This window comes from Paraburkholderia phenoliruptrix (assembly GCF_019511605.1).
Classification (GTDB): domain Bacteria; phylum Pseudomonadota; class Gammaproteobacteria; order Burkholderiales; family Burkholderiaceae; genus Paraburkholderia; species Paraburkholderia phenoliruptrix_A.
This window is the reverse complement of sequence record NZ_JAEUAV010000031.1, coordinates 1-56785: the sequence shown is the minus strand read 5'-3', so window position 1 is coordinate 56785 and position 56785 is coordinate 1. Positions and strand designations below refer to the sequence as shown.

Here is a 56785-nt window from a genome sequence, read left to right as displayed (position 1 = left end):
AACGTCGAATTCCGCCACGCCGAGTTTGCCGAGGCTTCGGCTGCCGCGCCCGCCGCCGCGGAAGCGGCCACCGCTGCGATGATCGGCGACGCGATGAGCCATGGCTCGGCGCCGCAGGCGGCGTCGCCGGTCGGCGCAGACGGCGTGCCGAAAGTCGGCCGCAACGATCCCTGCCCGTGCGGCAGCGGCAAGAAGTACAAGCAGTGTCACGGCAAGATCGCCTGATGTCGAAGGCGGCGCGCTTCGAGGCGCGCCGCCTCGCTTTACAGCAGCTCTTTCGCACCGTGTTGTGTTGTTGATTGCGCGGTGGCACGGCTTCCTGACCGAGCCACCAGTTCCGTTTCCCTCAATGCCGGCGCCCGCCGGCATTTCTTCGACAGGTCGCGACCATGGCTGTCAATTTCCCTTCGATCGATCCCGCTCAACTGCATCCCGTCGCCGGCGTCACGCTCGGTTGGGCAGAGGCGAACATCCGCAAGCCGAACCGCAAGGACGTGCTCGTCATTTCCGTCGACGAAGGCGCGACGGTAGGTGGCGTGTTCACGCAAAATCGCTTCTGCGCGGCGCCGGTCACCGTCTGCCGCGAGAATCTGCAGCGCGTGCGCGCCGGCGGCAAGCCGATTCGGGCGCTCGTGATCAACACTGGCAACGCAAATGCGGGCACCGGCGAGCCGGGCCTCGCACATGCACGCGAGACCTGCGCGGAACTCGCGCGGCTCGCCGACATCGCCCCCGAACAGGTGCTGCCGTTTTCGACGGGTGTGATTCTCGAGCCGCTGCCGGTCGACCGTCTGAAGGCGGGCTTGCCCGCCGCGTTGGCCAACCGCAAGGAAGCGAACTGGTACGACGCCGCGCAGGCAATCATGACCACCGACACGCTGCCGAAGGCAACCTCGCGCCAGGTCACGATTGAAGGGCATACCGTCACGCTGACCGGCATCAGCAAGGGTGCCGGCATGATCAAGCCGAACATGGCGACCATGCTCGGCTTTCTCGCGTTCGACGCCGCCGTTGCGCAGCCGGTGCTCGACGCGCTCGTCAAACACGTGGCGGACCGTTCGTTCAACTGCATTACGATCGACGGCGATACCTCCACCAACGATTCGTTCATCCTGATTGCGTCGGGCAAATCCAGCCTGCCGGCGATCACCTCCACCGACTCGCCCGCTTACGCTGCGTTGCGCGATGCGGTGACCGAAGTCGCGCAGACGCTTGCGCAACTGATCGTGCGCGACGGCGAAGGCGCGACCAAGTTCATGACGGTTCATGTGGAAGGCGGTTCGAGCGTCGGCGAATGTCGCCAGATTGCGTATGCGATCGGCCATTCGCCGCTCGTGAAGACGGCGTTCTATGCATCGGACCCGAACCTTGGCCGCATTCTGGCCGCCATCGGCTATGCCGGCATCGACGATCTCGACGTCGGCAAGATCGATCTGTATCTGGACGACGTGCTAGTTGCCACAGCCGGTGGCCGCAACCCGGCATACCGTGAGGAAGACGGTCAGCGCGTCATGAAGAAGAGCGAGATCGGCATTCGCGTCGTGCTCGGCCGCGGCGATGCGCAAGCCACGATCTGGACTTGCGATCTGTCGCACGACTACGTGAGCATCAACGCCGACTACCGCTCGTAACCGGTTCATTACGCGGCGCTCGCCGCTCATTCATTGTCATGGACAAACTCGAACAGTTTCTGACACGGGCCGAAGCTGTGCTCGTGCGCCTGGAAGCCATGCTGCCGCCCGCCGCGCCTGAGATCGACTGGTCGGCGGCGGTCGCTTTCCGCTGGCGCAAGCGCCAGGGGCGCGGCTATCTGCAAGCGGTGCCGGCCATTTCGACGATCACGCTGGACGATCTGCAAAACATCGATCGTCAGAAAGCGCTGATCGAGCAGAACACGCGCCAGTTCGTGCACAAGCTGCCGGCCAACAACGTGCTGTTGACGGGCGCGCGCGGCACCGGCAAGTCGTCGCTGATCAAGGCCTGTCTGAACGCGTACGCCAAAGACGGCCTGCGTCTCATCGAAGTGGACAAGGACGATCTGCACGATCTCGGCGACATTGTCGAACTGATCGCGCAGCGGCCGGAACGCTTCGTGGTGTTTTGTGACGACCTTTCGTTCGAAGACGGCGAGTCGGGCTACAAGGCGCTCAAGGTCGCGCTCGACGGTTCGGTCGCCGCCCAGTCGGACAACGTGCTGATATACGCGACGTCGAACCGCCGCCATTTGCTGCCCGAGTACATGAGCGACAACGAGACTTACAAGCACACGTCCGATGGTGAGATCCACCCCGGCGAGCTTGTCGAAGAAAAGATCTCGCTGTCAGAACGTTTCGGCTTGTGGGTCAGCTTTTACCCCTTCAAGCAGGACGACTACCTGTCGATCATTGCGCACTGGTTGCGGCATTTTGGCTGCAACGACGCGGAAGTCGAAGCGGCCCGCGGCGACGCGCTGGTGTGGGCGCTCGAGCGCGGCTCACGTTCGGGGCGTGTCGCATGGCAGTTTGCACGCGACTGGTCCGGCCGGAAATCGCAGTCATGAGCGACGCCCAGAAGAATGCGGCCGGCCGCCCCGTCACGGAGGTCGCTGTCGGCGTGCTCGTGCAGCCGGATGGGCGCTATCTGTTGGCGCAGCGTCCGGCAGGCAAGCCGTACGAAGGCTACTGGGAATTCCCAGGTGGCAAGCTGGAAGCGGGGGAAACCGTCGAGGCGGCGCTCGCACGCGAGTTGCACGAGGAGCTCGGTATCGACGTCAAGGCGTGCAACTTATGGCATACGCTCGAACACGATTATCCGCACGCCTATGTGCGGCTCTTTTTCTGCAAGGTGACGCAGTGGACCGGCGAGCCGCACGGCCGCGAAGGTCAGGCGTTCGTCTGGCAGGCGTTGCCGGCGGAGGTTTCGCCGCTGCTGCCGGCCACCATTCCCGTGCTGGAATGGCTCGCGGCGGAGCACACGGAATAGGTGGCGCTCAAGCGCGGTGCGTGGTGTGCGCTGCGGGCGTGTGCGGTCTCGTTACGCGCTCCGCGACACACGGCGGGCGCCGGTTGTCGCGCGCCACAAGGCAGCCGCGGGCGCTAACTGTGCGGCGTGTCGGTCAGTGCGGGTTGTAGTCCCCGCCTGGCGTCTCGTCCGACGGCGCTTCCTGGTCGGTTCCGCCGATCTTGTACTTCTCGGCGGCCCAGGCGCCAAGATCGATCTGTTTGCAGCGCTCGGAGCAAAAAGGGCGAAACCTGCTTTCGGGCGTCCAGCGGACGTCCTTTCCGCAAGTAGGGCATTTGACGACGGTTGGCATACGGGCAGGCAGTCAGTGCAAATGGAACAAGTATCGAATATAAGGGCATTTCTCGCCGCTTCAAAGGCGCGGGCGAGCGAGACCGCCTGCTCGATTCGAATCTGTCTGACGGTGCTACGGAGCCAACTTACAGGCTGCAGAGTGTGAGCTGAAAGGGCACGTCCACATCTACTGCACGCGGACGCAGATCACCGTCCTGCACCGTGAAGCGCACCCACAGCATGTATTTATTGGCGCTGGCCTCGGGAATTACGCGCAACTCGGGGGCGACGCGCACCTGCATCAATTGGTATGAGCGGCCCGACAGCATTTGCTGATAGCTGCCCGCCATAGCCATGACCTTGGACGCCTGACCGGACTCGCGTGCAAGCCGCAGCACGATGGTGGCGGCGTCGCGCAGCGGCAGAAGTGGGGTGACCCATTTGGCGATGTCCTGCCGGCGTTGGTCGGGATGAAGCTGTTGCCACGCGTAGTAGGACGGCAGGTCGAACTTGCAGGTACCGCCCGGGATGATTGCCCGGCTGCGGATGCTGGCAAGCCATTCGTTCTCTGCAAGATGCTGCCCGGTTTTCCCCTGCATTTGCGAGAGCCCCGCCAGGGTCTGCTCGATTTCACCGAGCACGGCCTCGAGCGCGTTCTGCTCGATTCCGGGATTGCCGCGAAACGGCGCCAGCGTTTGCCGCTGCCGCTCGAGTTCCTTCATCAGATCCGACTTGAGATCCGCGCGACCCGCTACCTCGGAGATCTCGAACAGCGTGGTCAGTGCGACGTGGTGTTCCCTGGCGTCTTCCTGCGTCAGAAAGAACGTGAAGCGCTCGAACAGATCTTCGAGGCGCAATAGCGTCCGGATTCGCTCGTTGAAGGGGTACTCGTAAAGGATCAAGCGGGCTCGCCTCGGGCGTGGTCGGTGACGGGAATGCAGGACATTCTAATGCCGTGGGACTACCCTAGCAATCACGCGCGTTTTGCGCGTGCTCAAGCAAACTTTTCCGCGTGTTTCCGGCTGTTTTCTGCAGCTTCGGCATGCGGAAAGTGCCGAAGTTCAACAATTCGCGCCAAGCGGACTACCGGACGCGCCAGCTTTTCTGGTTGGCCAATGTGGCGGCAGAATTTTGCAGCTCTGCGCCGGTGCGGCCGTGGGTGGATGCGGACTGTGAGGTGATGGGCGGTGGGCTGGTTGTCGCGGCTTCCGCAACTGCGGCGACCACGCCAACTACGCCACCGCTAACCCCAGGTACGCGAGATGCTGCGCGTCCACTCGTGCCGCAAGTGTGGCCAGCGGCGTGTTGTCGTTCACGATCACGTCGTCTGCGGCGGCAAGGCGTGCTTCGCGGGTCGCCTGGCGCGCGATGATTGCAAGCACCTGCTCGCGGCTAAAGCCATTGCGGCTCATCACGCGGGAGATCTGCGTCTCCACGCTGCAATCCACGGCGAGCACGCGGTTCACACGGTTTTTCCAGTTGCCCGACTCCACGAGCAGCGGCACCACGACGATCACGTACGGTCCCTTGGCCTCGCGTTGCTCGCGCTCGGTTTCCGCGCGAATCAGCGGATGCGTGATGTTCTCGAGGCGCTTGCGCGCGGCGTCGTCGCTAAAGACGAGTGCCCGCATGCGCGCACGGTCGAGCGAGCCGTCGGCCGCGACGAACGCGTTGCCGAACTCGGCGGCGATCTGCGGCATCGCGATACCGTGCGGCGCAGTCACGCGATGCGCGATCACGTCAGTGTCGACGATGGGCACACCGTGCGCCGCGAACAGGTCCGCCACGGTCGATTTGCCGCTGCCGATTCCGCCAGTCAATCCGACGACGAACATGCTTCAGCCTCCTAGAGCCCGGTAAAGCGGTGTGCCGAGAAAGAGGGTGAGCCCACCGCCCGCGGCGAGAAATGGTCCGAAGGGCAGCGGCTCTTCGAAGCGCATGCGGCCGCGCCACGTTGCCGCAAGGCCCACGACGGCGCCGGCGACCGCGGCGACGAGCACGATCTGAGGAAGCGCCGCCCAGCCAAGCCACGCGCCCAGCGCTGCGAGCAGCTTGAAGTCGCCGTAACCCATGCCGTCGATACCTCGCACCAGCCGGAACAGCCAGTGCACGGCCCATAGCACCAGATACCCGAAGATAGCGCCGAGCACCGCGTCGTGGAGGCTCGCAAACATGCCGTTGAAATTGACGATGATGCCGGCCCACAGCAGCGGCAGCGTCATGGAGTCGGGCAGCAGATGCGTGTCGATGTCGATCGCGCTCATCGCGAGCAATGCCGCGCACAGACCAAACGCCGCGAGCGCAGGCAGCGTCGGGCCGAACAGCGCCAATGCGGCCGCGGCGAGCGCCGCGCTGCCGGCCTCGAGCAGCGGATAACGCAGGCTCACGTGCGCCTTGCACGCGGAGCAACGCCCGCGCAGGAACAGGTAACTCAGCAGGGGCACGTTCTCCCACGCCCGCAGCACGTGCCCGCAGTGAGGGCATGCACTACGCGGCACCCACAGGTTGTAGCGGGCCGGCAAGCCGTCTTCTTCCAGAGGCTCGTCGGTCGCCTCACTCACTTCGAGCCGCCATGCGCGTTCGAGCATGATCGGCACACGGTGCACGACTACATTCAGGAAGCTGCCGATCGCGAGGCCGAAGACGATCGCAAACGCAAACTGCAAAACGGCGGGCAGGCTGCCGAATGCCTGACCTGAACCGGCCGCCAGATGTCCTGGCAGCAGGTTCAGAAGTGAGCCCGAAAGCAGGCTGGATGACGTTTCTGCCACGAGTGAAAGAGTTGCCCGCATGGATAAATGATGGATTCGGCTGCGATGCTACACCACGTTGCCGAGTTGAATAATGGGAAGATACATCGCGATGACAAGACCGCCGACAAGCGCTCCCAGCACAATGATGACAAGCGGTTCGCACAGGCTCGACAGCGTGCCGATCTTTTCGTCTACCTGACGATCGGCAAGCGAAGCCACGTCGAGCAGCATTGTGTCGATTGCTCCGGACTCCTCGGCAACTGCGATTGGCTGCACGACTTCGGCCGGAAAACAGCGTGCCGCGCGCATGGCGGCGGCAAGCCGCTCGCCGCGGCGCAGCCGGGCGGCGATGTCGACGGTCGCACGGTCGAAAAAAGCATTGCCGGTGGCGTGGGTCAACGAATCGAAGGCGTCGGCGAGAGGCGTGCCGGCCGAGAGCAAGGTGCCGAGCGCGCGGCTCCAGCGCGCTGCGCAAAGCGTGGCGAGCAGCGTCCCGGCGACCGGCATTTTCAGCGATAGCCGAGCGAAGCGGATACGCGCCGCTTCCGAACGTCGCAGCAGAAACGTCACTGCCGAGCCTGCGGCGACGACGAGCGCCACGGCCGGCACGCTCCACCTCGCCACGCCGGCCGACAGGGCCAACACGAACAGCGTGGGCGCAGGCAGGCGGGCACCGAAGCCGTCGAAAATCTGCTTGAACGTGGGCACTACCCAAACCAGCAACGCAGCGGTGATTGCGAGAGCCAGCAGCAGGATCGCCAGCGGATATGTCAACGCCGCGCGCACTTTGGCGCGTTGGGCGGCGGCGCGCTCGCGATCGTCGGCGATCCGCGCGAGAACTGCCGGAAGTGCGCCCGCTGCCTCGCCGACCTCGACGAGCTGGCAATACAGCGCGTTGAACTGCGCCGGGTGCCGCTGCAACGCAGCCGAAAAACGCAGGCCGGCCGTAATGTCCCGCGCAAGTGTGCCGACGATACGTGGCATACCGGCGCGCCGTGCGTTTTGCGGCTGTGCGAGTAGATCGAGCGCGGGCGCTAGCGGCAAGCCGGCCCGCAACAGGCTCCCTAGCTGCCGCGTGAACAGCGTGACCTCGGCGGCGCTCGCTTTCGCACGGGGCGCCGGTCCCTCTGATATCAGGTCGACCACAAACAGGTTCTCGCGCTTGAGCAGCGCGCGAGCGGTGCCTGCGTCCGGTGCGATGAGCGCGCCGGTCTTGCGGCTGCCGTGGGCGTCGACGCCGCGCCACCGGAAGCGGGTCTCGGTCGCTACTGGCGCGCCCGCTGGCGGCCTGTTCATGCGCTCTCCGTCGCGGCCAGCGCCTCGGCGAGGCTGGTGGTGCCGATGCGCACCAGAGCCAAGGCCGCGTCCCGCAGCGTGCCGACCCCTTCGCTATGCGCCTGCCGTGCGAGTTCCTGCGTACTCGCGCGCGCGACGATCAGCTCACGCATGGCATCCGAGACTGGCATGACCTGATGGACACCGACGCGACCCCGATAGCCGATGCCGTGGCAGGCCGCGCAGCCCGTCGGCGCGAACGGTTGCCAACCGGCGAGCTCAGCTTCGGCGAAACCTGCAGCACGAAGCGCCGCCGCCGACTGCGGTGCAGGGGCACGGCACGCCGCGCAGAGGCGGCGCACCAGCCGTTGAGCGGTGACCATGCGCAGCGCGGCGGCCAGATTGTACGGTGCGACGCCGATGTCGATCAGACGGGCCACGGCAGCCGGCGCGTCGTTCGTGTGCAGCGTCGAGAGAACGAGGTGGCCGGTTTGCGCGGCCTTGACGGCCACGTCTGCCGTCTCTTCGTCGCGAATCTCGCCCACCATGATGACGTCTGGGTCCTGACGCAGAAATGCGCGCAGCGCTACCGCAAACGTCAGCCCGGCCTTCTCGCGCACGCTCACCTGATTGATGCCGGCCAACTGAATCTCCGCAGGGTCTTCTACGGAACACAGATTGCGCGCCTCACTGTTGAGCAGGTTCAGGAAGCAGTACAACGAAAGCGTCTTGCCGCTACCCGTCGGCCCCGTGACAAGCACGAGACCATGAGGCGCGCGGATCGCCGAGTCGACAGCTTCGCGTTGCTGCGCGTCGAGGCCGAGAGAGTCGAGGGAAAGATCGGCGGGCAATGCATCGAGCCGGCGCAGCACGAGCTTTTCTCCAAATAGGGTGGGCAGCGAGTTGACGCGGTAGTCCTCCACTCGGCCAGGCGACGTGGCGATGCGCAGCCGGCCGTCTTGTGGCACACGACGCTCGGCAATGTCCATGCGCGCGAGAACCTTCACGCGTGTGATGAACGCGTCGCGCAAGTGCGCCGGGGGCGGTGCCATCTCATGCAGCACGCCGTCGATGCGCAGGCGCACGCGCCAGCTGTTCTCGGCCGGCTCGATATGCAGATCCGACGCGTTGCGGCGCGTCGCTTCCCGCAGCGTGTCAGTCAGAAGACGTACGGCGGGCGCACTGTCCGGATCGTTGAGCGTTGCCGCGCCTGCATCGGCGGGAAATGCGCCGGGCTTGGTGCGCGAGGCGCTTTCGCCGTCGGGTGACAGCGGCCGCGGCAGTGCGGCAGGCTGGATATGAGGTTGCATGAAACGCCGGCGATGCGCCGCCTGTAGAACACGAGGGCGCCAGTGTCCGGCAAACCGCGTCTGAGTGACATTCGGCCATTCGGCTAATGGCGCGCGCCGCGGGCGTATGCGATGCTCGGCGTGCCGGTCGGAGAAGCGACCGGCAGGCTCGAACTCAATGCGGTTGGAATGTGTGTGTGATGCGTGAGGAACCCGCACCGAATGAGCGCCGAACGCGCGGCGATTGTTTCAGGCGTCGTCGTAAAGCGCGAGCGCGAAGCGAACGGTTGTGCCGGCGCTGTGCCAGCCGGCCGCTAGCTGAGCAGCGCCTTGCCTTTCGCGCGCGCCGGCGGTTTAAACAGCTTGACGGTGCGGATCGCCTGGTCGTCGCTGCGCATCACTTCGAGCTTCACGTCGCCGATCTGCACGCAGACGTCGCCATCGGGAATGTCTTCGAGAATTTCGAGGATCAAACCGTTGAGCGTTTTCGGCCCATCCGTCGGCAGCGTAAGTTGAAGCCAGCGGTTCAATTCGCGCAGCGGCATGGAGCCTGCCACGATGCATTCGCCATGCTCGTTCCAGCCGCCGCGCGAGCTGGCGCCGCGCGGAATCGACGTGGTGAACTCGCCGATCAGTTCTTCGATGATGTCCTCTGGCGTGACGAGTCCTTGCAGTTCGCCGTATTCGTTGACGACGAGAGCGATGCGGTGGCGGCTCTCCTGGAAATACTGAAGCTGCTGGAACACCGGTGTGCCGGTCGGCACGAAGTATGGCTCCGTCAGCAGTTCGCGCAGCGTCTCGCGCTCCAGTTCCTGGTTGTGCAGGGCGGCGAGCGTTTTGCGAACGTGCAGCACGCCGAGCACGCGGTCGATGTCGCCCTGATAGACGACCAGCTTGTTGTGATAGCAGGTTTCGAGCTGATGCAAGATCTGTTCGAACGGTGCGTCGAAGTCGAGCGCTTCAATGCGGCGGCGCGGGATCATCACGTCGTCCACGGAGATGTTTTCGAGGTCGAACAGATTGAGCAGAATGCTGCGGTGCTTGGTCGGCATGAAGCTGCCGGACTCGAGCACGATGGTGCGCAGCTCCTCGGCGGAAAGGCGCTGGTCGCGCGCGCCCTCGGTGTTGATGTGCAGCACCCGCAGGATGCCGGTGGCGAACAGGTTGACGAACCAGACGAGCGGTTTGGCGGCGCGCATCATCGGCGCGATCAGCAGACTCGCGGGCAGCGCGATCTTCTCGGGGAAGGTCGCGCCCACGATCTTCGGCGTGATCTCGGCGAAGACGATGATAAGGAACGCGACGATGCCGGTCGCGATGGACAGGACCACGTTGTTGCGCCCGAACGTGTGCAACGCGATCGACGTGGTGAGCACCGGAATGATGGTGTTAAACAGATTGTTGCCGATCAGCACAACGCTCAGCAGTTGATCGGTATGCGCCAGCAAACCCTGCGTGGTCTTCGCGCCGAGCGCGTTCTTGCTGGCAAGATGCTTGAGCCGATGGCGGTTGAGCGCCATCATCGCCGTTTCGGAAATCGAGAAGAAGCTCGAGCAGATGAGCAGCAGGAAGACGGCGCCAATCTGCGCCCATAAGGGAAGTTGTTCCACGCGTCGTGAAGGATAGAGGGAGGATGGATGAGGAGAATATAGCAGAGGGGGCTGTGCAAGCCGCCCGCGGCGCGCGCGAGCGCTGCGCTTTGTACCCCCGGGCCGGACATGCTGGCGGCGTGACGGTTGAGGAAAAGGCGCCGCAAAAACAAAAAACCGCCGAGCAAGCTGGGCGGTTTTTCGAGCCTTGAAGTAACAAGGCAAATCTGGTCGGGGTGAGAGGATTCGAACCTCCGGCCTCTACGTCCCGAACGTAGCGCTCTACCAGGCTAAGCTACACCCCGAAATGTACTGCGAACTCGATTCAGACTAAACCGGCGTCTCCGTCTCGTTTAAGACTGTCTCGCCGTCGAGTAAGAACATAATTCTAGCAGGCTTTCTTTGTAAATGGAATCCGGAAACGAAGAAATTGCTGTGGCGGCCGCCTGAGCCTCCTGTTTCGCGCATTCGAGGGTGTGGTCCAGCGCGCCCGAGCGCGTGATCGCCTCGAAAATGGTGTCGAAACGGTCGGTGCCGCCCTGTTCTATGGCTTCCCGAGCCAAAGCCGACTGCTCGGGGGTGCCGCGCTCGATCAAATAGATGAGCGGCAGGGTGGGCTTGCCTTCACGCAGGTCGTCGCCGGCATTCTTGCCCATGGATTCAGCCGTGCCGGTGTAGTCGAGCCAGTCGTCCATGATCTGGAAGGCCGTGCCGATGCGCCGGCCGAATTCCGCCGCGGCTGCTTCCGTACGGGCGTCTGCGCCGGCCAGCACCGCGCCCAACTGGGCTGCGGCCTCGAAGAGCTTGGCCGTCTTGTAGCGGATCACCTGCATGTAGCGGGCTTCGTCGACATCCGCGTCGTGCATGTTGAGCAATTGCAGCACTTCGCCTTCGGAGATGATGTTGGTGGCCTCCGACAGAATCTCCATTACCCGCATCTTGCCGACGCCGACCATCATCTGGAACGAGCGCGAATAGAGAAAATCGCCGACCAGCACGCTCGCCGCGTTGCCGAACAGCGCATTGGCGGTCTGGCGTCCGCGCCGCAGGTCCGACTCGTCCACCACGTCGTCGTGCAGCAGCGTGGCGGTATGGATGAATTCGACCACCGCGGCCAACTCGTGCCTGTGCCCCGTGGTTTCGCCGAGCGCACCGGCCACCAGCAGCAGCAGCGCGGGCCGCAGCCGCTTGCCTCCGGCACTGATGATGTACTCGGAGATCTGGTTGATCAGCATCACCTCGGACGCAAGACGGTGCCGGATGACGCGATTCACCTGCTGCATGTCTTCGGCGATCGGAGCGAGCAGGCTGGCGGCGTTGGAGGAGGGGGTGGCAGTCGACGACATGATGGCTGAATTGGGTAATGCCGCGAATTATAAGGCGAATCGCGGTGGTTCCGGGTCGCGGACTGCCGTGCGGCGCGCGCAGCGGCCGCCGGCTCGCGCCGCTTGCCGTGCAGCGGACACCCGGACGGCACGGCGCAGTGGCGCTCAATGAGTTTTGACCGAGCAGCTAACTCTATGTATAATCACGGGTTTCCGCGCGCGGTGCGTGGGAAAAATGAACACAGAGTGAGGTTCTCAATGTACGCGGTCATAAAAACCGGTGGCAAGCAGTATAAAGTTGCCGTCGGCGAAAAACTTAAAGTAGAACAGATACCGGCAGACATTGACGCTGAAATCACGCTCGACCAGGTTCTCGCAGTGGGCGAAGGCGAATCGATTAAGTTCGGTACGCCGCTGGTCAGTGGGGCTTCCGTCAAGGCTACCGTCGTGTCGCAAGGTCGTCACGCAAAAGTGACCATCTTCAAGATGCGTCGCCGGAAGCACTACCAGAAGCATGGCGGCCACCGCCAGAACTATACCGAACTGCGCATCGACGCGATCAACGCGTAAGCGCACCGGTTAAGGAGCAAATCAAATGGCACACAAAAAGGCAGGCGGATCGTCCCGGAACGGCCGCGACTCCGAGTCGAAGCGACTTGGCGTGAAAGTGTACGGCGGTCAGGCTATCAACGCTGGCGGCATCATCGTTCGCCAACGCGGCACGCGTATGCACGCTGGTGAGAACGTCGGCATGGGCAAGGATCACACCCTGTTCGCGCTGGCAGACGGCCACGTCCAGTTCTCGACGAAAGGCGCCGCAAAGAAGCACACGGTCAGCGTCGTCCCGGCAGCAGCCTGAGTTTAACCAGGCACGGGCTTCAGGACCGGAAAAGGCCCCGCGAAGTTAGCGGGGCTTTTTTTATTGCGGCTGGTTATTGCGGCCGTTTTTGTGGCAGCAGGCATTGCGGCAGCAGGCTTGGGCGTTCTGAGTCCAGGTCAGCGTCGTCCTATGCCATCCGGTCGATTGATCATCGCGCGGCGGGCGCGGCAAAATAGCAGAATCCAGCAGTATCCAGCACCACCAGATCTGATAGCACCATCTGGCTGCACACCATGGGACGGAGTAACGCATGAAGTTCATTGACGAAGCGAGGATTGAAGTCATCGCCGGCGACGGAGGGGATGGCAGCGCGTCGATGCGCCGCGAGAAATTCGTTCCCTTCGGCGGGCCGGATGGCGGCGACGGCGGGCGGGGCGGCAGCGTGATCGCGGTAGCAGACCGCAATATCAACACGCTGATCGACTACCGGTACGCGAAAAAACATCAGGCGCGCAACGGCGAGAATGGCCGAGGCTCGGATTGCTACGGCAAGGGCGGCGACGACATCACGCTGCGCATGCCGGTCGGCACCACGATCACCGACATGGAAACCGGCGAACTGATCGCCGACCTGACCGAGCATAATCAGAGCGTGCAGATCGCCCAGGGCGGGGCGGGTGGTCTGGGGAACCTCCATTTCAAATCAAGCACTAATCGGGCACCGCGCCAGAAGACGGACGGCAAGCCGGGCGAGCGCCGCATGGTGCGCCTCGAACTCAAAGTGCTGGCCGACGTCGGTCTGCTCGGCATGCCGAACGCCGGCAAGTCGACTTTCATCTCGTCGGTTTCGAATGCGAAGCCGAAGATTGCCGACTATCCCTTTACCACGCTCGCGCCTAATCTCGGCGTGGTGCGCGTGGGCCCGAGCCGCAGTTTCGTGATCGCCGACATTCCTGGTTTGATCGAGGGGGCGGCGGAGGGCGCGGGCCTGGGGCACCAGTTCCTGCGGCACCTGCAGCGCACAGGGCTGCTGCTGCATATCGTCGACCTCGCACCGTTCGACGAATCGGTCGATCCCGTGGCTGAAGCCAAGGCGATCGTCAACGAGCTTCGTAAGTACGACGAGCTGCTGTATCAGAAGCCGCGCTGGCTCGTGCTGAACAAGCTCGACATGGTGCCCGAGGACGAGCGCGAAGCGCGAGTGTCGGCCTTCCTCGAAGGCTTCGGTTGGGACGGTCCTGTTTTCGAGATCTCGGCGCTGACCGGTCAGGGCTGCGAGAGCCTCTGCTATGCGGTGTACGACTACATCGCCGCGCATTCGGACGCCCAACGTGCAGCCGAGGCCGAAGATCTCGCCGCCGACGTGCGCTTTCGCGAAAAGCCGGCACTGCCCGCCGCCACCGGCGAGTCCAACGCCGATCCGCAGGAATAAACAACTCGAGCGCCGGTGCGTCATAGTGACCGGCGCGCGTCAGGCGTCATCTTGGGAGGCTGCGCACAATGCGTTCCGTCATCGCAGATTCACGGCGATTGGTAGTGAAAGTCGGCTCGAGCCTCGTCACCAACGACGGGCGCGGCCTCGATCATGCGGCCATCGGTCGCTGGGCTGCGCAGATTGCGGCGTTGCGCGCGCAAGGTAAAGAGGTCGTGCTGGTGAGTTCAGGTGCCATTGCAGAGGGCATGCAGCGGCTCGGCTGGACCAAACGGCCGCGTGAAATCGACGAACTTCAGGCTGCAGCCGCTGTGGGTCAAATGGGCTTGGCTCAGGTCTATGAGAGCCGCTTTGCCGAGCATTCCATCCAGACCGCGCAAATTCTGCTGACCCACGCCGATCTGGCGGACCGCGAGCGCTATCTGAATGCACGCTCCACGCTGCTGACGCTGCTGCGACTTGGCGTGGTGCCCATCATCAACGAAAACGACACGGTCGTGACCGACGAGATCAAGTTCGGCGACAACGACACGCTCGGCGCCCTCGTGGCGAACCTGATCGAAGGTGACGCACTCATCATCCTGACCGATCAACAAGGGCTCTTTACTGCCGATCCGCGTAAAGATCCGCATGCGACGTTGGTCCAGCAAGCCGATGCGGGTGCGCCGGACCTCGAAGCCATGGCCGGCGGCGCGGGTTCGAGCCTCGGCCGCGGCGGCATGCTGACCAAGATTCTGGCTGCCAAGCGGGCCGCGCACAGCGGCGCGAACACCGTGATCGCAAGCGGCCGCGAAGCTGACGTGCTGTCACGACTGGCCTCCGGCGAAGCGATCGGCACGCAATTGATCGCCCGCACCGCGCGCATGGCCGCGCGCAAGCAATGGATGGCGGACCATCTGCAGGTGCGCGGCCACGTGGTGATCGACGACGGCGCCGTCGAGAAGCTGACCGCAGGCGGCAAGAGCCTGTTGCCTATCGGAATCGTGGGCGTGCAGGGTGCGTTTGCTCGCGGCGAAGTGATCGCGTGCCTGAACGCAGCGGGCCGCGAAGTCGCGCGTGGCCTCACCAACTACAGCAGTGCGGAAACGAAGCTGATTCAGCGGCGCCCCAGCGGTGAGATTGAATCGGTGCTTGGCTATATGCTGGAGCCAGAGCTGATTCATCGCGACAACCTGGTGCTGGTTTGATCCGACACCGGCTCGCTCTGGTCGAGTGAGCCCGGTTACGCTGGGTAGCCGCGTGCAGGAGTCATGGAACGCTATATCAGGCTGTGCCGTTGGCTGACGAGTTACCAAGGGCGGCTAGCTGAAGCAGCCATTGAAAGCCTCCACCGACAACGGCCAATCGCGACCGCCAACCGCGACCGCCAACCGCGAGCGCGACCCGCAACCGCCACCCACCCCACATAAAAAAGCCGTTCCACTAACAGCTGGAACGGCTTTTCGCCCACCACCACGTCAAAGCTTCAATGAATGAGAGACGTGGCCGTGCGCTTGTACCGAATGTTCTCCACGATCGACTTCGCGCTGCCCGTAGGCAGCTTGTTCGCGCACAGGTAGTCCTGATACAGCGCCGCGTGATACGCATTCAGTGCGCCGTTCTCGATACGCGTGAAGTCGTTGGCGACCGTTCTGTCCCAGCCGTCGTGATCTGCATTCAGACCGGCATACAGACGCCATTCGTAGGTGTCGCAGCGAATGCCCTCATAGTTCACGTTGCGTGCGCCGCTTGGGCTCGTGACAACCACCGTGTAGCGCACCACCCCGTCGGAGCCGACGGTGAGCGAATTCCGGTCAATCGCGAAATGCAAGGGCGTGTTGCCCGACACGTCGAAGGGGAGCAGGTTCGAGTCCTGCGGCAACGGCGGCAGTGTGTCGACCTTGTTTTCCACCCAGTTCGTGGGCCGGTCGAGCAGGTAGGTGAACGCGCTGTCGTCCTTATTGGTGGGTTTGCCGGCGCTCGAACAGCCAGCCAGCAGGGCGCCGGTGGCGACGCACGCCACGACGAGAGCAAGTGCTTTCAATATGATTTCCTCAAAAAACGGGCGCGGCTCCCGGAGTCCGGGGGACGCGCCCGCATGTGCAGCATGGGAACCCGCGCAGAACGATCAGGTACGCGCGCCCTGACGGAGCAGCGAAGCCTCGGTGCCGTGAGCGGCTTCGCCCTCGAGCTCTGCTGTCGCGCCCGCCTTGTCCGCCGTGTCCGTCGTGTCCGCCGAGCGAGCAGTTTCGCCGCAGTCGGACACGTTAGTCGTGTGGACTGACGTTTCGATCCTGACAGACGTTACCGAAGTCACCGTCATCACCGTGGAATCCGGCAGGCTTTCCATTGACGACGCTATACGGGGATAGCGCGGCCCATGGTGACCGCCGGGTTTTTCCGCACGCGGCGCAGTCCGGCGCATGAAACGGGATAGTTCCGTCAACGCCAACTGATACACATCCCGCTTGAACTCGATCACACAGTCGAGCGGTACCCAGTACTCGTTCCAGCGCCAGGCATCGAACTCCGGGTGGTCGGTGGCGCGCAAGCAGATGTCGCAATCGCGCCCCACCATTCGGAGCAGAAACCAGATTTGCTTCTGGCCGCGGTAATGACCGCGTACCTCGCGCTTGATGAACTTGTCAGGCACCTCGTAACGCAACCAGTCGCGCGTGCGACCAATCACTTTGACGTGCTCCGGAAGCAGGCCGGTTTCTTCGTGTAACTCCCGATACATCGCTTGCACGGGGGTCTCTCCGTACTTGATGCCCCCTTGCGGAAACTGCCAGGAATGTTCACGGAGCCGTTTGCCCCAAAACACCTCGTTGTGCGCGTTCAAGAGGATGATGCCGACGTTCGGGCGAAAGCCTTCACGATCCAGCATACAACCACCTTCGAATCCTTTAAAATTGCTTTGATTATAAACAGATAACGGCCCTCACGCACCGATTCGCACCAGAATGGAACGATTCGCCGCAAAAGGCCTGCATTTGCGGTAGCCTGTCAGACTTCCCGTGCGTTATCCCTTGTGCAGAAGGCGTTGCGTGGCCGCCCAGGCGCTCCCGGCGTGTGGCGCGGTGCGGCGCCAGCGGCGGCGCCGCACGGCAGGGGATCGGGCGCCCAGGCCGTGTCGATTTCCCGTTTTTACCCTTTTCGGGCGGTCCCTCCGGAGCCGCCGCTTTTGGAAAATCTGAATGAAAGCTTCCCGTTTCTTTATCGGCACCCTGAAAGAAGCTCCGGCTGACGCCGAGATCGTCAGCCACAAGCTCATGGTGCGCGCCGGCATGATCCGCCGCGTCGCCGGCGGCATCTACAACTATCTGCCGATCGGCCTGCGTTCGATCCGCAAGGTGGAAGCCATCGTGCGCGAGGAAATGAACCGGGCAGGCGCGATCGAATTGCTGATGCCGGCTGTGCAGCCGGCGGAGCTGTGGCAGGAATCGGGCCGCTGGGAGAAATACGGGCCGGAATTGCTGCGCTTCAAGGACCGCAAGCAGTCCGACTTCGTGATCGGACCGACGCACGAAGAAGTGGTGACGGACATCGCGCGTGGCCAGATCAAGAGCTACCGTCAGTTGCCGGTCAACTTCTATCAGGTCCAGACCAAATTCCGCGACGAAATTCGCCCGCGTTTCGGTGTCATGCGCGGCCGCGAGTTCATCATGAAAGACGCGTACTCGTTCGACAAAGACGCGGCAGGTCTGCGCGAGTCGTATCGCAAGATGTACGAGGCGTACGTGCGCATCTTCACGCGTCTCGGTCTCGATTTCCGCGCGGTGGCGGCAGACAACGGGTCGATCGGCGGCAGCGGCTCGCATGAATTTCACGTTATCGCCGATACGGGCGAAGACGCCATCGCCTATTGCCCGACCTCCGACTTCGCCGCCAACGTGGAAGCAGCGGAGGCGCTGCCGCTCTACGCCGAACGCGCCGCGCCTACAGAGCAACTGAAAAAGACCCCGACGCCGGGCAAGGCAAAATGCGAGGCCGTCGCCGAGCTGCTGAACATTCCGCTCGAGCGCACCATCAAGTCGATCGTGCTGGCTACTGAAAACGAAGGCGCCGAGCCCACCATCTGGCTGCTGATGCTGCGCGGCGATCACGACCTGAATGAGATCAAGGCAAGCAAGCTGCCCGGCCTCGCCGACTTCCGCATGGCGACTGAGGCGGAAATCATCGAAACCTTCGGCACGCCGCCGGGTTACCTGGGGCCGCTCAATACGAAGAAGCCGGTCAAGGTCGTCGCGGACCGCACGGTTGCGAACATGAGCGACTTCGTGGTCGGCTCGAACGAAGTGGACTACCACACCACCGGCGTCAACTGGGGCCGCGATCTGCCGGAACCGGTCGTTGCGGACATCCGCAACGTGAAGAAGGGCGATCCGTCACCGGACGGCAAGGGCGTGCTCGACATCTGCCGCGGCATTGAAGTGGGCCATGTGTTCCAGCTCGGCACCAAATATTCGGAAGCGATGAACGCCACCTGCCTCGACGAAAACGGCAAGCCGCAGCCCATGGAAATGGGCTGCTACGGCATCGGCATCACGCGTATTCTGGGCGCTGCGATCGAACAGAATTTCGACGAGAAGGGCATTATCTGGCCGGAATCCATTGCGCCGTTCGAAGTGGTGCTCTGCCCGATGGGCTATGACCGCAGTGAAGCCGTGCGCGAGCAGGCCGACAAGCTGTACACGCAACTGGTGGATGCGGGCATCGACGTGATTCTGGACGATCGTGGCGAGCGTCCGGGCGTAATGTTCGCCGACTGGGAACTGATCGGCGTGCCGCATCGTCTGGTGATCGGCGACCGCGGCCTGAAGGACGGCAAGCTCGAATATCAGGGCCGCCGCGACGCGGAGGCGACCTTGCTGCCGGTCGACGAAGCCGCGCAAGCGGTCATCGCGAAGGTTCGCGCGGCGCTAGCACGCTAAGCGGAGCGGACGGTGGAGTACACCTTCCTGTCTGCGACCGTCCTGCTGATTCTCATCACCGACCCGCTCGGCAACATTCCGCTCTTCATCAGCTGTCTGCGCGGTGTGTCGCCGAAGCGGCGCACCGCTGTGATCCTGCGCGAGGTCGCGATCGCGTTTGCCATCCTGCTTCTGTTCATGGTGCTCGGCGACGCGTTTTTGCGCATGATGAGTCTCACTGACCAGTCGTTGCGCATCGGCGGCGGCATCGTTCTGTTTCTGATCGCGCTGCGCATGGTGTTTCCGCATCCTGACGGCCCGTTCGGCGGCGACACGCGCGGCGGCGAGCCGTTGATCGTACCGCTCGCCATTCCGGCGTTGGCGGGACCGTCGGCGCTCGCCACTGTCATGCTGCTCACGTCGCAGGCGCCCGGCAAGATGTTCGAGTGGATCGGCGCGCTGACCGTCACCATGATCGTGTGTGCCGTGGTGCTGATGCTGGCCGAGCGCATTCAGGCATGGCTCGGCGAGCGCACCATGATGGCATTCGAGCGGCTGATGGGACTCGTGCTGGTGGCAATCTCGGTGGAGATGATGCTGGGCGGCATTCGCGCGTTCGTGCATCAACTGTGAAACCGGCGCTTCGCTGTCTCGTCACGCAATGAAAAAGCGGCCCGCGGGGCCGCTTTTCTACTGTCACGATCTATAAAAACCTGGCCGTGAGACGCACGAGCCAAACACTCAAGCGCCCTCGGTCAGCGCACGAATGGTCGGCAGGTTGCGCCAATAGCCTTTCGCGTCCATGCCGCAGCCGAACACATAGCGGTCGGGGACCTCGAAGCCGCAGAAGTCGGGGCGCAGCGGCTTGGCCTTCGGAATGATCTTCTCGCACAGCACCGCGCTCAGAAAGCGCTTCGCGCCCATCGCGAGAATGCGGTCGCGAATCGCGGCCATCGTCTCGCCTTCGTCGAGAATGTCGTCGAGCACCAGCACCACGCGGTCTTTCACCGACTCCGCCGGCGCCACGCGCCATTGCATTTCGTTGCCGCCCTTGGTGGTGTTGCGGTAGCGGGTCAGATGGATGTAGTCGAACTCGAGCGGGAAGTCGAGGTGCGGCAACAGCATGCCGGTGAACACCGCCGCGCCGCCCATTACGGACAGCACGAGCGGGAAGTCCTCGCTCATTTCGGTGCGAATCGCGGCAGCCATGCCGCTAATCGACGCATTGACCTCGTCTGCCGACACGATTTCTTCGGAGTGGCTAAAAATGTGGAGAGCTTCTTCGCGGTTCATGACGTCTGACGGGCGGTAACTGTATACATAGTGTGAGTGAGAACGCCCCGGAGGAAGTCCCCTTTCGGGATGGCGGGAGCAGGTCGTGTCGCAACCCGCGCCGCCATCTTCGTCAAGCTTAGCGCATGCCGGGCAACATGCCCTTCATGCCGCGCATCATCTTTTGCAGATTGCCGCCTTTGAGCTTTTTCATCATGGTGCGCATCTGGTCGTACTGGTTCAGCATGCGGTTGACTTCCTGCACCTGCACGCCCGCGCCTGCGGCGATGCGGCGCTTGCGCGTCGCCTTGATGAGATCGGGCTTGGCGCGTTCGAGCGGCGTCATGGAATTGATGATGCCTTCCATGCGGCGCATCTGCTTTTCGGCCTGGCTCATGTCGGCGCCGGCAGCGGCTTGCTGGAACTGCGCGGGCAACTTGTCCATCAGCGACGAAAGGCCGCCCATGCCCTTCATTTGCGTGAGCTGCGCGCGGAAATCGTTGAGGTCGAAGTCGCCGCCCTTCTTGACCTTGTCGGCGAGCTTTTGCGCGGCCTGCACGTCAACGCCGCGCTGCGCTTCTTCGACGAGGGCAAGAATGTCGCCCATGCCGAGAATCCGGTTCGCCATACGGTCCGGATAAAACACTTCCAGCCCGTCGAGCTTTTCCGCGACGCCGACGAACTTGATCGGCTTGCCCGTGACGTGGCGCACGGAAAGCGCCGCGCCGCCGCGCGAGTCGCCGTCGAGCTTGGTGAGCACGACGCCGGTGAGCGGCAGCGCGTCACTGAATGCCTTGGCGGTGTTCACCGCGTCCTGGCCGAGCATCGCATCGACGACGAAAAGGGTTTCCGCCGGCTTCAGCGTGCTGTGCAGCGCGGCGATCTCCTGCATCATCGCTTCGTCGATACCTAGACGGCCGGCCGTGTCGACGAGCAGCACGTCGTGATAGTGGCGCTTGGCCCAATCCACCGCGGCGCGCGCGATGTCCACCGGCTTCTGATCCGGCTCGGACGGGAAGAAGTCCGCGCCGACCTGCTCGGTCACCGTCTTCAACTGCGCGATAGCGGCGGGGCGGTAGACGTCGCACGAAACCGTGAGCACCTTCTTCTTGTACTTCTCGCGCAACAGCTTGGCGAGCTTGCCGACGGTGGTGGTTTTACCTGCGCCTTGCAGACCCGCCATCAGGATGACGGCCGGCGGCGTGACGGCGAGGTTGAGCTCGGAGGCCTTGCCTTCGTAGTCGCCGCCGATCACGGCGGTCAGCTCGCGCTGCACCACGCCGACGAGCGCCTGGCCCGGCGACAGGCTGCTCAGCACTTCTTCGCCGAGCGCCTTCTCCTTGACCTTCGCGATGAACTCGCGCACGACGGGCAGCGCCACGTCCGCTTCGAGCAGCGCGAGACGCACTTCGCGCAGCATTTCCTGGGTGTTCGCCTCAGTGAGCCGGGCTTCGCCGCGCAGCGTCTTGACGACGCGCGCCATCCGTTGAGTCAGATTGTCGAGCATGGGGAGCGATGAACGGTGCGGCCCGGGCGAGTGCGAAGCGGAAGACGTCGCAGGGCAGGGGCCTAGTGTAAACTTCGAATATGGATATTGTACTGTATGCCCTCACCGCGCTCCTCTACGGCGGACTCGCCGTGGCCGGCTGGCGCTCGCACCGGCACGCCGGATCGCGTCCCCTGCTGGAAGGCGTCTCGCCGCTGCCCGCCACCGCGGTACCGGCAGCGCAGGCGCGCCCGGGCCTCGCCGGCGCTGCGGCGTCCGGTATGAGCTCGTCGGGCCGTGCGCTACTGTTCGTCGCGCTGCTCGCGCACGGCGTGCTGCTGCACACCACGATCTTTCCGCAGAATGCGATGGTGTTCGGCTTCGCCTTTGCGCTGTCGGCCATGTTCTGGCTCGGCGCCGGCATCTACTGGATAGAGAGCTTCTTCTTTCCGCTCGACGGGCTGCGGCTCCTCGTGTTGCCGCTCGCCTGCGTCGCTTCGCTTTTGCCGCTCGCGTTCAATGGCGTGCGCGTGCTGCCGTATTCGGCCGCGCCCATGTTCAAGCTGCACTTTCTGATTGCCAACATCGCGTATGGCCTCTTCGCCATTGCGGCGCTGCACGCGGTCCTGATGCTGCTCGTCGAGCGCCGGCTTCATGCAATGCGCGGCGGCGTCGGCGAGCGGCATGCCGCCGCAGCCGGTAACGGCTGGCTCTCCAGCTGGCTCGACACGCTGCCGCCGCTGCTCACGCTCGAAAAGCTGCTGTTCCGTCTGATCGGCGCAGGCTTCGTGCTGCTCACGCTCACGCTCGTGTCCGGCATCCTGTTTAGCGAGCAACTGGTGGACCGCGCGCTGAACCTGGATCACAAGACCGTGTTCGCGATTCTTTCGTGGGTGATGTTCGGCGCGCTCCTGACGGCACGCAAGATCTCCGGCTGGCGCGGTCGTGCCGCGTTGCGCTGGGTGTTGGCGTCGTTCGTCGCGTTGCTGCTGGCGTATGTCGGCAGCCGTTTCGTATTCGAGGTGCTGTTGCACCGTGCCGTAGTGTGAGCGTGTTCCATGCGAGAAATCTTTTTGCTGATCGTGCTGTTCGTTGTCGGGCAGTGGCTTGCGAAGGCGCTGCGCCGTCATGACGCACACACGGCGCAACGTAGCGGAACGAGTGGGGCGCGCAGGGGCGCTACCAATGCCAATGGCGCCGCGGGTGCGTCGGGGGCGCCGCAACTTGCCGAGCCGATGATCCGTTGTGTCGAGTGCGGCGTGCATGCGCCGAAGGGCGACTCGGTGATCGTTGCCGGACAGGCTTTTTGCAGTGCCGCGCATGCGCAGCGGCACGGCGCTCGACCAACGGGCCGCGACGCCCGATGAGCGGCGAATTCACCGTCGACGCAGACGGTTGGATCGCACAGGCACGCAAGCTGCCGTCGCCGAATTTTGAGGCGCGGCCGCAAGGCATGGTGCCCACGCTGATCGTGGTGCACAACATCAGCTTGCCGCCTAACGAATTCGGCGGCACGGCGATCGCCGAACTCTTCCTCAATACGCTCGATTGCGACGCGCACCCGTACTACGACGCGCATCTGCGCGGCGTGCGCGTATCGGCGCATGTCGTGATTCATCGCGACGGCGCGCTCGAGCAGTTCGTGTCGTGCAACGAGCGCGCGTGGCACGCGGGGCCGTCGAACTTCTTCGGCCGCGAGCGCTGCAATGACTTCTCGATCGGCATCGAGCTCGAAGGCAGCGACACGACCGCGTTCGAGGCGGCGCAATACCGCACGTTGAGCGCGCTCGTGCGCGCACTCACGGCGCGCTATCCAATTGAAGCGCTCGCCGGCCACTCCGACATTGCGCCCGGCCGCAAGACCGACCCAGGCCCTCACTTCGAGTGGACGCGCCTGCAACGCGACACATCGCTCGCGGATCGGTATTTCCCCTATCTCAAGTTTTCCAAAACGCCGTAACGGCCTGTCGCGCGAACTCGCGTGATGCGGGGAGAACGAGGCACCGCCTCGCTCTCCGGGGAGACGGCTTCGCGTCGCGCGGGGCAAAAGTCAAGACTTCCGCAGCAAATAAAACGATTTGATCTGTCTTGAAACTCCACTATACTTGGTGCCACAAATTCGGTTACGCACTAGATATTGTGTCTCTTGTGCATAACTGTGTGAATAACCGGGTGAGCAACCTTGTGCATAACCCGGTGCATAACTGAGTGGCCAGTCTGCGGCGCCCCGCTTTCGAGCATGGCGCCGCAAGCATTCCAGGCAGCGAAAAATTCCTGCGGCGCCGCCGGTCCAGACCAACCGGCGGCAACCACAAAGCATCAGGAAAGGGGTTGAGAGTGATCGCGACATCGAAGAAGACCGTTACGAATTCGAATCAGGCTTCATCTCAGTCGCATCCCGCCAGCCGCACTGGCCAGTCTTTTTCCTGCACCTCATCGCTTGCGCACGCGGCGGCGCAGCGTTCGTTTTAATCCGCGGCACTCGCCGCAACATTTCCAGGACCAGGAGCTTTGCACATGCAAACCACCGACAACGTGACGACCCGGTATGAGGGATCACCGACTGGCCAGACCTTCGGCCAGGCGCAAGGCAATCAAGCGCTCGCGCCGCAAGCGACGTACGCCGACTACAAGGTGATCCGCCGTAATGGCAGCGTGGTGTCGTTCGAACCGTCGAAGATCGCCATTGCGGTCACCAAGGCATTCCTCGCCGTCAACGGTGGTCAGGGCGCGGCGTCGGCGCGTGTGCGGGAACTGGTCGAGCAACTCACGCAGAACGTGGTTCGCGCGCTGCTGCGCAGCCGTCCGAACGGCGGCACCTTCCATATCGAAGACATTCAGGATCAGGTCGAACTCGCGCTGATGCGCGGCGGCGAGCACAACGTCGCGCGTGCCTACGTGCTGTATCGCGAGAAGCGCACCCAGGCGCGCGCTCACGACGAGCAGGCGGCCGGCAGCACGCCGGGCCTGAGCGTGACCGACAACGGCGTGACCCGTCCGCTCGACATGGCTGCGCTGCGCGGCATCATTGAGTCCGCCTGCGCGAATCTGGGCGACGCCGTGAGCGCCGAGCCGATCGTCGCGGAAACGGTGAAGAACCTGTACGACGGCGTGCCGATGAGCCAGGTCTACGACTCGGCCATTCTCGCTGCCCGCACGATGATCGAAAAAGACCCGGCCTACAGCCAGGTCACCGCGCGCATCCTGCTGCACACCATCCGCCGCGAGATTCTCGAAGAAGAAGTAACGCAAGCCGAAATGGGCGAGCGCTATGCCGAGTACTTCCCGCAGTTCATCAAGCGCGGCGTGCAGGCCGAACTGCTCGACGACAAGCTGCTGCAGTTCGACCTGAAGCGTCTGGGCGCCGCGCTCGACGCGAACCGCGACCTGCAGTTCGGCTACCTCGGTCTGCAAACGCTGTACGACCGCTACTTCCTGCATCACGATGGCGTGCGCATCGAAATGCCCCAGGCATTCTTTATGCGTGTCGCGATGGGCCTGTCGCTGAACGAGATCGACCGTGAAGCGCGCGCCATCGAGTTTTACAACGTGCTGTCGAGCTTCGACTTCATGTCGTCCACGCCGACGCTGTTCAACTCGGGCACGCGCCGCTCGCAACTGTCGTCGTGCTATCTGACGACGGTCGACGACGACCTCGACGGCATCTACGAAGCACTGAAGGAAAACGCGCTGCTCTCGAAGTTTGCCGGCGGTCTGGGCAACGACTGGACGCGCGTGCGTGCGCTCGGCTCGCACATCAAGGGCACCAACGGCAAGTCGCAAGGCGTCGTGCCGTTCCTGAAGGTCGTCAACGACACGGCAGTGGCCGTGAACCAGGGCGGCAAGCGCAAGGGCGCGGTGTGCGCATACCTGGAAACGTGGCACCTCGACATCGAAGAATTCCTGGAGCTGCGCAAGAACACCGGCGACGACCGTCGCCGCACGCACGACATGAACACGGCGAACTGGATTCCCGACCTGTTCATGAAGCGCGTGATGGAAGGCGGCGACTGGACGCTGTTCTCGCCGTCCACCTGCCCGGACCTGCACGACAAGTTCGGCGCCGACTTCGAAGCGGCTTACACGGCTTACGAAGACAAGGTCGCGCGCGGCGAGATCAAGCTGTTCAAGAAGATCCCGGCGGCGCAACTGTGGCGCAAGATGCTCGGCATGCTGTTCGAAACGGGTCACCCGTGGATCACGTTCAAGGACCCGTGCAATGTGCGCTCGCCGCAACAGCACGTGGGCGTCGTGCACTCGTCGAACCTGTGCACGGAAATCACGCTGAACACCAGCGACGCTGAAATTGCCGTCTGCAACCTGGGCTCGGTGAACCTCGTCGCGCATCTGAAAGAACAGGCCGACGGCACGCTCGCGCTCGACCACGACAAGCTCAAGCGCACGATCAGCGTTGCGATGCGCATGCTCGACAACGTGATCGACATCAACTACTACGCGGTGGCCAAGGCACGTAACTCGAACCTGAAGCACCGTCCGGTCGGCATGGGCATCATGGGCTTCCAGGACTGCCTGCATCTGCTGCGCACGCCGTACGCGTCGGAAGAAGCGGTGAAGTTCGCCGACACGTCGATGGAAGCGGTCTGCTACTACGCTTACTACGCGTCGACCGAACTGGCCGAAGAGCGCGGCCGTTATTCGAGCTACCGCGGCTCGCTGTGGGATCGCGGCATTCTCCCGCAAGACTCGGTCAAGCTGCTCGCCGAAGCGCGCGGCGGCTACGTGGAAGTCGATTCGAGCGAGTCGATGGACTGGACCGAACTGCGTCAGCGCGTCGCCACCTACGGCATGCGCAACTCGAACTGCATCGCAATCGCACCGACGGCGACCATCTCGAACATCATCGGCGTGTCGGCTTGCATCGAGCCGACGTTCCAGAACCTGTACGTGAAGTCGAACCTGTCGGGCGAGTTCACGGTGGTCAACGACTACCTGGTGCGCGACCTGAAGGCGCGCGGCCTGTGGGACGAAGTGATGGTCGCCGACCTCAAGTACTTCGACGGCACGCTCTCGCGCATCGACCGCATTCCGGCCGACCTGCGCGCGATCTACGCGACGGCGTTCGAGGTCGATCCGAAGTGGCTGGTCGAAGCGGCGTCGCGCCGTCAGAAGTGGATCGACCAGGCGCAGTCGTTGAACATCTACATGGCCGGCGCGTCGGGCAAGAAGCTCGACGAGATCTACAAGCTCGCATGGGTGCGCGGTCTGAAAACCACGTACTACCTGCGCACGATGGCGGCGACGCACGTCGAGAAGTCGACGGTTGCTCACGGCGCGCTCAACGCGGTGAGCTCGGGCGGCGGCGAAGGTGCTGGTGGCGCGGGCGGAATCAACGGCGGCGCGGCGGGCGGTTTTGGCGTGAGCGGCGGTGCGGGCGGTCTGCAGGCATCGGCGGCAGCAGTGCCGGCGGTTGCGGTGGAAGCCGCGCCCGAAGCCGACGGTCCCGTCTGCATGATGCGTCCTGGCGACCCTGGCTTCGACGAGTGCGAGGCTTGCCAATAAGCGGCGAGCAGCACGCAGGTTCGTTGTTTGCTAAAGGGTCCTAGGTAATCACCCGCATTCAGCGACAACGAACCTCGCGAAGATGAAGCAGAAGTATCCCGACGAGCGGCGCGGCAAGCGCGATGATGAAGTGAGAGGCCGCACCGCTCAGCGTGGGAAAAGTGAAGTAGCGAAGCAGCAGCTCGGCACATCGCGCAGCGCGCGAGACGACAGCGGATTGCAAGACCCGCCGCCCAGGGCAATGGTTCGCAACGCTCGTGCAACGCTCGTGCAACGCTTCGGCAACACGCCATCGCGCTTGCGGCAAGCGGCAAGCGGGCAAGCAAGGCAGCCGGCTACATGCATGACCCGAGGTTGCGTTGAACTTCATCTCACTCGTGCGGACGAATCGGCACGCGCAGCAAGTTGGCAACCGGCATCGGGTTCGTAACCCGCAGCAGGTTCAGTAGACGACACAAGCACTGCGCAACACAGATAGATAGAGCAGCGAAACGACGCTTGAACACGTTGCTCTTCGAGCTCGCGAAGTACGTCGACGGCATACGTTCAACACGCCTCACACGAGGCGATGCACACACATCGTTGAACAAAGTGTTGTATGAACGTAGCAACGCGAATCGAAAACAGGATTTTTCATGAGCGGACTCTTTTATCGCTCGTGAAAAGATGGTACAAACCGTTCTAAATTGATGGTGACATTTATGCTCAACTGGGATGACGAGATCACTGCCGTAACTCCCTCGAGCGCTACGCAACCGAACGTGTTGCGCAACGCTGCGGGACCGGCTGTCGGTTCGCAAGTGGGAACGCGTTCCGCTCCTCATGCTCCCTCGGCTCAAGACATCTTCGCGAACGACATCGCTGTCGCTCCCGTTGCTCGTGGTGCTGGAACGGCTGCCGTTTCAGAGGCTCGGGTCAATGTCGCCGACAAGCGCATCATCAACGGCCAGACCGACGTCAATCAGTTGGTGCCGTTCAAATACAAGTGGGCTTGGGAAAAGTATCTGGCTGGTTGCGCCAACCACTGGATGCCGCAAGAAGTGAACATGTCGCGCGACATCGCCCTCTGGAAAGACCCGAACGGGCTGACCGAAGACGAGCGCCGCATCGTCAAGCGCAACCTGGGCTTCTTCGTCACGGCCGACTCCCTCGCCGCCAACAACATCGTGCTGGGCACCTACCGCCACATCACGGCGCCCGAATGCCGCCAGTTCCTGCTGCGCCAGGCGTTCGAAGAGGCGATCCACACGCACGCTTACCAGTACATCGTCGAATCGCTGGGTCTGGACGAAGGGGAAATCTTCAACGCGTATCACGAGGTCCCCTCGATCCGCGCGAAAGACGAATTCCTGATTCCGTACATCAATGTGCTGACCGATCCGGGTTTCAAGACCGGCACGCTGGAAACCGACCAGACGCTGCTGCGCTCGCTGATCGTTTTCGCGTGTGTGATGGAAGGCCTGTTCTTCTACGTCGGCTTTACGCAAATCCTGGCGCTGGGTCGCCAGAACAAGATGACCGGCGCGGCGGAACAGTACCAATACATCCTGCGCGACGAGTCGATGCACTGCAACTTCGGCATCGACCTGATCAACCAGATCAAACTCGAAAACCCGCAGCTCTGGACCGCTGAGTTCCGCGCGGAAATCCGCGAGATCTTCCAGCAGGCGGTCGAGCTCGAATATCGCTACGCAGAAGACACGATGCCGCGCGGGGTGCTCGGCCTCAATGCGTCGATGTTCAAGAGCTATCTGCGCTTCATCTGCAACCGCCGTTGCCAGCAGATCGGTCTCGATCCGCTGTACCCGAACGAGGAAAACCCGTTCCCGTGGATGAGCGAGATGATCGACCTGAAGAAGGAGCGCAACTTCTTCGAAACGCGTGTGATCGAATATCAGACTGGCGGCGCGCTGACCTGGGAGTGATCCGGGTTCGAGTCGCAGATGCATTCATCGATGGGGATGCCGTGGGCCTAAAAGCTGCGGCAATTATGTTTAGGAGCTGAACCGCCTGATGCAAAGCGTGCCCGGTGCGCCGCGTGCCTTCGCGGCCCACAAACATGACTGGCACTTTGCGAACCCTTCAGTGGGATGGGCAAACTTCCCCCCGGAAAAAGCCGTCGGCGTGATCGCCGTCGGCTCGATCAAGCAATTGCCGGCGTTGCGACCCAACGCCGATGACATTTGGCGCGCGGTGCCTCCGGGCACGGCGCGCCTTACCGCATTCATTAGCGTAAGCGCGCAGCACCTGCGTACGCCGATGAATAGCCCGCTTCGTAGCGCGCGCCCTGAGAAGCGTCCGCGGGAAGCGGGTTTTGACGAAGGGTGTAGTTTGAACTGACTCTCATCTGAAAACCTGAAGGAGAAAATGATGGCAACTGCAAAGAAAGCCGCCGCTAAGAAGCCTGCAGCGAAGAAGGTCGCAGCCAAGAAGGCAGCTCCGGCGAAGAAGGCCGCACCGGCAAAGAAAGTAGCAGCGAAGAAGGCAGCGCCGGCTAAGAAGGTCGCAGCCAAGAAGGCAGCTCCGGCGAAGAAGGTTGCAGCGAAGAAGGCTGCACCGGCCAAGAAGACCGCAGCGAAGAAGGCAGCTCCGGCGAAGAAGGTAGCAGCGAAGAAGGCTGCACCGGCGAAGAAGGCAGCAGCGAAGAAGGCTACACCGGCCAAGAAGGCGACTGCAAAGAAGGCAGCGCCGGCTAAGAAGGCCGCGGCTAAGAAGGCCGCGCCTGCGAAGAAGGCTGCTGCGAAGAAAGCTGCGCCTGCGAAAAAGGCTGCTGCCAAGAAGGCTGCCCCTGCGAAGAAGGCTGCCGCTAAAAAGGCTGCGCCTGCCAAGAAGGCTGCTCCTGCGAAGAAGGCTGCCGCTCCTGCGAAGAAGGCCGCACCTGCGAAGAAGGCTGTCGCCAAGAAGGCTGCGCCTGCACCCGCTGCGACTTCTGTTTCGAGCGCGCCGGCGGCAACGGTGAAGACCGCGCTGAACCCGGCAGCGGCATGGCCGTTCCCGACGGGCAGCCGTCCGTAACAGGACGCAGGCAGTAGAAGTACTTCGGCGCGTCGTTCGATGCGCCCGATCGGGTAGCGCTTGACGCAGTATCGCGAGCGCTACGCGGTGATGATCCCGTTGCCGTTTTTTTTGGCAACGGGATTTTTTTCGCCCGAACCGGGAGTGAGTCCAGATGTGTCGTGCGTCGACAGCGCGGCTGCGACTGTGCCGCTGGCGCCGCGCGCGGCCTTGCATCGTCTGCTCAACGTGAGGCGAAAAAAAAACGCATGCACAGGGGAGGGCATGCGTGTGAGGTCGATGCGGCCGCGTCAAGCTGGCCGCTCGAGAGGGGAAAACTAGTGCGTGACGCGCGTCACGCCGCCGCTGGAGAGAAGCCGCACGCGCTCGCCGGCGCGAAAAATCTCGCCGGTGGCGCTTTGGGTGATCGCGCGGATGTCGCCGTTGTCGAGTCGCACGGTGATTTCAAGACCGTCGCGCACGGCGACGCTGTTCTCGACCGAGTTGCCCGCCACCGCACCCGCCAGGCCGCCGATGATGCCGGTGACAATCGAGCCGCGTCCGCCGCCGATCGCGCTGCCGGCCACCGCGCCCAGCGCGCCGCCGCCGATTGCGCCGAGGCCGCTAGGCTGACCGTTGTTCGAGCTGATCTTCACTGCGCGCACACTGTCGACCGTGCCCATGCGGACCGTTTCCTCGCGCTGCGCCTGCGACGCCGTGTACACGTCTGCAGAGCTGCTGTTATACGCACACCCCGACATGGCCAGCGAACCGGCAATCAAGGCGGCCACTACCAGGCGACTCGTTGTTCTCATTCCCTAACTCCAATAGCTTCCGTTATTACGGCAGGTCGTACCCGAACGCCTGCTTGAACCGTTCGTTGATCTGCGCCCGGGTGGGCGCATAGTTCTGCGGGCCCTGGTGCTCGATCTTCAGCGCGCCCATGAGGCTCGCGAGACGGCCGGTGGTCGCCCAGCCGAGCTTCTTTTCGATGCCGTACAGCAGGCCGCCGCGAAATGCGTCGCCGCAACCGGTTGGATCGAGCACCTGCTGCGCCTTGACGGCCGGAATTTCTTCGACGCCGCCTGCATGATGAATCTGCGCGCCGTGTTCGCCGAGCGTCACGATGAGCGCTTCGACCTTGCCGGCGATTTCTTCCATCGACCAGCCGGTCTTGTTGCTAACGAGCTTGGCTTCGTAATCGTTGACAGCTACGTAAGTCGCAAGTTCAATCATGCGCCGCAATGCGGCACCGTCGAAGAGCGGCAGACCCTGGCCCGGATCGAAGATGAACGGCACGCCCGCCGCCGCCAGATGCTCGGAATGCTGCACCATGCCGTCGTAGCCGTCGGGCGCGACGATGCCGAGCGTAATGCCCTTCGCTTCGTCCGCGCGGTTCAGGTGAGATTGCATCATCGCGCCAGGGTGGAACGCGGTGATCTGATTGTTCTCGAGGTCTGTGGTGATCATGGCCTGCGCCGAGTAGGTGCCTGGCACGACGAGCACGTTTTCCGTCGACAGCCCGAGTTGCCGGAACCGGTCCATGTAGAGCTGTGCGTCGACCTCGCCGAGCGTGCCCATGATGCGCGCGTCGCCGCCGAGCAGATTCAGCGAGTAGGCGATGTTGCCCGCGCAGCCGCCGAACTCGCGGCGCATGGTCGGCACGAGAAAGCTGACGTTCAGGATGTGGACCTGCTCCGGCAGGATGTGCTCCCGGAACCGGCCTTCGAAGGTCATGATGTTGTCGTAGGCGAGCGAGCCGCAAATCAGCGTAGACAAGGCGAGCGTTCCTGTAAAAAACTATGGAGAAATCGGGCGGAAGATGCGACAGCGCCGCGCGTGAAGCGCGGCGCCGGAGTCTTCGTACGCTTGGGGTTTACTTCAGCGCGGCAAGTGCAGCGTCGTAGTTCGGTTCGTTCTTGATTTCGCTGACCAGTTCCGCGTGAACGACTTTGTCGTTCTCGTCGATCACGACGACGGCGCGCGCCGTCAGACCCGCGAGCGGCCCGCTCGTCACGTCGACGCCGTAGGCTTGTGCGAACTCATGGCCGCGAAAGGTCGAGGCGGTCACGACGTTTTCGATGCCCTCGGTCGTGCAGAAGCGCGACGCGGCAAACGGCAGGTCGCCCGACACCACGATCACCGACGTGTTGGTGAGCTTGGCCGCGGCTTCGTTGAACTTGCGGGTGGAGGTCGCGCAAGTCGGCGTGTCGAGGCTCGGCACGATGTTCAGCACCTTGCGCTTGCCGGCGAAATCGGCGAGCGACAACGGCTTCAGGTCCTTGCCGACCAGCGAGAAGGCAGGCGCGGTCTGGCCGACCGACGGGAACGTACCGGCTACTTCGATCGGGTTACCACCCAGCGTGACTTGACTCATGTTGTTGTGCTCCGAAGGTTCGTCAGTGATGACGGTGAACGCGCCCGGTTCGAGCCGGGCGCGCAGGGATGCGTTACGGATAGAAAATCTGTACGCGGAAATTCGAGGCGACCGCGTTGCCCGTGTCGAGGCGCACGATCATGGTTTGCGTCATGTGCGGCGGCAGGCCGGCCGCGATCGGCGTGCCGGGCGGAACGTAGTCTTGCGGAAAGAGCACGCGGCGCAGCGCAATGTTGTTCTGGTCGTCGAGCAGCGTGAGTTCGATTGCCGGATAGGCGAGCGCCACGTTGAAACGGTTGCGCAGCGGCATGCGCAATTCGAGCTTGTGCGGCCCGTCGACCTGGCGCAGATCGGACGGCTCCACCTGCAGACCGTCGATGTCGTGCGGCGCCGTGAGCTGGCAGCCGAGCTGCGCGCACGCCTTCGCGTACAGCACCTGCGTACGCGGAAAATAGACGAGCACTGTTTCGCGCTGCCACCACGCTAGCTGCGCAAGCAGCGCGATGACGAGAAGCGCCGCCGCCACCGATCCCCCGATGATCCACGCAAGACGGCGCGGCTCGGCCGGGCGCGTTTCGCGCACCACAGGAAACGGGTCGACGTCGTCGTTGACCGGATTCACCGAGAACGGCTCGCCGACCGGCGTGGCCGCAGCCCGCGCCGGACCGCGCAGATCGTCATCGTCGAATTGCGGATGTGGATGCGTGGTGCCGAGTCCAGCGGCGCCTACGCCGGTCGTGCCGAAATGCGGTTCGTTGTCGGGAAAGCCGTGGAAACCTGCCGATTGATTGAAGACCGGTTCGTCATCCGGCACGCCGGCAGAGCGCCCCGTCTTGTGCCAGACCCGCGGCGCTTCGTCGGCGGGCTCGTTGATCGGCTTTTTTATCGGCTCGCTGATCGGCTCATTCTCATAAGCGAAAGGTTCGAGCGGTGCATCGGCGAGCACGGGCTCGTGATCGGCCGGTGCACTAGCGTTGGGCGCGCCGGCGGACCGCTCCGGTCCTTCCGTTGCCGCGTGACCTGACGCCGGGGGTGTGCCGGCGCCCGTGTAGCGAGGCTGGGCCGCGACACTCTCCACGTTGTGCCGGAAGCGTTCTTCGAAAAGCGGCGTGGGCCGCGGCGCCCAAGGGTCCCAGGCGGCCGGGCTGAAGTCCGCGGCGCCAGGCCGCGTGCCGGAAAGGGCCTCGATGGCGGCGGCCGCAGAGACGTGTCTTGCGCTCGCAAAATCGCCGCCCTCGCTGATGTCGTAGAGGCTGCTGGAGGCGTCGAACACTTCGTGACATTGCCCGCAACGCACGAGCCCGCGGCGCAGCGCGAGCTGCGCCGGTTGCAGGCGGAAAACGGTTTCGCAGAAGGGGCAGCGCGTCGCCAGAAGCATATTGAGCCGGATAGCCGGAAGGCCGTTGGTTGGACAATACGCCTTATTCTAATGGCTTTCGCGGCGTGTTCCCGTTAAGCATACCCAGCCTTCGTGTTCGCGCCATACGCCGATGTCGATCCAGCGCGCGTACACCTGCGCGACCTCGTCGGCCTGGCGGGCCAGAATGCCGGACAATGCGATGCGGCCGCCCGGCTTGACCTTCGACGACAGCATCGAGGCCATCAGCTTGAGCGGATTGGACAGGATATTGGCGACCACGATCTCGAACTGGCCGGCGGGACACTCGTCGGGCAGGCCGTAGGTGACCTCGGCGCGGTTGCGTTCGCTGTTGTGGCGCGCCGACTCGACCGCTTGCGGGTCGATGTCGATGCCGTACACCGGGTCGGCGCCGCATTTTTTCGCGAGGATCGCAAGAATGCCTGAGCCGCAGCCGTAGTCGAGCACCGACTGCCCCGGCTTCACTGACTGCTCCAGCCATTCCATGCAAAGACGCGTGGTGGGGTGGCTGCCGGTGCCGAACGCGAGACCCGGATCGAGTTCCAGCACCAGGGCGTCCGGATCCGGCGCGTCGTGCCACGACGGCACGACCCAGATGCGCTCGCCAATCGGAATCGGATCGAATTGCGACTGCGTGAGCCGCACCCAGTCCTGCTCCTCGACTTCACGCACGGTAAAGGAAGGTGCTTCGTTCAGACCAATTTCGTTCGACGCCGCCGCGAGCAGCACCGCCGGTTCGTGCTCCGGCGCGAGCAGCGCGATCACGCGCGAGCGCTGCCACGCGGTGCGCTCAGGCGTGAGACCGGGCTCGCCGAAGAGCGGCTGCTCGTCGGGCGTGTCGGCGTCCGCATCTTCGACCGATACGGACAGCGCGCCCAACTCGAGCAGCGCGTCGGACAGTTCCTCCGCGTGCTCGCGTGCCAGTTCGGCGACCAGTTCCCGGTAGCTCATGACTTACGCTTCTTCCGGCGCGGCCTGCTGCTTCGCGGCCAACCGGTTTTCGAGGTAGTGAATGCTCGTGCCGCCTTCGACGAATTTCGCGTCGAGCATCAGTTCGCGGTGCAGCGGGATGTTCGTCTGAATGCCTTCCACGACCATTTCCGACAGCGCAATGCGCATCCGCTTGATTGCCTGCTCGCGCGTGGCGCCGTAGGCGATCAGCTTGCCGATCATCGAATCATAGTTCGGCGGCACGAAATAGCCATTGTAGGCATGCGAATCGACGCGGATGCCGGGACCGCCCGGCATGTGCCACGACGTCAGACGCCCCGGCGACGGAATGAACTTGAACGGATCTTCCGCGTTAATGCGGCATTCGATTGCGTGGCCCCTGAACACGATGTCGCGCTGACGGTAGGCGAGTTTTTCGCCGGCCGCGATGCGGATCTGTTCCTGGACAATGTCGACGCCGGTAATGAGTTCGGTGACCGGGTGCTCGACCTGCACGCGCGTGTTCATCTCGATGAAGTAGAACTCGCCGTTTTCGTACAGGAACTCGAACGTACCCGCGCCAAGATAGCCCATCTTCTTGCAGGCGTCCGCGCAGCGATCGCCGATGCGGTCGATCAGACGGCGCGCGATGCCCGGCGCCGGCGCTTCTTCGATCACCTTCTGGTGGCGGCGCTGCATCGAACAGTCGCGCTCGCCGAGCCAGATTGCGTTCTTGAACGAATCGGACAGCACCTGGATTTCGATGTGCCGCGGGTTCTCCAGGAATTTTTCCATGTAGACCTGCGGGTTGCCGAACGCACGGCCGGCTTCTTCGCGCGTCATGTTGACCGCGTTGACGAGCGCCGCTTCCGTGTGAACCACGCGCATGCCGCGGCCACCGCCGCCGCCCGCCGCCTTGATGATGACCGGATAGCCGACCTGGCGGGCAATTTTCACGATCTCTTTCGGATCTTCCGGCAATGCGCCTTCGGAACCCGGCACGCAAGGCACGCCGGTCTTGATCATGGTCTGCTTGGCCGTGACCTTGTCGCCCATCATGCGGATCGTTTCCGGGCGCGGACCGATGAAGGTGAAACCGGATTGCTCGACGCGCTCGGCGAAGTCGGCGTTTTCCGACAGGAAGCCGTAGCCGGGGTGAATCGCTTCGGCGTCGGTGACTTCCGCCGCGCTGATCAGCGCCGGCATGTTCAGATAGCTCAGATTGGACGGCGCCGGGCCGATACAGACCGCTTCGTCCGCGAGCTTCACGTACTTGGCTTCCTTGTCGGCTTCCGAATAAACGACGACCGTCTTGACGCCGAGTTCGCGGCAGGCGCGCTGGATACGAAGCGCGATCTCGCCACGATTGGCAATGAGGATTTTTTCAAACATAGCGGGTTTTCGACTCATCAGTGGGCGCCGGGTTGTTCACAACACCGGCTGCCTCAGAGGATCGGGCGCGCGCTCCGTGCAGCGGGGCGCGACGGGCGCATAGGCGGCATGCGCGCAGCAAGGCGCGGTGCGCGCTGCGTTAGCCGACCACGAACAGCGGCTGGCCGTACTCGACCGCCTGGCCGTTTTCGACGAGGATTTCCTTCACGACGCCGGACTTGTCCGACTCGATTTCGTTGAGCAGCTTCATGGCTTCGATGATGCAGATCGTCTGGCCTTCCTTGACCGTATCGCCGACCTGGACGAACGGATCCGCTCCCGGCGACGGCGCGCGGTAGAACGTGCCGACCATCGGCGAGGTCACGACGTGGCCTTGCGGCGCCGCTGCCGCCGGTGTGGCGGGGGCGCCTGCTGCGGGCGCTGCGGCCGCAGCTTCGCCGCCGTTGGCCGGCACCGCTTGCGGGAGTTGCTGCGGCGCATACGAAGCGGACGGTTGCACGTAAACCGGCGGCGCATTCTTGACGATGCGGACCTTGCCCTCGCCCTCGGTCACTTCGAGCTCGGATATGCCCGACTCCGAGACCAGGTCGATCAGAGTTTTCAGTTTACGTAGATCCATCAGGAAGCCCCTTTCAATGCATGGAAGTGCCGACGCGCGTGCGGCCGGCGCAAATTAGAAGTGTTGTTGATTCAGACGCGCGACGAACCGGCGGCGAGCCGGTCGAGCGCGAACTCCAGTGCGTACAGATAGCCCTTCCAGCCGAGGCCGCAAATCACGCCCTCTGCCTGGTCGGAGAAATACGAGTGATGCCGGAACGGCTCGCGGCGGTGCACGTTCGACAGATGTATCTCGACGAACGGAATGCCGACGCCCGCGAGAGCGTCCCGGATGGCCACGCTGGTGTGCGTGTAGGCGGCCGGATTGATCAGGATGAAATCTGTCTTTTCCGTGCGCGCCGCCTGAATGCGGTCCACGAGCGCACCTTCATGGTTGCTCTGGAAGGACGCCAGTTCGACCCCGGCGTCCGCGGCGCGATCGGCGAGCGCCTGGTCGATCTGCGGCAGAGTCACACGGCCGTAGACCTCGGGCTCCCGGGTGCCGAGAAGATTGAGGTTCGGGCCGTGCAGTACCAGCAGTCGCGTCATGGTCGCTTCTTTTTCCGTGGAATTCGGCGCACTTTAGCGCTGATTAGAGAAACTTGTCTAGTTTCATGCACGGACGAAGCGCTGCGAGTGGCTTTGCGGCGCTCGGGCGGCAGCGCAACTTCTTCAAATTCCGGGCGATCTCCCTGCAATCTGCCTCGATTGGACGCCCTGCGAGCCCGAAAAGATTGTGAAATCTACAGCGCGTCGAGCGTTTCTTTGATCGCGTTGGGGTCAATCTGCCCTAATTTTGTCGAGCGTATCGCGCCCTTGGCGTCGATGATCACGGTGAACGGCAGGGCCGCCGCAGTGTCGCCCAACGCCCGCGCCAGCTCAGCGCCGCCGAACCCCGTCACATAGACCGGGTACGCGACCTTCACTTTCTGCAGGAAAGCCTGCACGTTTTTCTCTGAATCGACGCCAAGTCCGACGAACTGGATGCCTTTTCCCGCGTACTCGTGGTGCAGTTGCGACAGTGCCGGCATTTCTTCGACACAGGGCCCGCACCACGAGGCCCAGAAGTTGACGACGATTGGCCGCCCTTTGAGCGCAGTTAGCGTTTGAGGCTTGCCATCAGGCGAGGTGAGCGCCGTGGCCCACAGTTGAGCGACCGGGTCCTCTTTGTTCGGCGATGGTGCCGCGCGGGCGACTTCGCTCACGCTGTCCTGGCTTCCCGCGTCGCCGCCGCTTCCGCGGCTCAGCCAGTGACTGGCCAGCACGCCGCTCGCGGCAGCAATCGCGGCGACGACTGCGCCGATCAGGATCCGTCTGGTGTTCATGATGCGTATTTAATTAGTGGAAGGTGCAACGCCGCTGCCGTCGAGAAGCGACTGAACCGCCTGCAGGTTGGCGCGTGCGGTGCGACCGCGGGCGTCGGCCCTCACCGCGCCGCGCAGGTCGTCCGATTCGTACAGCGCCACGTGAACGCCGACGGGCTCTGCGTCGCGGGCCTCGTTTGCCGGTCGCCACAGGAAGCTCAGCGTCTCTACGTAGCCGCGCCCGGCGAAATGGCGCGTCTCGGACACGTCGTACTGAATGTTCGCGTTCAGAAAGTAAATGGCGACTTCTTTCGGGTTGTCGCAGAACACTTGCAGGTGTATGTCGGAATGTTCGCCGGCCGTGCCGCCCAGTACCGCGCCGGTCAGATACGGGTTGAACTGCGCCAGCCGCTCCATCCATTCGACCGCGATGCGCCGCAGGCGCCGCAACAGCACGGGCTGACTTTCGCCCTGAAACAGCGACTGATATTCACGAATTTCTTCTTCGATCTGGTCGTTATCGGGCAGCCATTCGCCGGCAACGCGGCTTTCCCCGACCACCTGCCGGGCCGCCTTGCGCTTGGCCGTTGCATAGTCGAGACCGTCTTCGGCGATCAGGCGGGCGGCGGCGATCGCGATTTCCTCACGCACGCGCTGCGGATCAAAATGTGATTTGCGGACCATGCGTCCATCATACTAGAGATTGATGACAGCCCTTTCTGGCGACCTTGAGCGGCTGCCGGCGCGCGCCGCGGCGGGCGAGCGCGCTTAGGCGTTCGGAAGGCGTCGGTTACAATAGCGTCCTTTGCGCGCAGCCGTTCCGGCTGCCCGCTCACCTCGCATCCCTCACAGGAAAGCGCCGGCCGCCGGGGTTTTCTGGCCTTCAAGGGGCTTGGCGAAACGCCAGGGGAGGGGCCCTTCCAGGAAAAACGCCCGCGCGGCACGACAGGCTTATGCACATCCACATCCTCGGTATCTGCGGCACGTTCATGGGCGGTCTCGCGGTCCTCGCGCGCGGCGCGGGTCACACGGTGACGGGCTGCGACGCCGGCGTTTATCCGCCCATGAGCACACAGCTCGAGGCGCAAGGCATTCGGCTGATCGAGGGCTACGACGCGGAGCAACTGAACGGCCTGAACGCCGACCTGTTCGTGATCGGCAATGTGGTGTCGCGCGGCAATCCGCTCATGGAAGCCATTCTCGACCGCGGCCTGCCGTATGTGTCCGGCCCCCAATGGCTCGGCGAACATGTGCTGAACGGCAAGTGGGTGCTGGCGGTGGCCGGCACGCACGGCAAAACCACCACCAGTTCCATGCTGACGTGGCTGCTCGAAGACGCGGGTCTGAACCCCGGCTTTCTGATCGGCGGCGTGCCGCTCAACTTCGGCGTCTCGGCGCGGCTCACCGATTCGAGCTTCTTCGTGATCGAGGCGGACGAGTACGACACCGCGTTCTTCGACAAGCGCTCGAAGTTCGTCCACTACCGGCCGAAAACTGCCGTTCTGAACAACCTTGAATTCGATCACGCCGACATCTTCCCGGATCTGGCGGCCATCGAAACGCAGTTTCACCATTTGATCCGCACGGTGCCGCGTATTGGACGGGTCGTGACCAATGGCCGCGAAGACGCGCTCGAGCGGGTACTCACGCGCGGCTGCTGGAGCGAGGTGGAGCGCTTCGGCGTGCAGGGCGGCTGGGAAACGCAGCCGGCGGAAGACGGTGTGCCGGTCGACGAACGCTTTGCCGTGTATCACAACGCCGAGCGCGTGGGCGTGGTGGAGTGGCAGGTGCAGGGCGAACACAACCGCATGAATGCGCTCGCCGCGATTGCCGCAGCGCGCCATGTCGGCGTGCCGCCGGCGCAGGCGGCCAGGTCGCTGGCGAGCTTTCGCAACGTGAAGCGCCGCATGGAAGTGCGCGGCAGCGTGGACGGCGTGACTGTATACGACGACTTCGCGCACCACCCGACCGCCATCGAAACGACGGTGGCCGGTTTGCGCGCGCGCGTGGGCCGCGACAATACGCGCATTCTCGCGGTGCTCGAGCCGCGTTCGAACACCATGAAGCTTGGCGTCATGAAGGCGCAGTTGCCCGCCAGTCTCGCCGATGCGGACCTGGTGTTCGGCTACGGCGCACCGAGCGGCCGCGACGCGCTCGGCTGGAACCTGGGTGAAGCCCTTGCGCCGCTCGGCAACAAGGCGCAGGCCTTCGACAATCTCGACGCGCTCGTCAAAGCCGTGGTTCACGCGGCGCGCCCCGGCGACCAGGTTCTGGTCATGAGCAACGGCGGCTTTGGCGGCGTCCACCAGAAACTGCTCGACGCTCTCTCCTCACGAGGCGCCCAGTGATTCTTTATCTGCACGGTTTCCGTTCTTCGCCGAATTCGTTCAAGGCGCGCCTGCTGGCGGCGCGCCTCGTGGAGCTGGGCCGCAGCGACGAATGGTGCTGCCCGATGCTGCCGGTTTCGCCGTTCGAGACGGTAGCGCTCGCGGAGTCGCTGGTGGCCGCCGCCGGCACGCAACGCGTGACGGTAATAGGCAGTTCGCTTGGCGGCTACTTCGCCACCTATCTCGCGGAGAAGCACGGCTGGCCGGCGGTGCTGCTGAACCCGGCGGTCGTGCCGCAGCGCGACCTGAGCGCGTATCTCGGCGAGCAGCCGTTGTGGCACGGCGGCGGCAGCATCGTCGTGGAGCCGCATCATCTTGACGAATTGCGGGCGCTCACCGTGACAACCATCACGCGTCCTGAACGATATTATTTGCTGGCCGCGACCGGTGACGAAGTGCTCGACTACCGCGAAATGCTCGCGCACTATCCGGGCGCGCGCACTACGCTGATCGAGGGTAGCGATCATGCAATCAGCGAGTTCGCCGACTATCTCGACGACGTGCTGGCGTTCTGCGACGCCGAAGACGTCGAGCCGCCGGCGCCGCGCGAGGCTGCCTGAACAGTCCGGTGCCCAGGTATGGACCGGCGCGGCTTGCCGGCGCAGGGAAGAGGGCGCATGGCCGGCGCGGTCCGGAAACACGCAGTCCGACAGCGGCGCAGCGCAAGCGCCGCGGGTCATCAGATTCATGCCGCAGGCGCGCCTCGCGCGCGGCGGATTCATCACGAACACGTTGCGGTGCCGCGCACGGCCGGCGCACGCAAGTCAGACGAGAGTATTGAGTGAACGTTTTCTTCGAGGAATCGGGCAGTTTCAAGGCCGGCAGTGTGCTGTCGCGTCAGGGCGATGCGTTTCAGGTCGAGTTGCCGGGCGGGCGGCGCGCGAAGGTGCGTGCCAAAGACGTGCTGATCGAATTCGAAAAGCCGAGCGCGGCCGAGCTGATGCAGGAGGCCGACGCGGTCGCGCAGGAAATCGATCTGGACTTCCTGTGGGAATGCGCGCCCGACGACGAATTTCCCTTCGCCACCCTCGGCGCGGAATATTTCGGCGAGCGCTTCGGCGCGACCGAACGCGCGGCGCTGGTGCTGCGCATGCATGGCGCGCCGGTCTATTTCCGTCGCAAGGGTCGCGGCATGTATCAGCGCGCGCCGCAGGAACAACTGAAAATGGCGCTCGCCGGTCTCGAGCGCAAGCGTCAGCAGGCGCTCGTGCAGCAAGGCTACGAGGAAGAGTTGAAAGCCGGCCGCTTGCCCGAGGCCTTCACCGGAAAGACGGCGCTCTCGCTGCTCACCAAGCCGGACAAGAACACCATCGAATACAAGGCGCTGGAAGCGGCGGCGGCCGCGCGCGGCATTTCGCAGGCGCGGCTCATGCTCGAATGCGGCGCAATTCCTTCGGCGCGCGCGCTGCACGAGGCCAAATTCCTCGCCGAATTTTTCCCGCACGGCACCGGCTTTCCGCCGGTCACGCTCGGCGGCTTGCCGGACGACCTGCCGGAAGCGGCCGTGCAGGCGTTTTCCATTGACGACATAACCACCACTGAAATCGACGACGCGTTTTCCGTCGAGCATCTCGCGGACGGCCGCGTGCGCATCGGCGTGCACATCGCCGCGCCGGCGCTCGGCATTCAGCGCGGCGACGAAATCGACGCGATTGCGCGCGCGCGTTTGTCGACGGTCTACATGCCGGGCGACAAGATCACGATGCTGCCCGACAGCGTTGTCGACGCATTCACGCTCGCCGAGGGCGGCCTGCGCCCGGCGCTGTCGCTGTATGTGATCGTCAATCGCGAGACGCAGGAAATCGTCGCGAGCGAAACGCGTGCCGAGCGCGTGTTCGTGAAGAACAATTTGCGTCACAACACGCTCGACGAACTCGTCACCGAAGAAGCGCTCGCCGCCGGCACCGGCGACTATCCGCACAAGGAAGATATCGCGGTGTTGTGGCCGTTCGCGCAGGCCCTCTTCGAGAAGCGCCAGGCAGCGCGCGCGGGCTACGGCCTGCGCCGCGAAGTGCAGCGCAACACCGACTTCAACTTCTACGTGGACGGCGAGCACATCACGATCACGCCGCGCCGGCGCGGTTCGCCGCTCGACACGATCGTGGCCGAACTGGCAATTCTCGCCAATTCGTCGTGGGGCGCGTTCTTGCACGACCACGGCGTGCCGGGCATCTACCGCACGCAGCGCGCGTTTGGCGCGCCGAGCGGCCCGAAGCGCACGCGCATGCAGACGAACGCCGCGCCGCATGAAGGGCTGGGGGTGACCCAGTACGCGTGGAGCACGTCGCCGCTGCGCCGCTATGTCGACCTGGTGAATCAGTGGCAGTTGCTCGCGTGCGTGCAGCATGGCGTGACCGCGAAGCTGGCTGCGCCGTTCAAGCCGAAAGACGCCGATCTGTTCGCTGTCGTGCAAGGTTTCGACGACACCTATAGCGCGTACGCCGATCACCAACGCCGCATGGAGTACTTCTGGTGCCTGCGCTGGCTCAAGCAGGAAAACAAGAAGCAGGTGGTCGCGTCGGTAGTGAAGGGCGACCTCGTGCGGCTCGAAGAAATTCCGCTGCTGCTGCATGTCCCGGGGCTCGGCGTGCATGCGCGCGGCACGCGTCTGCTGATGGAAGTCATGTCGATTGACGAATTGACTGTCGAGGCGTCGGTGCGTCTTCTGCACGTGCTCGATGCGCCCACCGTCACGAGCGGCAGCGAAGCGGAGGAGGCCGACGAGGGCGAAGACGACGAAATCGTCGAAGCATCGGACGAAAGCGCCGAGAGCGAGGCTGAGGCGCAGGCCGAAGCCGCTGTGCCTGGGGCAGAGAATGAAGAGGCCGCGCAGGACGGCGAAGGCGCGAACGCCGCCACCGGGCAGCACGTCACGGAACCAGGACGATGAGCGGCACGCAGATAAAAGACCGTTATGCGGTGATCGGCAATCCGGTCGGCCATAGCAAGTCGCCGTTCATACATAGCCGCTTTGCCGCGCAGACGGGCGAGCCGGTGGAATACGGCGCGTTGCTCGCGCCGGTGGACGCTTTCGTGCCGCACGTGCGCGCATTTATTGAAGCGGGCGGTCGCGGGCTGAACGTAACGGTGCCGTTCAAACTGGACGCGCACGCCTTCGCCGATGTTTTGTCGCCGCGCGCGGCCGCCGCCGGCGCGGTGAACACGTTGCGGGTTGATTCGAACGGTGTCTACGGCGACAACACGGACGGCTTCGGGCTCGTGCGCGACATCGAGGTGAATCTCGGCGCACCGCTGAAGGGCGCGCGCATTCTGCTGCTGGGCGCGGGCGGCGCCGCGCGAGGCGTGATTCTGCCGATGCTCGAGCGCGGGCCGCATACGCTTACCATCGTCAACCGCACGGCGGCGAAGGCCGAAGCGCTGGTCGGCCAGTTCGCGCAAGCCGCCGCCGACGCCGCGTGCCGCCTTTCCGGGGGCAACGCGCGCGCCATCGAGCCGGGCGCCTACGACGTGATCGTCAATGCAACCGCGGGCAGCCTGGAAGCGTCGTTACCGGAATGCGACGACGGCGCATTCGGCAGCGGCACGCTCGCCTATGACATGATGTACGGCGCGCATCCGACCGTGTTCATCGAGCATGCGCAGAAGCTCGGCGCGCGCGGCGCCGACGGTCTCGGCATGCTGGTCGAGCAGGCCGCCGAATCCTTCTATGTCTGGCGCGGCGTGCGACCCGAGGGCGCGCCCGTGCTCGCGGAACTGCGCGCACTGCTGAGGGCGCCGTCGCACACCTGATGCGCCTGTTGGCAACACCACTGCAATCACACGAGACCCGACATCACGATGACAGCTACGCGGCGCGCAAGCCGGCCAGGTCCGGCGCGATGGATCGTTTATCTGGCTGCCGTGCTGGTGTTCGCGTGGCTCGCGACGCAGCTTTTCTACTTCGCGCAGATTGCGGTGTGGAACTATGTCAATCCGCGCTCGACGGCTTACATGCGCTCGGATGCGTGGCGCCTGTCGCGCGAGAGACCCGATCTTTCGATTCAGCGCACGTGGGTGCCGTACGACCAGATCTCGCGCAACTTGAAGCGGGCGATTATTGCTTCCGAAGACGCCAACTTCGTCAACAACAACGGCTACGAAACCGACGCCATTCTGCAGGCCTGGGAGCGCAACAAGGCGAAGGGCAAGATAGTGCGCGGCGGCTCGACGATCACGCAGCAACTGGCGCGCAACCTCTTTTTGTCGCGTGAGAAGAGCTATATCCGCAAGGGGCAGGAGCTGATCATTACGTGGATGCTGGAAACCTTGATGGACAAGGAGCGCATCTTCGAGATCTACCTGAATTCCGTGGAGTGGGCCAACGGCGTGTATGGCGCCGAGGCGGCGGCGCGTTATTACTACAAGACGTCCGCGAGTGCGCTGAGCGCTGCGCAGTCGGCGCGGCTCGCGGTCATGCTGCCGCAGCCCAGGTATTTCGATGAACATCGCGGATCGAAGTATCTGCAGCAGAGGGCGCGGGTGATCGCCCGCAGGATGGGGGCGGCGGAATTGCCCGACTAGACGGGCGGTGTTTTGTTCTTTTTGCGCGGGGGTGTTTTTTCGGCTGTTTGACCCCGTTGGCCTTTCCTTGAATTCACGGCGGTCTATTGGCGTTGCCCCTGTGCGGAGCGGCACTTACTTTCTTTGCCGCCGCAAAGAAAGTAAGCAAAGAAAGCCGGCTCAAACCGCCAGCTCATAAGTGCGCCCCGTGGCTTGGAGAGCGTAGTGGTGCATCTGGAATCCGTCTTCTCGCACATTCCGCCTCCGTGACAAGGCAGTCATTCTTCCGGCGACGCTTCGCGCGCCGAAGCGGTCGTTCTAAAAACCGCGCTCCCTTCGCTGTCTATTCCCCTTTCTCATCATGTATTCGGCTCCCTGATATTTCGTTTGTGCTGCCGCCGTTGCCCTCGCGAGAAGCGCCGCGTGTGTTTGCGCGTCTTCGCGGTGAAGCCGCATTCCCTGCCTAGAACGGAGTGACTGGTTGTAAGCAAACCGTTCCGGCGAGCACATTGTGCGAGGCGGGAGGTATGACTGCCTTGTCACATGGGCCGAATGTGCGGAGGCACGGATTCCAGATGGACCAGAACCTTCTGCAGGCCACGGGACCCACTTATGAGCTGGCGGTGTGAGCCGCTTTCTTTGCCTACTTTCTTTGCGGCTGCAAAGAAAGTAGGTGCCGCCCCGCACAGGGGCAACGCCAATAGACCACCGTGAATTCAAGGAAAGGCCAAGGGGGTTAAAAACCAAACCCAACGGCAACAAAAAATCCCATTATCTGACCACCACAATCACATATTGGAGATTTCCAACAAACGGACCTACAATCGGCTCCAACAAGCAGACACATATCTGCAACAGCAAAAAAACCCGGAGACAAAGCCAACCATGCTTTACGAAACCACCCGGCAGCATCCCCGCGCCCACCAGGCCGCGCACCCCCAAGGCCCGCTCTCCGGCCCCGCGCTGTAAGCGCAGAAACCCCCGAAAAGCGAATCGCCATGAACAAAGCGATGCCTCATCACGCCGAAGGCGCGGCCGAAGCCGATCTGGCGCCGCGAGCCGAGCCCGCGGCGAACGCCGCCGTGCGTGCGGCGCCTCCCGCCGCGAAAGCGCCGCGTGCCGCCGCGCAGCCCGCCGTCGTCAACGAAATCGCGCTGCCGAGCACGCTGCTCGACATCACGCCGCAACAGGCCGGCACGCAGACGCTCCTGCGCGGTCTCGCGATTCTCGAGGCGGCCGCCGCCGGCGTGCGCGATCTGCGCACCTTCGGCGCGGCACTAGGTACGACGCGCAGCACCACGCATCGGCTGGTCAGCAGCCTCGTGCAGGCGCGTTACCTACGCCAGGTGCAAGGCGGTTATCTGCTCGGTCCCAAGCTGATCGAACTCGGCACCATCGCGCTCGAACAGATGCCGCTCACTGCCGTGGCTCGCCCGCATCTGGAATCGCTCGCAGAACAGACACTCGACACCATCCACCTCGGCGTGCGCGACGGCGACGACGTGCTCTACATCGACAAGATTCCGGGCACGCGCGGCCTCGAAATGCGTTCGCGCGTAGGGCACCGCATGCCGCTCGCGTCGACGGGAATCGGCAAGGCCATGATGCTCGATCTCAAGCCCGAGCTCTGGCAGTCGCTTTTCGACGCGTCGCGCCGCACGCTTGCCAGCGTCACGTTCAAGCCCGATAACCGCCCCGACGCGCAGACCTTCATGCAGCGCATGACGAACTACGCAGCCGGCGGCTATACGTTCGACCTCGAGGAAAACGAAGCGTCGATCCGCTGCGTTGCCGCGCCGGTGCGCGATGCAACGGGCGCAATCGTCGCGGCGCTCTCGGTGGCGAGCACGATTCCCTATATGCCGCTCGAACGCATGGACGAACTCATTCCGGTCGTGCAGCGCGAGGCCCGCGCGATCTCCGAAGAACTCGGCTGGCGCGCCCCCCAACCCACAACCCGCAGGATCAAGCGATGAAACAGGCGGGTTCGCCCACACCGTCGGACGCCCAGCTTGCAGCCGGCGCTGACGGAGCCAACGCAGCAGCAAGCGCGGCAGCCAACGCAGTAGCAAGCGCCGCCCGAGCCGCGCGCCATGCGGCCCTGATCGCGCTCGACTGGGGCACGACGTCGCTGCGCGCGTATCTCTACGACGCGGCCGGCAACGTACTGGCGACGCGCGCGTCGACGGCCGGCATCATGAATTTGCCGCGCAGCGCGGAGCAAGGCGGTTTCGACGCGGCTTTCGACGACGCCTGCGGCGCATGGCTCGACGCCGCGCCCGGCACGCCGGTGATTGCCGCGGGCATGGTCGGCAGCGCGCAGGGCTGGCTCGAAGCGCCTTACGTCGAGACACCGGCCAGTGCCGACGCGCTGGCGGCCGGCATCGTGCGCGTGCAGGCGGCTTGCGGCGCGACGCTGAACATCGTGCCCGGCGTGCTGCAACGCGGCGAGTTGCCCAACGTGATGCGCGGCGAGGAAACGCAGATCTTCGGCGCGCTGGGCGACGATCCCGCGGGTGCGGACAGCGGCAAGCCGGCGCTGATCGGCTTGCCAGGCACACACGCCAAATGGGCGATGGTGCAGGCGGGTCGCATCGAACGCTTTCATACATTCATGACCGGCGAAGTGTTCGGCGCACTGCGCGAACACACCATTCTCGGCCGCACGATGGTCACGCCTGATCGTCCGGATTCCGAATCGTTCCTGCGCGGCGTGGACATCGCGCGGGACAAGGGGCAGGCGGGCGTGCTCGCGACGGTCTTCAGTTCGCGCACGCTGGGCCTCACGGGGCAGCTTTCGCGCGAGCAGCAGCCGGACTATCTGTCTGGCCTGCTGATCGGACATGAACTCGCCGGCCTCGAAGCGGTGCTGGCGCAGCAACACCTTTCGCTCGCGGGCCACAGCCTGCGCCTGATCGGCAACGAAGCGCTGTGCGAGCGCTATCGCGCCGCGCTTGCGCGGTTCGGCTGCACGCAGGCCGAACTGATCCGGCAGGCGACCGAACGCGGCTTGTGGCGCGTCGCCTCGCAGGCGGGGCTCGTCAAGGCGGCCCGCTACGCGGCGCATCCCAGCCAGGCAGCCGCGCCGACCTCCACGAAATAGGGAACCGACATGCAACCTCACATCAATCTGCCCGCTCCGTACATGCCGCATGCGGGCCTGATCGCGGCGTTCGAGGCATGTCCGCTGATCGCGATCATGCGCGGCGTGACGCCAGTGGATGCCGCCGAGCACGGTCAGGCGCTGTACGAGGCCGGCTTTCGCATCGTCGAAGTGCCGTTGAATTCGCCGCAGCCGTTCGACAGCATTGCCGCGATCCGCAAGGCGCTGCCCGCCGATGCGATTGTCGGCGCGGGCACGGTGCTGCATCCGGATTTCGTTCGCGACGTGAAGTCCGCGGGCGGCGAGCTGATCGTCATGCCGCACAGCGATCCCGAAGTGGTCATGGCAGCCAAGGCGCAAGGCATGGCCTGCGCGCCCGGCGTCGCGACGCCGACGGAGGCGTTCATCGCGCTGAAGAACGGCGCGGACGTATTGAAGATGTTCCCCGCCGAGCAGCTCGGCTGCCACGTCGTGAAAGCATGGCGCGCGGTGATCGCCGCCGAGGTGCCGCTCGTGCCGGTGGGCGGCGTCACGCCGGACAACATGGGGCCGTTTCTCAGTGCCGGCGCGAACGGGTTTGGGCTCGGTTCGGCGCTTTACAAGCCGGGGCAGAGCGCGGCCGTGACCGCGTCGCACGCGAAGGCGTTCATCAACGGTTTGCGCGTGGCGCGCGCGGGTGCGAAGAAATGACACGGCTCGCCGGCAAAGTCGCACTTGTCACCGGCGCCGGGCGCGGTATCGGCGCGGCCATCGCGCTTGCGTTCGCGCGTGAAGGCGCGGCCGTGGCACTTGCCGAACTCGACATCGAGACGGCGCGGCACACCGCTGAAGAGATCCGCGCGGAGACGGGCGCGCGCGTGCTGGCCGTGCACACGGACGTCACGCAATCCGCGTCGGTTCAGCACGCGGTGAGCGAAGCGCAAGCCGCGCTCGGACCCGTCGATGTGCTGGTGAACAACGCGGGCATCAACGTGTTTTGCGACCCGCTCACCATGACCGACGACGACTGGCGCCGCTGCTTCGCTGTCGATCTCGACGGCGTCTGGAACGGCTGTCGCGCGGTGCTGCCGGGCATGGTCGAGCGCGGCGCGGGAAGCATCGTGAATATCGCCTCCACGCATGCGTTCAAGATCATCCCGGGCTGCTTTCCGTACCCGGTCGCAAAGCACGGTGTGATTGGCCTCACGCGCGCGCTCGGCATCGAATACGCGTCGCGCAACGTGCGCGTGAACGCCATCGCGCCGGGCTATATCGAGACCCAACTGGCGCGCGACTGGTGGAACGAACAGCCCGATCCGGTCGCGGCGCGGCAGGCCACGATCGATTTGCAGCCGATGAAGCGCATCGGCCGCCCGGAAGAAGTAGCGATGACGGCGGTGTTTCTCGCCTCGGACGAAGCGCCGTTCATCAACGCCACGTGTATCACCGTGGATGGCGGCCGCTCGGTCCTCTATCACGACTGAATGACGAACGGAAAGAATCACGCAGCACAGTTTCACCGGACGACGCGCTGGCCGCGTGTGTCATAACCGGTACAAGAAGACGCGGCCGATACCTTCTCGTTATCAATTAGTCAGGAGACACGCAACATGAAACGCAGAATTTTCCTCACGCTGGCAGCAGCAGCGGCGGCGGGTGTGCTCTTTAACGCACCCATCGCGCAAGCCGCCGACCCGGTCAAGATCGGTTTTCTCGTGAAGCAGCCCGAAGAGCCGTGGTTCCAGGACGAATGGAAGTTCGCCGAAATGGCGGCCAAGGAGAAGGGCTTCACGCTCGTGAAGATCGGCGCGCCGTCCGGCGAAAAGGTGATGAGCGCCATCGACAACCTGTCGGCGCAAAAGGCCCAGGGCTTCGTGATCTGCACGCCTGACGTCAAGCTCGGACCGGGCATCGTCGCGAAGGCGAAGGCCGACGGCCTGAAGATGATGACCGTCGACGACCGTCTGGTGGACGGCGCGGGCAAGCCGATCGCGTCGGTGCCGCACATGGGCATCTCGGCGTACAACATCGGCAAGCAGGTCGGCGACGGCCTCGCCGCCGAGATCAAGAAGCGCGGCTGGGACATGAAGGACGTCGGTGCGATCGACGTAACTTACGAGCAGTTGCCGACCGCGCATGACCGCACGAGCGGCGCGACCGACGCGCTTCTCGCCGCCGGCTTCCCGAAGGCTAACGTGATCGCCGCGCCGCAAGCGAAGACGGACACGGAAAACGCGTTCAACGCCGCCAACATCGCGCTCACCAAGAACCCGCAGTTCAAGCACTGGGTGGCTTACGGCCTGAACGACGAAGCCGTGCTCGGCGCGGTGCGCGCAGCGGAAGGCCGTGGTTTCAAGGCCGACAACATGATCGGCATCGGCATCGGCGGTTCGGATTCGGCATTGAACGAGTTCAAGAAGCCGAACCCGACCGGCTTCTTCGGCACGGTCATCATCAGCCCGAAGCGTCACGGCGAGGAAACCTCGGCGCTGATGTACGACTGGATCACGCAAGGCAAGGCGCCGCCCCCGCTCACGCTGACGACCGGCATGCTGGCCACGCGCGCGAACGTCGGCGAAGTGCGCGAGAAGATGGGCCTCGCTTCGAAATAAGCACGGTGCAATGAAGTGGACTGCCGGCGCGGCGCTTTGCAGCGCGCGCCGGCAACAGCAAAGATCGACAGAGGAGGCGAAGTGTCAGCGACGCTACGTTTTGACAATATCGGCAAGGTCTTTCCAGGCGTGCGCGCACTCGACGGTGTGTCCTTCGACGTCAACGTCGGCCAGGTGCACGGCCTGATGGGCGAAAACGGCGCAGGGAAATCGACCCTGCTGAAGATACTCGGCGGTGAATATCAGCCCGACTCGGGCCGCGTGATGATCGACGGAAAAGAAGTGCGCTTCACGAGCGCCGCTTCGTCGATTGCGGCCGGGATTGCGGTGATTCACCAGGAACTGCAATACGTGCCCGACCTTACGGTCGCGGAAAACCTGCTGCTTGGCCAGTTGCCCAATTCGTTCGGCTGGGTCAACAAGCGCCACGCCAAGCGCTTCGTGCGCGAACGCCTCGAAGCAATGGGCGTAGCGCTCGATCCGGACGCGAAGCTGCGCAAGCTCTCCATCGCGCAACGGCAAATGGTCGAAATCTGCAAGGCGCTGCTGCGCAATGCGCGCGTCATCGCGCTCGACGAACCGACGAGTTCGCTGTCGCATCGCGAGACCGAGGTGCTGTTCAAGCTGGTGCGCGATCTGCGCGCCGACAACCGCGCGATGATCTACATCTCGCATCGCATGGACGAAATCTACGAACTGTGCGACGCCTGCACGATCTTTCGCGACGGGCGCAAGGTCGCCTCGCATGCGACGCTGCAAGGCGTGTCGCGCGACACCATCGTCAGCGAAATGGTGGGGCGGGAAATTTCGGACATCTACAATTATTCGCCGCGGCCGCTCGGTGAAGTGCGCTTTGCCGCCAAGGCCATTGAAGGCCACGCGTTGTCCCAGCCGGCCAGCTTCGAAGTGCGGCGCGGCGAGATTGTCGGCTTCTTCGGGCTGGTGGGCGCGGGCCGCAGCGAACTGATGCATCTGGTGTACGGCACCGAGCACAAGAAGGGCGGCGAACTGCTGCTCGACGGCAAGCCGATCCGCGTGAAGAGCGCGGGGGAAGCGATTCGCCACGGCATCGTGCTGTGTCCCGAAGACCGCAAGGAAGAAGGCATTGTCGCGATGGCGACCGTGGCGGAGAACATCAACATCAGTTGCCGCCGCCATTATCTGCGCGCGGGCATGTTCCTCGACCGCAAGAAAGAGGCGCAAACCGCGGACCGTTTCATCAAGCTGCTGAAGATCAAGACGCCGAGCCGCCGGCAGAAAATCCGCTTCCTGTCGGGCGGCAACCAGCAGAAGGCGATTCTGTCGCGCTGGCTCGCCGAGCCCGATCTGAAAGTGGTGATTCTCGACGAACCCACTCGCGGTATCGACGTCGGCGCGAAGCACGAAATCTACAACGTGATTTATCAGCTCGCCGAACGCGGCTGCGCGATCGTGATGATCTCGTCGGAACTGCCTGAAGTGCTGGGCGTGTCCGACCGCATCGTCGTGATGCGCCAGGGCCGCATTTCCGGCGAACTCGCGCGCAACGACGCAACGGAACAAGCGGTGTTGAGCCTCGCGTTGCCGCAAAGCTCGACCGCACTGCCAGCAACTGCCGCTCAACAGGCGGCCTGAACATCATTGGACGCAAGTCCGGTAACCCGTGGGGAACGGGAGGAGTCTTCAAATGCAAGCTAGAGAAAACCTCGCGCAACAGGCCGCCAAGAGTGCCGCCGAAGCGCTGATTCCGCAGACGAGCGACAAGGCGAAGTGGTGGCAGCAGATCACCGAGTACAGCCTGATCCTGATTTTCGTGGTGATGTTCGTGACGATGTCGCTGACCGTCGACCACTTCTTCTCGATCGAGAACATGCTCGGCCTGGCGCTGTCCATTTCGCAGATCGGCATGGTCGCGTGCACGATGATGTTCTGTCTCGCGTCGCGCGACTTCGATCTGTCAATCGGTTCGACCGTCGCGTTTGCCGGCGTGTTGTGTGCGATGGTGCTCAATGCGACCGACAACACCTTCATCGCGATTGTCGCCGCGGTGGCGGCGGGCGCGGTGATCGGCTTCGTCAACGGCGCGGTCATTGCGTATCTGCGCATCAACGCGCTGATCACCACGCTCGCGACGATGGAAATCGTGCGCGGCCTCGGCTTCATCGTGTCGCACGGCCAGGCCGTAGGCGTCTCGTCGGATACGTTCATTGCGCTCGGCGGCCTGAGCTTCTTCGGCGTGTCGCTGCCGATCTGGGTCACGCTGCTGTGCTTCATCGTGTTCGGCGTGATGCTCAATCAGACCGTGTATGGCCGCAATACGCTCGCCATCGGCGGCAATCCCGAAGCGTCGCGGCTTGCCGGTATCAACGTGGAGCGCACGCGCGTCTACATCTTCCTGATTCAGGGCGCAGTCACCGCGCTCGCCGGAGTGATTCTCGCCTCGCGTATCACGTCGGGTCAGCCGAATGCCGCGCAAGGCTTCGAGCTGAACGTGATCTCCGCGTGCGTGCTCGGCGGCGTGTCGCTGCTCGGCGGCCGCGCGACCATTTCCGGCGTGGTGATCGGCGTGCTGATCATGGGCACGGTCGAAAACGTCATGAACCTGATGAACATCGACGCGTTCTATCAGTACCTCGTGCGCGGCGCGATCCTGCTGGCCGCCGTGTTGCTCGACCAGTTGAAAAACCGCGGCTCGCGCGATTGATGTTCGCGATCATGCGTGCTCAATTCATCCCGCTCTAAAAAAGGAATCGAACGATGTCGTCTCCGGCCAACGCAAGCGAGCGCCTCGCGAACCAGTCATTCGCGCGCTATCCGAGTCTTGTCGACCGCACGGTGCTGATCACGGGCGGCGCGACCGGTATCGGCGCATCGTTCGTCGAACACTTCGCGGCGCAAGGCGCACGTGTCGCCTTCTTCGATATCGACGCAACGGCGGGCGAAGCCCTTGCCGACGAACTCGGCGACTCGAAGCACAAGCCGCTCTTCATGAGCTGCGATCTCACGGACATCGACGCGCTGCAAAAAGCCATCGCCGACGTGAAAGCCGCGCTCGGCCCGATCCAGGTGCTCGTGAACAACGCGGCGAACGACAAGCGCCATACGATCGGCGAAGTCACGCGCGAGTCGTTCGACGCGGGCATCGCAGTGAACATCCGCCATCAGTTCTTCGCGGCGCAGGCGGTGATCGAGGACATGAAGGCGGCGCGCAGCGGCTCCATTATCAACCTCGGCTCGATCAGCTGGATGCTGAAAAACGGCGGCTATCCGGTGTACGTGATGTCGAAGTCCGCCGTGCAGGGTTTGACGCGCGGTCTCGCACGCGACCTCGGTCCCTTCAACGTTCGCGTGAATACGCTCGTGCCCGGCTGGGTGATGACCGAAAAGCAGAAGCGCCTGTGGCTCGACGACGCGGGCCGCCGCGCGATCAAGGAAGGCCAGTGCATCGACGCTGAGCTCCTGCCGGCCGACCTCGCGCGCATGGCGCTCTTTCTCGCCGCCGACGACAGCCGCATGATCACCGCACAGGACATCGTCGTCGACGGAGGGTGGGCGTGAACGGGGGCGCGGAAGTGGGCGGCGCGCCGCGCACGCCGCGCGCCGCCCTGCTGGTCGACAGCAAGTGCACGTTGGGCGAAGGCGCGACATGGTGTGCGCAGACGGGCCGCTTCTACTGGACCGATATTGAAGGCGCGCGTTTGTGGCGCTACGATCCGCGCGACGGCCGCAGTACTTCGTGGGCCATGCCGGAGCGGCTTGCCACCTTTGCGCTGTGCGCCGATCCGCATTTCCTGTTGCTCGGTCTGGCCTCGCATCTGGCGTTTTTCGATCTTGCGACGGGCAAGACACGTCATATCGTCGATGTCGAGCCGGGTCTGAACACACGCGTGAACGACGGTCGCTGCGACCGGCAGGGCCGTTTCGTGTTCGGCACGAAAGACGAAGGCTCGCCGTTGCGGGCGGTCGGCGGGTTCTACCGGCTGGGCCGCGACCTGACGCTCGAGCGTTTGCCGCTGCCCGCGCCTGCCATTTCGAACAGCATTGCCTTCAGCCCCGACGGCGCAACGATGTATTACTGTGATTCGCCGACGCGCGAGATCCGCGCCTGCGACTACGGGGCGGACGGCGGAATCGCCAACGACCGCCTCTTCACGCGTCTGACGGACGCGAGCGGCGAGCCCGACGGCTCGACCGTCGATCGCGACGGCGGCTTGTGGAACGCGCAGTGGGGCGGCGGTCGCGTCGTGCGTTATGGCGCCGACGGTGTCGAAACCGAGCGCGTGGAAGTGCCCACGTTGCAGCCGAGCTGCGTCGCGCTGGGCGGCGCGCGGTTGGGCACCCTCTACATTACGAGCGCGCGCGTGGGGCTCGACGCGGCCGCGCTTGCCGGCGACTCGCGCGCAGGCGGCGTGTTCATCGCGACGCCGGCGCGCCGCGGTTTGTCCGAGCCGGTTTTTCTCGGCGCGCCGGCGTAGCGGAGTTCGACGCAGCGCCGTCGGCGACCGCGCCGCGGTGCGGTGTAGCGGTGGTCAGCGGTGCAGAAGCCGGGCGGCAGCGGCACGTTGCGTGACCGTGCCGATGTCGCAATAGCAAACAGAAAGACCGGCCATCAAAGCCGGCGTCGCGCAGCAAGCCGAATTCGGATCAGAGGCGACCGGTTCCAGGAAATCGCCCGACAGCAGCCACCAGCCATGACGGCAACGTGCCAAGCCTCTCGAAGGAGCCAAATATGAGTGTTGCGAATCCAGTTTCCGCCTTCTCAGCGAGCGCTCACACTTCAGCAGGGACGCAAAGCCGACGCTCGCGGCTCGCGGCCGCGGCCAATCCGGTATTGCCGGGGCCGAGCACGTCGGCGGTCGCGGTCGGCGAGAGCCCGGCTGGCGATGTAGCCTGCGTCACGCTCGCCAATGCACAGCTGCGCCTCGACGTCGCGCCGACGCTGGGCGGCGGCGTCACGCGCTTCGACTGGCGTGACGACGGCGCGCTCACGCCGATTTTCCGGCGCTGCCGCCACGTCGCCGCGGATACGCAACCTAACGAATTGGCCTGTTACCCGCTGCTGCCGTATTCGAACCGTATTGGCGGCGGCTGCTTCAATTTTGCTGGGCGGCGCGTGGACGTGCCGTGTAACCGCGCCGACGAACCTTTACCCATTCACGGCGACGGCTGGCTGTGCGCGTGGCAGGTCGCGGACTCGGACCGCGAGTACGTGCGGCTCACGTGCGACCGGCAGGACGGCAAGCCGTACGCGTTCCGCGCGGTGCAGACGTACCGGCTCGACGGGCCTTCGCTTGTCATTACGCTCGAAATCGAGAACACGGGCCGTGACGCGTTGCCTTTCGGGCTTGGGGTGCATCCGTTTCTGGTGCGCGACGCCGACACGGAGTTGTCGGCAGCGTCGGGCGGTCTGTGGCTCGCCGGCGACGACTGGCTGCCGGTGCGCCATGTGCAGGCGCCGCCCGCGTGGCAGTTCGGCGTCGCGTATCCATTGCCGGAGACCGTCGTCAACCATGCGTTCACCGGCTGGAGCGGGCAGGCGGCCGTGGTGTGGCCGAAGCGCCGGCTGTCGCTGAACATTGCCGCCGACACCGATTATTACGTGCTGTACACGCCGCCGGGAGAGGACTTCTTCTGCTTCGAGCCCGTCGATCACCCGATCAACGCGATGAACCTGGTGGGCGGTGCGTGCGAAAACGGCATGACGCAATTGGGACGCGGCGAGCGGCTTGCGCGAAGCTTTCGCTTCACGGTCGAGCGTACCGGCTTGCGCTCGATGCCGGGAGCGCGCGGCACTCGGCGCCGGCAGTGAGGTGAGTTGAGGGCGTTGATGTGCGTGGAGGCGGCTGAGGGTGCTCCACGCGCTGAGGGTCCAAGGGTGCTCAGGGGGTGCTGGGTGCGCTGAGGGTTCTGGGCGCTGGGTTCTGGGCGCTGGGCGCTGGGTGCTGGGTGCTGGGTGCTGGGTGCGGGGCGCTGAGTGCTGGGTGCTGAGTGCTGAGTGCTGGGTGCTGGGTGCTGGGTGCTGGGTGCTGGGTGCTGGGTGCTGAGTGCTGAGTGCGGTGAGGGGGCCTGAAGGCGCTGAACGCGGTCAGTGCACCTTCCAGCGCTGGAAAGCGCTGAGGTGGGCTGGGTAGCGCTGGTACGCGCTCCGGCGCTCGCGGCCTGTCCCATCTGCTGATCTGCCCCACGCGGTGACGCGGCGGGAGCCTGTCAGAAATTTTGTGTTCAAGGCATAACATGTACCCAAAGGAGCATGTATGCCAAGCAAACCGAAAGCAGGGTCTGCGCCCCCGCCTGAGCTGCCGGCAATACCAGAGGAGCTCATCGATC

Annotated in this window: 55 protein-coding genes and 1 tRNA gene (1 of these 56 cut by a window edge); 33 read left to right on the top strand and 23 right to left on the bottom strand. The window is 64.0% G+C overall.

Features of this window, described 5'->3' with window-relative positions; genetic code table 11:
- From secA to mutT, 4 genes are all read left to right on the top strand, one after another.
- On the top strand, positions 1–225 hold the final stretch of the coding sequence (gene secA / locus JNB89_RS27600; protein WP_220364311.1) for a preprotein translocase subunit SecA. 2586 nt of this gene lie to the left of the window's left edge; only the last 225 of its 2811 coding nucleotides appear in the window; the start codon falls outside the window, past its left edge; its stop codon occupies positions 223–225.
- 164 nt (positions 226–389) lie between these two features.
- A complete protein-coding gene (gene argJ, locus JNB89_RS27595) occupies positions 390–1631 on the top strand; it encodes a bifunctional glutamate N-acetyltransferase/amino-acid acetyltransferase ArgJ (RefSeq protein WP_013340569.1) in 1242 nt (413 codons plus the stop codon).
- Positions 1632–1669: 38 nt separating this feature from the next.
- The gene (locus tag JNB89_RS27590) at positions 1670–2539 is read left to right on the top strand and encodes an ATP-binding protein (RefSeq protein WP_013340568.1); all 870 of its coding nucleotides are present in this window, start codon (positions 1670–1672) and stop codon (positions 2537–2539) included.
- A complete protein-coding gene (gene mutT, locus JNB89_RS27585) occupies positions 2536–2961 on the top strand; it encodes an 8-oxo-dGTP diphosphatase MutT (protein ID WP_220364310.1) in 426 nt (141 codons plus the stop codon). The genes JNB89_RS27590 and mutT overlap by 4 nt, the downstream gene beginning before the upstream one ends.
- A 133-nt stretch (positions 2962–3094) precedes the next feature.
- Here mutT and yacG read toward each other — a convergent pair whose 3' ends face one another.
- The 7 genes from yacG to JNB89_RS27550 all read right to left on the bottom strand — a co-directional run bounded on the left by yacG (position 3095) and on the right by JNB89_RS27550 (position 10200).
- The gene (yacG, locus tag JNB89_RS27580; protein ID WP_025602202.1) at positions 3095–3292 is read right to left on the bottom strand and encodes a DNA gyrase inhibitor YacG; all 198 of its coding nucleotides are present in this window, start codon (positions 3290–3292) and stop codon (positions 3095–3097) included.
- Positions 3293–3419: 127 nt separating this feature from the next.
- Positions 3420–4175: a cell division protein ZapD gene (zapD, locus tag JNB89_RS27575; RefSeq protein WP_013340565.1), complete on the bottom strand. Its 756-nt coding sequence runs from the start codon at positions 4173–4175 to the stop codon at positions 3420–3422.
- Between the two features lie 330 nt (positions 4176–4505).
- Entirely contained in the window at positions 4506–5108 is a 603-nt protein-coding gene (gene coaE / locus JNB89_RS27570) for a dephospho-CoA kinase (protein ID WP_220364309.1), read from the bottom strand.
- Between the two features lie 3 nt (positions 5109–5111).
- Complete coding sequence (locus JNB89_RS27565) at positions 5112–6065, bottom strand: prepilin peptidase (RefSeq protein ID WP_220364308.1); 954 nt, start codon at positions 6063–6065, stop codon at positions 5112–5114.
- A 27-nt stretch (positions 6066–6092) separates the two neighbouring features.
- Positions 6093–7322 carry a type II secretion system F family protein gene (locus tag JNB89_RS27560; RefSeq protein ID WP_220364307.1) on the bottom strand — a complete coding sequence of 410 codons (1230 nt, stop codon included), beginning with the start codon at positions 7320–7322 and terminating at the stop codon, positions 6093–6095.
- Entirely contained in the window at positions 7319–8611 is a 1293-nt protein-coding gene (locus tag JNB89_RS27555; protein ID WP_220364306.1) for a GspE/PulE family protein, read from the bottom strand. Before JNB89_RS27555 ends, JNB89_RS27560 begins: the two co-directional genes overlap by 4 nt.
- A gap of 293 nt (positions 8612–8904) precedes the next feature.
- Positions 8905–10200, bottom strand: coding sequence for an HlyC/CorC family transporter (locus tag JNB89_RS27550; protein WP_013340560.1), 1296 nt, complete (start codon positions 10198–10200; stop codon positions 8905–8907).
- Between the two features lie 23 nt (positions 10201–10223).
- On the opposite strand from JNB89_RS27550, the gene JNB89_RS27545 reads away from it, so the two are divergent.
- A complete protein-coding gene (locus tag JNB89_RS27545) occupies positions 10224–10391 on the top strand; it encodes a hypothetical protein (RefSeq protein WP_220364305.1) in 168 nt (55 codons plus the stop codon).
- Between the two features lie 16 nt (positions 10392–10407).
- On the opposite strand, the gene JNB89_RS27540 is transcribed toward JNB89_RS27545, so the two are convergent.
- Positions 10408–10484, bottom strand: a tRNA-Pro gene (locus JNB89_RS27540).
- A gap of 48 nt (positions 10485–10532) precedes the next feature.
- The gene (locus JNB89_RS27535) at positions 10533–11525 is read right to left on the bottom strand and encodes a polyprenyl synthetase family protein (RefSeq protein WP_135893081.1); all 993 of its coding nucleotides are present in this window, start codon (positions 11523–11525) and stop codon (positions 10533–10535) included.
- A gap of 237 nt (positions 11526–11762) precedes the next feature.
- Between JNB89_RS27535 and rplU the strand changes: the two genes are divergently transcribed.
- From rplU to proB, 4 genes are all read left to right on the top strand, one after another.
- Positions 11763–12074: a 50S ribosomal protein L21 gene (gene rplU / locus JNB89_RS27530; RefSeq protein WP_007180329.1), complete on the top strand. Its 312-nt coding sequence runs from the start codon at positions 11763–11765 to the stop codon at positions 12072–12074.
- Between the two features lie 25 nt (positions 12075–12099).
- Positions 12100–12363, top strand: a complete 264-nt coding sequence (rpmA, locus tag JNB89_RS27525) for a 50S ribosomal protein L27 (protein WP_013340558.1) — start codon at positions 12100–12102, stop codon at positions 12361–12363.
- A 271-nt stretch (positions 12364–12634) separates the two neighbouring features.
- Entirely contained in the window at positions 12635–13756 is a 1122-nt protein-coding gene (gene cgtA, locus JNB89_RS27520; RefSeq protein WP_135893080.1) for an Obg family GTPase CgtA, read from the top strand.
- Between the two features lie 68 nt (positions 13757–13824).
- A complete protein-coding gene (gene proB, locus JNB89_RS27515; protein WP_013340556.1) occupies positions 13825–14943 on the top strand; it encodes a glutamate 5-kinase in 1119 nt (372 codons plus the stop codon).
- Between the two features lie 278 nt (positions 14944–15221).
- Here proB and JNB89_RS27510 read toward each other — a convergent pair whose 3' ends face one another.
- Positions 15222–15779 carry a CNP1-like family protein gene (locus JNB89_RS27510; RefSeq protein WP_013340555.1) on the bottom strand — a complete coding sequence of 186 codons (558 nt, stop codon included), beginning with the start codon at positions 15777–15779 and terminating at the stop codon, positions 15222–15224.
- A gap of 84 nt (positions 15780–15863) precedes the next feature.
- The gene (locus JNB89_RS27505; RefSeq protein ID WP_220364304.1) at positions 15864–16622 is read right to left on the bottom strand and encodes an RNA pyrophosphohydrolase; all 759 of its coding nucleotides are present in this window, start codon (positions 16620–16622) and stop codon (positions 15864–15866) included.
- Positions 16623–16932: 310 nt separating this feature from the next.
- Between JNB89_RS27505 and JNB89_RS27500 the strand changes: the two genes are divergently transcribed.
- Both JNB89_RS27500 and JNB89_RS27495 read left to right on the top strand, forming a co-directional pair.
- The gene (locus JNB89_RS27500; protein ID WP_135893078.1) at positions 16933–18669 is read left to right on the top strand and encodes a proline--tRNA ligase; all 1737 of its coding nucleotides are present in this window, start codon (positions 16933–16935) and stop codon (positions 18667–18669) included.
- A 12-nt stretch (positions 18670–18681) separates the two neighbouring features.
- The gene (locus JNB89_RS27495) at positions 18682–19281 is read left to right on the top strand and encodes a MarC family protein (protein ID WP_220364303.1); all 600 of its coding nucleotides are present in this window, start codon (positions 18682–18684) and stop codon (positions 19279–19281) included.
- Positions 19282–19389: 108 nt separating this feature from the next.
- Here the strand turns inward: JNB89_RS27495 and JNB89_RS27490 are convergent, their stop codons facing one another.
- Both JNB89_RS27490 and ffh read right to left on the bottom strand, forming a co-directional pair.
- Entirely contained in the window at positions 19390–19941 is a 552-nt protein-coding gene (locus JNB89_RS27490) for a hypoxanthine-guanine phosphoribosyltransferase (protein ID WP_013340551.1), read from the bottom strand.
- A gap of 118 nt (positions 19942–20059) precedes the next feature.
- Complete coding sequence (ffh, locus tag JNB89_RS27485; RefSeq protein WP_013340550.1) at positions 20060–21427, bottom strand: signal recognition particle protein; 1368 nt, start codon at positions 21425–21427, stop codon at positions 20060–20062.
- Between the two features lie 80 nt (positions 21428–21507).
- On the opposite strand from ffh, the gene JNB89_RS27480 reads away from it, so the two are divergent.
- The 7 genes from JNB89_RS27480 (at position 21508) to JNB89_RS27450 (ending at position 29941) form a co-directional block, all read left to right on the top strand.
- Complete coding sequence (locus JNB89_RS27480) at positions 21508–22455, top strand: cytochrome C assembly family protein (protein WP_013340549.1); 948 nt, start codon at positions 21508–21510, stop codon at positions 22453–22455.
- A 9-nt stretch (positions 22456–22464) separates the two neighbouring features.
- Complete coding sequence (locus tag JNB89_RS27475) at positions 22465–22773, top strand: PP0621 family protein (RefSeq protein ID WP_220364302.1); 309 nt, start codon at positions 22465–22467, stop codon at positions 22771–22773.
- Positions 22770–23366 carry a 1,6-anhydro-N-acetylmuramyl-L-alanine amidase AmpD gene (ampD, locus tag JNB89_RS27470; protein WP_013340547.1) on the top strand — a complete coding sequence of 199 codons (597 nt, stop codon included), beginning with the start codon at positions 22770–22772 and terminating at the stop codon, positions 23364–23366. The genes JNB89_RS27475 and ampD overlap by 4 nt, the downstream gene beginning before the upstream one ends.
- Before the next feature lie 557 nt (positions 23367–23923).
- Positions 23924–26926, top strand: coding sequence for a ribonucleoside-diphosphate reductase subunit alpha (locus JNB89_RS27465; protein WP_220364301.1), 3003 nt, complete (start codon positions 23924–23926; stop codon positions 26924–26926).
- Positions 26927–27627: 701 nt separating this feature from the next.
- Positions 27628–28851: a ribonucleotide-diphosphate reductase subunit beta gene (locus tag JNB89_RS27460; RefSeq protein ID WP_041728379.1), complete on the top strand. Its 1224-nt coding sequence runs from the start codon at positions 27628–27630 to the stop codon at positions 28849–28851.
- An 88-nt stretch (positions 28852–28939) separates the two neighbouring features.
- Positions 28940–29266, top strand: a complete 327-nt coding sequence (locus tag JNB89_RS27455; RefSeq protein WP_220364300.1) for a hypothetical protein — start codon at positions 28940–28942, stop codon at positions 29264–29266.
- A 30-nt stretch (positions 29267–29296) separates the two neighbouring features.
- On the top strand, positions 29297–29941 hold the full coding sequence (locus JNB89_RS27450) for a histone H1-like DNA-binding protein (protein ID WP_220364299.1): 645 nt from the start codon (positions 29297–29299) through the stop codon (positions 29939–29941).
- Positions 29942–30258: 317 nt separating this feature from the next.
- On the opposite strand, the gene JNB89_RS27445 is transcribed toward JNB89_RS27450, so the two are convergent.
- From JNB89_RS27445 to JNB89_RS27400, 10 genes are all read right to left on the bottom strand, one after another.
- Complete coding sequence (locus tag JNB89_RS27445) at positions 30259–30735, bottom strand: glycine zipper 2TM domain-containing protein (RefSeq protein ID WP_013340542.1); 477 nt, start codon at positions 30733–30735, stop codon at positions 30259–30261.
- A 25-nt stretch (positions 30736–30760) separates the two neighbouring features.
- Positions 30761–31699, bottom strand: coding sequence for a carbohydrate kinase family protein (locus tag JNB89_RS27440; protein ID WP_220364298.1), 939 nt, complete (start codon positions 31697–31699; stop codon positions 30761–30763).
- A gap of 97 nt (positions 31700–31796) precedes the next feature.
- Positions 31797–32297 (bottom strand): thiol peroxidase, encoded by a 501-nt coding sequence (tpx, locus tag JNB89_RS27435; RefSeq protein WP_013340540.1) that lies wholly within the window; start codon positions 32295–32297, stop codon positions 31797–31799.
- Between the two features lie 73 nt (positions 32298–32370).
- Positions 32371–33675, bottom strand: a complete 1305-nt coding sequence (locus JNB89_RS27430) for a DUF3426 domain-containing protein (protein ID WP_220364297.1) — start codon at positions 33673–33675, stop codon at positions 32371–32373.
- A gap of 48 nt (positions 33676–33723) precedes the next feature.
- The gene (gene prmA / locus JNB89_RS27425) at positions 33724–34626 is read right to left on the bottom strand and encodes a 50S ribosomal protein L11 methyltransferase (protein ID WP_013340538.1); all 903 of its coding nucleotides are present in this window, start codon (positions 34624–34626) and stop codon (positions 33724–33726) included.
- A gap of 3 nt (positions 34627–34629) precedes the next feature.
- Positions 34630–35997: an acetyl-CoA carboxylase biotin carboxylase subunit gene (accC, locus tag JNB89_RS27420; RefSeq protein WP_013340537.1), complete on the bottom strand. Its 1368-nt coding sequence runs from the start codon at positions 35995–35997 to the stop codon at positions 34630–34632.
- Between the two features lie 139 nt (positions 35998–36136).
- Complete coding sequence (accB, locus tag JNB89_RS27415; RefSeq protein ID WP_135893071.1) at positions 36137–36616, bottom strand: acetyl-CoA carboxylase biotin carboxyl carrier protein; 480 nt, start codon at positions 36614–36616, stop codon at positions 36137–36139.
- Positions 36617–36687: 71 nt separating this feature from the next.
- A complete protein-coding gene (gene aroQ / locus JNB89_RS27410) occupies positions 36688–37143 on the bottom strand; it encodes a type II 3-dehydroquinate dehydratase (RefSeq protein ID WP_013340535.1) in 456 nt (151 codons plus the stop codon).
- A gap of 194 nt (positions 37144–37337) precedes the next feature.
- Positions 37338–37919 carry a TlpA family protein disulfide reductase gene (locus JNB89_RS27405; protein WP_220364296.1) on the bottom strand — a complete coding sequence of 194 codons (582 nt, stop codon included), beginning with the start codon at positions 37917–37919 and terminating at the stop codon, positions 37338–37340.
- A gap of 9 nt (positions 37920–37928) precedes the next feature.
- Complete coding sequence (locus JNB89_RS27400) at positions 37929–38582, bottom strand: UDP-N-acetylmuramate--alanine ligase (RefSeq protein ID WP_220364295.1); 654 nt, start codon at positions 38580–38582, stop codon at positions 37929–37931.
- A 269-nt stretch (positions 38583–38851) separates the two neighbouring features.
- Between JNB89_RS27400 and mpl the strand changes: the two genes are divergently transcribed.
- The 15 genes from mpl (at position 38852) to JNB89_RS27325 (ending at position 56267) form a co-directional block, all read left to right on the top strand.
- A complete protein-coding gene (gene mpl / locus JNB89_RS27395; protein WP_220364294.1) occupies positions 38852–40246 on the top strand; it encodes a UDP-N-acetylmuramate:L-alanyl-gamma-D-glutamyl-meso-diaminopimelate ligase in 1395 nt (464 codons plus the stop codon).
- Positions 40243–40845, top strand: a complete 603-nt coding sequence (locus tag JNB89_RS27390; protein WP_135893067.1) for a YqiA/YcfP family alpha/beta fold hydrolase — start codon at positions 40243–40245, stop codon at positions 40843–40845. The genes mpl and JNB89_RS27390 overlap by 4 nt, the downstream gene beginning before the upstream one ends.
- Positions 40846–41066: 221 nt before the next feature.
- Entirely contained in the window at positions 41067–43175 is a 2109-nt protein-coding gene (locus JNB89_RS27385; protein WP_220364293.1) for a ribonuclease catalytic domain-containing protein, read from the top strand.
- Entirely contained in the window at positions 43172–44035 is an 864-nt protein-coding gene (gene aroE, locus JNB89_RS27380) for a shikimate dehydrogenase (RefSeq protein ID WP_220364292.1), read from the top strand. The genes JNB89_RS27385 and aroE overlap by 4 nt, the downstream gene beginning before the upstream one ends.
- 48 nt (positions 44036–44083) lie before the next feature.
- On the top strand, positions 44084–44806 hold the full coding sequence (gene mtgA / locus JNB89_RS27375; protein ID WP_027213193.1) for a monofunctional biosynthetic peptidoglycan transglycosylase: 723 nt from the start codon (positions 44084–44086) through the stop codon (positions 44804–44806).
- A gap of 977 nt (positions 44807–45783) precedes the next feature.
- The gene (locus JNB89_RS27370; RefSeq protein ID WP_220364291.1) at positions 45784–46761 is read left to right on the top strand and encodes an IclR family transcriptional regulator; all 978 of its coding nucleotides are present in this window, start codon (positions 45784–45786) and stop codon (positions 46759–46761) included.
- On the top strand, positions 46758–47888 hold the full coding sequence (locus JNB89_RS27365) for a 2-dehydro-3-deoxygalactonokinase (RefSeq protein WP_220364290.1): 1131 nt from the start codon (positions 46758–46760) through the stop codon (positions 47886–47888). Before JNB89_RS27370 ends, JNB89_RS27365 begins: the two co-directional genes overlap by 4 nt.
- 9 nt (positions 47889–47897) lie before the next feature.
- Positions 47898–48578, top strand: coding sequence for a 2-dehydro-3-deoxy-6-phosphogalactonate aldolase (locus tag JNB89_RS27360; protein ID WP_013340514.1), 681 nt, complete (start codon positions 47898–47900; stop codon positions 48576–48578).
- The gene (locus JNB89_RS27355) at positions 48575–49351 is read left to right on the top strand and encodes an SDR family oxidoreductase (RefSeq protein WP_220364289.1); all 777 of its coding nucleotides are present in this window, start codon (positions 48575–48577) and stop codon (positions 49349–49351) included. The genes JNB89_RS27360 and JNB89_RS27355 overlap by 4 nt, the downstream gene beginning before the upstream one ends.
- A 126-nt stretch (positions 49352–49477) precedes the next feature.
- Positions 49478–50479, top strand: a complete 1002-nt coding sequence (locus tag JNB89_RS27350) for an arabinose ABC transporter substrate-binding protein (RefSeq protein ID WP_220364288.1) — start codon at positions 49478–49480, stop codon at positions 50477–50479.
- Between the two features lie 81 nt (positions 50480–50560).
- A complete protein-coding gene (araG, locus tag JNB89_RS27345) occupies positions 50561–52093 on the top strand; it encodes an L-arabinose ABC transporter ATP-binding protein AraG (RefSeq protein ID WP_220364287.1) in 1533 nt (510 codons plus the stop codon).
- A 52-nt stretch (positions 52094–52145) separates the two neighbouring features.
- Positions 52146–53162 (top strand): L-arabinose ABC transporter permease AraH, encoded by a 1017-nt coding sequence (gene araH, locus JNB89_RS27340; protein WP_006051875.1) that lies wholly within the window; start codon positions 52146–52148, stop codon positions 53160–53162.
- A 53-nt stretch (positions 53163–53215) separates the two neighbouring features.
- Entirely contained in the window at positions 53216–54016 is an 801-nt protein-coding gene (locus JNB89_RS27335; RefSeq protein WP_220364286.1) for an SDR family NAD(P)-dependent oxidoreductase, read from the top strand.
- Positions 54013–54933: an SMP-30/gluconolactonase/LRE family protein gene (locus JNB89_RS27330; RefSeq protein WP_220364285.1), complete on the top strand. Its 921-nt coding sequence runs from the start codon at positions 54013–54015 to the stop codon at positions 54931–54933. The genes JNB89_RS27335 and JNB89_RS27330 overlap by 4 nt, the downstream gene beginning before the upstream one ends.
- 254 nt (positions 54934–55187) lie before the next feature.
- Positions 55188–56267, top strand: coding sequence for an aldose 1-epimerase (locus JNB89_RS27325; protein ID WP_220364284.1), 1080 nt, complete (start codon positions 55188–55190; stop codon positions 56265–56267).
- Positions 56268–56785: the final 518 nt, after the last annotated feature.

Coding starts and splice junctions, on each gene's coding strand:
- JNB89_RS27480 (WP_013340549.1), top strand. CDS start 21,508: ATGGATATTGTACTGTATGCCCTCACCGCGCTCCTCTACGGCGGACTC.
- ampD (WP_013340547.1), top strand. CDS start 22,770: ATGAGCGGCGAATTCACCGTCGACGCAGACGGTTGGATCGCACAGGCA.
- proB (WP_013340556.1), top strand. CDS start 13,825: ATGCGTTCCGTCATCGCAGATTCACGGCGATTGGTAGTGAAAGTCGGC.
- yacG (WP_025602202.1), bottom strand. CDS start 3,292: ATGCCAACCGTCGTCAAATGCCCTACTTGCGGAAAGGACGTCCGCTGG.
- rplU (WP_007180329.1), top strand. CDS start 11,763: ATGTACGCGGTCATAAAAACCGGTGGCAAGCAGTATAAAGTTGCCGTC.
- JNB89_RS27400 (WP_220364295.1), bottom strand. CDS start 38,582: ATGGTCCGCAAATCACATTTTGATCCGCAGCGCGTGCGTGAGGAAATC.
- accC (WP_013340537.1), bottom strand. CDS start 35,997: ATGTTTGAAAAAATCCTCATTGCCAATCGTGGCGAGATCGCGCTTCGT.
- accB (WP_135893071.1), bottom strand. CDS start 36,616: ATGGATCTACGTAAACTGAAAACTCTGATCGACCTGGTCTCGGAGTCG.
- aroE (WP_220364292.1), top strand. CDS start 43,172: ATGAGCGGCACGCAGATAAAAGACCGTTATGCGGTGATCGGCAATCCG.
- rpmA (WP_013340558.1), top strand. CDS start 12,100: ATGGCACACAAAAAGGCAGGCGGATCGTCCCGGAACGGCCGCGACTCC.
- JNB89_RS27465 (WP_220364301.1), top strand. CDS start 23,924: ATGCAAACCACCGACAACGTGACGACCCGGTATGAGGGATCACCGACT.
- JNB89_RS27535 (WP_135893081.1), bottom strand. CDS start 11,525: ATGTCGTCGACTGCCACCCCCTCCTCCAACGCCGCCAGCCTGCTCGCT.
- JNB89_RS27565 (WP_220364308.1), bottom strand. CDS start 6,065: ATGCGGGCAACTCTTTCACTCGTGGCAGAAACGTCATCCAGCCTGCTT.
- tpx (WP_013340540.1), bottom strand. CDS start 32,297: ATGAGTCAAGTCACGCTGGGTGGTAACCCGATCGAAGTAGCCGGTACG.
- JNB89_RS27590 (WP_013340568.1), top strand. CDS start 1,670: ATGGACAAACTCGAACAGTTTCTGACACGGGCCGAAGCTGTGCTCGTG.
- JNB89_RS27555 (WP_220364306.1), bottom strand. CDS start 8,611: ATGCAACCTCATATCCAGCCTGCCGCACTGCCGCGGCCGCTGTCACCC.
- JNB89_RS27505 (WP_220364304.1), bottom strand. CDS start 16,622: ATGCTGGATCGTGAAGGCTTTCGCCCGAACGTCGGCATCATCCTCTTG.
- araH (WP_006051875.1), top strand. CDS start 52,146: ATGCAAGCTAGAGAAAACCTCGCGCAACAGGCCGCCAAGAGTGCCGCC.
- JNB89_RS27475 (WP_220364302.1), top strand. CDS start 22,465: ATGCGAGAAATCTTTTTGCTGATCGTGCTGTTCGTTGTCGGGCAGTGG.
- coaE (WP_220364309.1), bottom strand. CDS start 5,108: ATGTTCGTCGTCGGATTGACTGGCGGAATCGGCAGCGGCAAATCGACC.
- argJ (WP_013340569.1), top strand. CDS start 390: ATGGCTGTCAATTTCCCTTCGATCGATCCCGCTCAACTGCATCCCGTC.
- JNB89_RS27445 (WP_013340542.1), bottom strand. CDS start 30,735: ATGAGAACAACGAGTCGCCTGGTAGTGGCCGCCTTGATTGCCGGTTCG.
- ffh (WP_013340550.1), bottom strand. CDS start 21,427: ATGCTCGACAATCTGACTCAACGGATGGCGCGCGTCGTCAAGACGCTG.
- prmA (WP_013340538.1), bottom strand. CDS start 34,626: ATGAGCTACCGGGAACTGGTCGCCGAACTGGCACGCGAGCACGCGGAG.
- aroQ (WP_013340535.1), bottom strand. CDS start 37,143: ATGACGCGACTGCTGGTACTGCACGGCCCGAACCTCAATCTTCTCGGC.
- JNB89_RS27560 (WP_220364307.1), bottom strand. CDS start 7,322: ATGAACAGGCCGCCAGCGGGCGCGCCAGTAGCGACCGAGACCCGCTTC.
- JNB89_RS27350 (WP_220364288.1), top strand. CDS start 49,478: ATGAAACGCAGAATTTTCCTCACGCTGGCAGCAGCAGCGGCGGCGGGT.
- JNB89_RS27430 (WP_220364297.1), bottom strand. CDS start 33,675: ATGCTTCTGGCGACGCGCTGCCCCTTCTGCGAAACCGTTTTCCGCCTG.
- JNB89_RS27365 (WP_220364290.1), top strand. CDS start 46,758: ATGAAACAGGCGGGTTCGCCCACACCGTCGGACGCCCAGCTTGCAGCC.
- JNB89_RS27335 (WP_220364286.1), top strand. CDS start 53,216: ATGTCGTCTCCGGCCAACGCAAGCGAGCGCCTCGCGAACCAGTCATTC.
- JNB89_RS27455 (WP_220364300.1), top strand. CDS start 28,940: ATGCAAAGCGTGCCCGGTGCGCCGCGTGCCTTCGCGGCCCACAAACAT.
- JNB89_RS27500 (WP_135893078.1), top strand. CDS start 16,933: ATGAAAGCTTCCCGTTTCTTTATCGGCACCCTGAAAGAAGCTCCGGCT.
- mtgA (WP_027213193.1), top strand. CDS start 44,084: ATGACAGCTACGCGGCGCGCAAGCCGGCCAGGTCCGGCGCGATGGATC.
- JNB89_RS27325 (WP_220364284.1), top strand. CDS start 55,188: ATGAGTGTTGCGAATCCAGTTTCCGCCTTCTCAGCGAGCGCTCACACT.
- JNB89_RS27405 (WP_220364296.1), bottom strand. CDS start 37,919: ATGAACACCAGACGGATCCTGATCGGCGCAGTCGTCGCCGCGATTGCT.
- cgtA (WP_135893080.1), top strand. CDS start 12,635: ATGAAGTTCATTGACGAAGCGAGGATTGAAGTCATCGCCGGCGACGGA.
- JNB89_RS27545 (WP_220364305.1), top strand. CDS start 10,224: ATGGATGAGGAGAATATAGCAGAGGGGGCTGTGCAAGCCGCCCGCGGC.
- JNB89_RS27360 (WP_013340514.1), top strand. CDS start 47,898: ATGCAACCTCACATCAATCTGCCCGCTCCGTACATGCCGCATGCGGGC.
- JNB89_RS27490 (WP_013340551.1), bottom strand. CDS start 19,941: ATGAACCGCGAAGAAGCTCTCCACATTTTTAGCCACTCCGAAGAAATC.
- JNB89_RS27355 (WP_220364289.1), top strand. CDS start 48,575: ATGACACGGCTCGCCGGCAAAGTCGCACTTGTCACCGGCGCCGGGCGC.
- mpl (WP_220364294.1), top strand. CDS start 38,852: ATGCACATCCACATCCTCGGTATCTGCGGCACGTTCATGGGCGGTCTC.
- JNB89_RS27370 (WP_220364291.1), top strand. CDS start 45,784: ATGAACAAAGCGATGCCTCATCACGCCGAAGGCGCGGCCGAAGCCGAT.
- JNB89_RS27460 (WP_041728379.1), top strand. CDS start 27,628: ATGCTCAACTGGGATGACGAGATCACTGCCGTAACTCCCTCGAGCGCT.
- JNB89_RS27450 (WP_220364299.1), top strand. CDS start 29,297: ATGGCAACTGCAAAGAAAGCCGCCGCTAAGAAGCCTGCAGCGAAGAAG.
- mutT (WP_220364310.1), top strand. CDS start 2,536: ATGAGCGACGCCCAGAAGAATGCGGCCGGCCGCCCCGTCACGGAGGTC.